Raw genomic sequence first — 57,671 nt, 5'->3', positions numbered from 1 at the left:
AAACTTTTAAATCAAACCATTATACCACGCTACGCCACTAACTACAATATAAAATTCCAAACAAGATTAAAATCCCCCTTTTAAATAAAAATTCTTTTTTATCCTTTTGATTTGACAAAGCGAGCGATGCGTTCAATCCCCTTTTCAATCTGCTCTTCTGAGCATGCAAAAGACAAACGAACATAGCTTTCCAATCCAAAAGCCTTTCCAGGCACTAACGCCACGCTTTCTTTTTCTAATAGCTCATGGCAAAATCGCATCGAATCCCCCCCACAAAGACTGCCAATGTTGATAAACAGATAAAACGCCCCATCAGGTTTTAGAGCATTCAGCCCTCCAATCGCATTGATTTTTGCGTGGGCTAAATGACAGCGCTTCTCAAAAGCCTGACGCATCGTTTCAATTTCCTTATCCACCAACCCCTCAAGCGCCACAATAGAAGCCATTTGCGTGATAGAATTGATATTGGAAGTGCATTGGCTTTGCAAGTTATTCATCAATTTGACTAATTTTTTATCCTTGCTCGCCGCATAGCCCATACGCCAGCCTGTCATCGCTACTGACTTGCTCAAGCCGTTAATGGTAATGGTGCGTTTTTTCATCTCTTCACTCGCTGCTGCGCAAGAAACAAACTCCCCATTATAAACAAGCTTTTCATAAATTTCATCGCTAAGTACCCAAATTGGAGTCTCTTTTAAAACTTCGCCTAAAGCCTCTAATTCCGCCTTACTATAAAGCATGCCGGTAGGGTTTGATGGGGTGGTGAGAATGAGCATTTTTGTTTTGGGGCTTAAGGCGTCTTTAAGTTGCTTGGGGGTGATTTTAAAATGGCTTTTTTCATCGGTTTGAATGAATTGACTCACCCCACCGCTGTATTTCACAAGCTCAGGGTAAGTTACCCAAAAAGGCACAGGGATAACCACTTCATCGCCCTCCCCTATTAAGGCCTGAATCGCATTGAACAGGCTCTGCTTAGCACCGTTGCTCACTAGAATTTCATTCGGTTCATAATCCAAGCTGTTTTCTTTTTTCAATTTAAAAGCGATCGCTTTTAATAATTCCGGAATCCCAGCCACTGGAGTGTATTTGGTGAAGCCGTCATTTAGGGCTTTTATAGCCGCATCTTTAATCGCTTGCGGGGTGTCAAAGTCAGGTTCGCCCGCTGAAAAACTTAAAATATCTTTTCCTTGCGATTTCAATTCTTTAGCGAGTGTGCTGATAGCGATCGTTGCGGATTCTGAAAGGGATTGGATTTTAGAGGAATATAACATGCTTAATCCTTGTTAAATTTTTGAACTATCATAACATGATCAAAAAGATTTTAATTTTAATTTTCAAAAAACTTTTAAAAATGTTTCAAAAGAAAGCAAGAGATTGTGTAAGAAAACTCTAATTGAAAATTCAATTAGAGAAAAACAAGCGTTTTAAATCAGAAATTGTAACGATACCCTACATAAAGGCTGTATTGACGGCGGTAAGTGAAGCTCAAATTCCCATGGTTAAAATAATAAACATTGATAGTGGGAATCTTCACGCCAAAGTCAAATTCTTGGTGCTGGCCAATATGAGTGCGAATCCCTAAATTAAAAAGGAACTGGAAAATCGCCGGATCAAGGCTGTAGGAGGTGTGCTTGTAAGGGCTTTTAGTTTCCAAAAAGGCCCCTGTCGTATTACCCCAAGAGTTACCCGCAATTTGAACCCCAAAAAAGAACCCTAGAGTCGCATCCTCTTTATTGATGACATTGTATAAAGTGTCAATACCCACACCATAAGTGAACATGTCAGACAGATTGCCCATTGTCCCTACTTTGGTCGCGCATGGTTCATTGAGTTTGCACGCCCCACCACTATCTGATGTCAAAGCGTTCGCTCCAAACACGGCATGCCCATAATCCATAAAGCCGTAATAACGGGCACCAAACCATCTCTTCTCTCCGAAAAACTGCTTATAACCCACAGTAAGCCCTAAACCTTGCATAACGGCCAGATAGTCGGTTTTACCCACAGGGAACTTAGGGTAGTTAAATTCACTGCTTTTGGGGGGGTTTTTAACGCTTTGCGAAGCCTGACCGACTTGATAGCTGATCCCCAAATACCAAGCGTTTTTCTCGCCTTTCACTGCTTTATACTCTTTTGGCTTTTCCAATTGCTTTTGCACTTCTGTGCTACCTTCTGCTGCCACAAGACTATTACCTAACACTACCGATAAACAGAGCGTTTTAAACACTACAAACTTTTTCATACAACATTTTTCCTTCTAAAAGTCTACATTTCGTATAATAATAACATAATAATCTATAAAAAACCTAAATTCTTAAGAAAAACACCCCTAAAACTTAAAATTTTAAATTTTCTAGGGGGTTTTAGCGGTTTGGCTCTGCGATTTTTTCTGTTTTTGGTGGGATTTTGGGATAAGGGGCATAAAAAGCGTTTGTTTTCACGCTCTCTTATACCCTTTTTATTGACTATTTTTGTTGTTGGTTTTTCACTCAAACCTCTTTATGCTGATTTTTTCAATCAAATCCACGCTTTTTTCAGAGAGTTTGATGACCCTACAAAGGAGTTCAAAAACGTATTTGCCGCCGGCGTAATCGTTCGGGTTGTTTTCAATCAGGCTGTCTTTATCCATAGTCTTTTGATAGCGTTCGATCACCCAATCAATCGCGCTTTTGCCATTAATGACATAGTCAAAGGCTTTTTGTGGGATCTTGGTGATAGCGATGTTTTTGTTATAAAGGATGCAATCCCCTTTTTTTATTATTTTATCCACATCATAATAACCCTCTATTTCGGCGTTCATCAGTGTGGTGTATTTAACACTTGTGTGCATTTCCCCATTCTCATAGTTCAGGTGCAGCTCGGCCAATTGTTTGCCAAGCACAGAGAGTTCTTTAAAATCATCACTCAAAGCGATGTGCGGCGCTTCTTTGGCGAGGGAATTTTTGTATTTTTTTAAATAGCCTTTATGGTGTAAAATCGCATAAATGTAATAAAAAATCTCTTCTTCAGTAATAGCATTATCTTTATAATGCCTCCTGAACAAATTGAGCGCATAGCCGCTGATAGCGTAATCGCGCCTCCCCAAATCATCGTAATAATACAAAGGGTAAGCTTGATTGTTTGCCATTGTTTGGTAGTCAGTAATCTCGTTTGCAATCAAGCAAGAAAAATTTCTTGAAGCCATTGAACTGGTATTGATCACCACATTCTGAGCATGCTTATTGGGGAAAATTTTTGAAAATTGTCCTTGTCCGCGTATCCAATCCTTATCCCAATAAAGCCATTGTTTGTTAAAAGGGCGATACAACGCTAACCGCACGCTCTCCTTTCTGATTTCTTGCAGACTTTTATTTTTAATGAGTTTGTTTTTCAAACCATAAGTCCAAGCGATTTTCGTTTTATCGGTGGTGATTTCTTTGTCGTTGAGTTGCCTGTAAAGATCGCCTGATTTGACGCCTTTGGTGCGTTGTTTGAAAGCTTCTCTAAAAGATTCGTTAAAGCGCTTCAAATCAGCGTTATAAGTCTCAATGCATTTTTGCACCGATTGGGTTAAAATGTTTGGAGAAAAGTTATACACCCACGGATCACGCCCACTTGTCACGCCAAGAGAATTGATGTCAAAAATGCTAGGGTTTTTTAGTTTTTTGTCTCTTTTTAAAGGGATGAGTTTTTCAAAGCCGTCATTCCTTTGGTTGATCCAATCGCCTTTTTCATTCGGCGTGATTGTTTCAAATCCCACCGAATCCAAATCTTCAAATCCTGCGAGCTTGTTGAGCTTGGCCTCTCTTGTCAAATAATCCCCAATATCGTAGTAATGGATGGTGTTGTTGTTGGGGACGCTTGTGTCTTTGACAAAAAAGATGATTGCTATCGTCGCCCTCGATCCGCTGTCAAAAATTTTCCCTCCCTCTTTTCTAAAAGTTTCCCCCGAAGTCCTGGCGTTCCCCCTTAAATTCAGCACATAAAGATGTGCAAAATCTTGCGCCACGCATTTTCTGAACCTGTCCGCGCTTTTAGAGTCAATAAAACTCCCGTTCACCACAAAGCTTAGCACCCCCTTATCTTTTAAAAGCTCGCTAGATAGATAGATGCTGTGAATGAGCATGTCTCGTGTGGTTCTTCCGTTTTTGGCGCTGGAATTTTTGCTGTATTTTTCAGTAACCCTTTTTTCAAGCTCGGGGTGTGAAAGGTTTTGGTTGTTATCGTTTTCGCTCTTTGCGCCGGCTGAATAAGGAGGGTTGCCTATGATGACTCTGATGTTTTGTTTTTCTATAGTGTCTTTGATTTCTTTGTTTTCTTTCAAATCTTCAAGGAAGTAGGAGAGCACCCCCTTATCGTTCTTTTTCTCATAAAAATCCAGGCTGTCCGTGAGTGCGATGTTTTTGAAAAATTTTAACGAGCCATCCCTAATTTGCACGGCTTGAGTGATATTGATTAAAGCGATGTAATACGATAAAAGCACGATGTCAAAAGCGAACAAATGGTTTAAAAACTTCTCTTTTAAGGCTTCATCGCTAATGAGCGCATTTTCTTTAGAAAGCAAACGAGCGATAAAACTCCCGGTGCCGGTGAAGGGATCAAAAATCGTGATGTTTTTATCGTTAAAATCCGTGTTGAAATGCTTTTTCAAAATGCCGTTTGTGGCTCTTAGAATGAAATCCACCACCTCTATAGGCGTATAAACAATCCCTAGTTTTTCGCTTTGCTTTTTAAAGGCTTCTTTAAAGAAAGTGTTGTAGAGGTTTTTAATGAGTTCTTGTTGGCTTTTTTGGCTTTTGGCGTGCAAGGCTTCGGTTTTCACGCTTTCATAGAGGTTTTTAAGATCTTTCGTTTCCCCTTGTAATCCCAGATCGGAGAGTTTTTGAACCATTTTATCCAAGGCTTTTGCGATAGGGTTTTGGATATTGTCCCCAAAAATCGCATCAAAAATGGGCTTAGTGATGATGTGAGAGGTGATCATATCCAAGGCTTCATCTTCTTTGATGTTGGAATGGACATTGTTCCTTAAAGAATCCACAAAGCCGTGAAAAATTTCAGGGTTTTTGCCAAAAATATCTTTCAAGCGGTTGTTCAAGGTTCTTGCAATATTGCCCGTTTTTTTAGCGAAACTTTCCCAATAATTCCTATCCCCCAATTTAGTGGGCATCACATTATACACAGCGTCCGCTAGATTTTGCAATAAGATAGCGTCAAAAAGGGTTTTTTGGGCTTGTTTGGAATCTTGCTCTGTTTTATCTTTTTTCAGCTCTTTATCGCGCGAGTATTCATTGTCTTCGTCTGAATGGTTTCCATCATCGCTCCCAAAGATTTTGATTTTTTCTCTGAAAGTGGCTTCATCAACCAGGCTTGGGTCATGGCTTCTTAAGGCTTTTATCACTTTCCAAATGTTTTTGAAATTGGTGTTATTGACGGCTTCATTAAGGTTGTTTATTTCACTCTCTTCTAAAGCGATAGGCAAAATGATATAGCCTCTTTTCTTGCCTTTGGCTTTTCGCATCACCCTACCCACCGCTTGGATAATATCCACCATAGCGCTTTTGCCATCAAAAAAGACAATGCTATCTAACGCTGGGACATCCACCCCTTCACTCAAACACCTAGCGTTACTCAAAACCTTACAAGTGTTGTGTTGGTATTCATTGAGTTCTTCTAATTTTTCAAGCCTGACCTTACAATTCATGGTGCCATCAATGTGATCGATGCTGATTGTTAGGTTTTTAGAAATCTTTTTCTTAAGCTCTTCATCATAGCATTCCATAATCGTTTCAAAGGAGTCTTTAATGTTCTTACTCGTCTTAATGCTTTTACAAAAGCTTATGGCTCTTTGAGAGGGCTTGGTGTCTTCTTGGTTTTTCAAATCGTTATCTTCTTTATTTTCATCGTCCAATGCGATCACATCCTGCTTGGCCAACCCTTTATGAGTGCCAATAATCTTACAAACAAATTCGTTATTAATGAGCTTTTTATCCAGTTTAGTGCCTTGGGCTTCAAGCCGACTGATCTTTTTATTCACGCTGTTAGTAACACCGCTTAAATTTTCTTTCCGCACCGCTAAAATGATGACTTTGTAGTCTGTTAAGAGATCTAAAGCGATCGCTTTTTCAAAATTGAGCGTATAGATTTCTTCGCCAAAAATACCCTCATCGTCCATAGAATAGATGACATTATCGCTCTCTTTGGCTCTAGCTTTGGAGCTTTCGCTATAAACTTTGGGCGTGGCGGTCATATAAAGGCGTTTTTTAGCTTTGATGTTTTCATCGCTATGGCACAGCGTGAAAGCGTTTTTATCGTCCCTTTCATTACTAGAATACATAGCCCCTACCGTTCTGTGGGCTTCATCGCAAATAATGAGATCGATTTCATTCAAACCCGCTTCTTGCGCTTCTTTAATACGCGGCGCGCTTTGATAAGTTGAAAAGATGATGAAGCGCTTGTTTTCTTTTTGCGCTTTTTCATAAGTGCTTAAAATGTCTTTAAGGTTGGTGGAGGGCTTTTTGGGAAGTTCAGAAAAATTAATATCATCGCTATCATCACCGTTTTTATTTTTCTTGCCTTTACCCACTTTATCATCGCTGCACACGATAGAAGCGTGAAAAGGCGCGCTTTTTTCTTGTGCGTATTCTCTAAAAGTTTGAGAAAGCAAAGCGATGCTTGGCGCTAGAAAAAGCGTGATCTTAGGGTCTAAAGCTTCCATGATTTTTAAAGAAGTGTAGGTTTTGCCTGTCCCGCATGCCATAATGAGCTTGCCTCTGGTGTTTTTGGGGCTAGAAAAATACTCTTTGGTGGCTTTTATCGCTTCTGTTTGGTGGGAGCGCGGCTTTTTCTTATCGCATAAGGGGAGTTCTTTTTGCGTGGGATCAAGCTTTTCCCAATCAATCTGAGAATGCATAAAATCCTCTTCAGTGATTTCATCAATATCAATACCCATTCCGTTGCTTCTGATTTGTTCAATGGCTTTAAGAGCGTTAGAGCTTAAGTTAGAAGTGGAGATGATGATCCCTTTTTTAAACCTAACCTCCCCTACCCCGCTTTGCAATTGGGTTAAAAAAGTCGCAATGTCGTTAAGCGAGATGTTGTTTTGATGGTATTTGCATTGCACGGCGATGTATTCTTTTGAAGTCGTTGTAACCACCATATCAATCCCTCGATCGCCTTCTTTCCCCCTTAATTCCCAATCGTTCCAAAGATCAATAGACTCGTATTCATTAGTGCTGTCATGCTCTATTAAAAAATGCTTAGAAATTTTTTCAAACAAGCTCCCTTTTTGGTTGTGGGGTATAGCTTGCAATTTTTCTTTAATGAGTTTATAGGTGCTGATTTCTGACATTGTCATTCCTTAAATAGCGGTGTTAAAGTTTTGTATTATATAAAAAAATAGGATTTTAATTAACTTGCTTTATCGTTTTAGATTTCATTTTATTGTAAAACTCTTAAGGGGATAGGGGGTATTTTGAAATAATTCCCCCCTTAACCCCCTTTAACAACCCCCTAACCCAAGACCGCTTTTTATAAGCTATCGCTTGCTTTTCGCAAGCTCTTTGATATTTTAATTGTTAAAAATGCCTTTAAACGCTTTTTAATCTCTATTCAGCGCTTTTTAAGGCTTTAGCGATGAGTTCTAAAGGGTGTGAAAAAGAGGGGGTGTTAGGGTCATCTAAAGACTTTAAAGCGTTGTTTAATTGCATGTGGCATGCCCCACATTCTGCGCTCAAAATTCTAGCTTTAGTGTCTATGATTTCTTTAGCCCTAAGAAGCCCTACTTTTAAAGAAAACTCCGCCTTTTCGGTTTGCATCGTAATCCCCCCAAAACCGCAGCAATTGTCCGGCATTTCTTTAATTTCATAATGCGAATTGAGCAAACTCCGCACTTCTTTATGAGTGTTTAGGGTTTTTTTGGCATGGCAAGGGTTATGATAAGTGATAGTCTCTTTTTTTCCCTTAGGGATTTTTTCTAAAAGACTTTTTAAAGGGGTGTGTTTCTCTAAAAACACGCTCGCAAGATAGATTTTAGGCGTGATTTTTTCCAAGCGCTTCACATACAAATCCTTATCTTTTTCGCCTAAAAACACCTTGTAATAATCGTTGATGAGCATGCTAGCGCATGTGGCTTCAGGCACAATGATCGCATCCACTTCATCTAAATAGCTTTCAAAGCATTCAATGTTTTTTTTCACTAAAAAAAGCGTGGTGTCTTTATCGCCGGTAAAATACGCAGGCGCTGAGCAGCATTCTTGCTTAGGAATGATCGCTTGAATGTGGAGTTTTTCCAAAATATACAACAAGCTTTCCCCCACTTGCTGGTAATGGTAATTGCTCAAGCACCCTATAAAAACCGCCACTTTTTGAACGGGGTTTTCTAAAGGCTTAACCTCTGTGTGCCTTTGTAAAAAACTTTTTTGATTTAAGGGAGGCAGTGCACTTTTTTTAAAGCGTTTGAACAAGCCTTTAAACGCCACTCTAGGCTCTAAGCTATCCCCCACTTGCTTGAAAACACAAGGGGCTAAAAAATGCGCAGTTGAAAACACCCTATCCATTTTTTTGCGGTTTTTTAAAAGGGAAAAATAGGATTTTTTATACCAAGCGATGCCATGCTTTTGAGCGATTTTTTCTCTGGCTTTTTCTATTAAAGTGTCTATGGGCAAATGAAAAGGGCAGATTTCCACACAAGCGGTGCATAAAAAACAAGTTTCTAAAAGGTGCTTTAAATTTGCGTCTAATGGGAGCTTGTTTTGAGCGTTTAAGCGCATCAAATCTAAAAAGCCCCTAGGCGAAGTCGCCTCGTCTTTATGAATGCGGTATATGGTGCAGCCTGGCACGCATTTAGCGCATTTAACGCAAGCGTCCCCTACTTCTTCAAAGATATTTTCATTAATATTTTCATTCATAGCGTTTTACTGAAATGTTTTTCGCCCCCACGCAAATACGCGTCAAACTCCATCGCCATGTTTCTTACGAGCATGCCCCCTGTTCTTGTCATCTCAAAGCCTTTAGGGTTAAAAGAAAGCAAGCCCGCTTCTTCATAAGGCTTTAATTTTTCTAATTCTTTTTTAAAATGCGCTTTAAAATCAATAGGGAATTTTTCTTCAATCTTAGAGTAATCCAATTTTAAATTGCTCATCATCTGCATGATCACTTCTTTTCTCAACGCATCTTCTTGACTGAGCGCTACACCCCTTTCTACCGGTAAATGCCCCAAATCAAGGGCTTTTTCATAGTGGTGCAAGTCTTTATAATTTTGCGTGTAATAATCGCTCCCTTCGCCAATGCTCGTAACGCCAATGCCAATGGTTTGAGTGAATTTTTTCGTGGTATAGCCTTGAAAATTACGGTGCAATTCCGCTTTTTGAAGGGCCAGATACAATTCATTATCGCTTTTAGCGAAATGATCCATGCCTATCATTTGGTAGTTGGCTTTTTCTAAAAAACTGATGAGGGATTCTAAAATCTCTAGCTTGTCTCTAGGGCTTGGCAATAAGGTTTCATCAATTTTACGCATCGTTTTTTTCACCCAAGGCACATGCGCGTAATTAAACACCGCTAATCGGTCCGGATCTAATTTCAAAACCCATTCCAAAGTTTTTAAAAAACTCTCTTTAGTCTGGTTGGGCAAGCCATAAATCAAATCAAAATTAATGGATTTGATGCCGTAATCTCTGGCGAGCTTCACGGATTCTTGAACCATTTCAAAAGGCTGGATCCGGTGAATGGCTTTTTGGACTTCAAAATCAAAATCCTGAACCCCAAAACTCAAGCGGTTAAACCCCCTATCAAACAAGGTTTGCATGTGTTCTTTAGTGAAATGCCTAGGGTCAATCTCACAACTCATTTCAATATCTTTGCTGAAATTGGGGAAAACTTCTTGAATGCTTTGGGTGATCTCATCTAATTGAGGGGGCGAAAAAAAGGTCGGCGTGCCGCCTCCATAGTGGAATTGCGCCACTTCTCTGTTGGTATCCATGGCGTTTTTTAAAAGGGCGAGTTCTTTTTTAAGGTAGCTGATATAGCGGACTTTTTTCTCTTCTAAACTGGTGTAAATGACTGAACATGCGCAAAAATAACACGCGCTCCTGCAAAAGGGCAAATGCGTATAAAGCGATAAAGGCATGGGGTTTTTGAGGTTGTCATGGTTAAAAAATGCTGTTTTCAAGCTCTCTTCATTAAAATTTTCTTTAAACTCCACCGCTGTGGGGTAGCTGGTGTATCGTGGGCCGGGCTTGGAGTATTGTGAAAATTTTTCAAAATCAATGGTTTGCATTAAAAATTTTCCTCATCGCTATTGTCAAAATTTTCAAAATTATTCTCATTAAAAGGGGGTTGTTTGAACATGTTGTCAAAATTAAAGAATAAATTAGGGTGTTCTTTTTTGATTTGTTTGACAAAATTTAAGGTGTTGATATTGGGCAAATTCCCATCTTTTTGGCGTAAATTTTCTAACAATTGCAAAGAAACTTCGCGCACGTCTTCAAAATCAATCGGCGCTTGGGTGATAATATCCCTTTCTAATTCCGCCCTGAGCCTAGCTTCAAAAGCCTTTCTGGCGTTTTCTGCCAAAAGAGAGATCACATTATCCGGCACTAAAACATAATTTTTATCTTCTTCATCAGAAATAAAATAAGCTTCATTTTTTTTAAACGCCCCTTTTTCTAACTCTAAAAGCATTTCATTAGCGCTGATTTTTTTGAGAAAGGCTCTGTTTTTTTGGGTGGTTAGGCTATGGATAAGTTTTTGTGATTTGGTTTTAGAAACTCGTTTTTTAGGTAATTTTTCCATTTATATCCTTTTTAAGCTGATTGTATCCAATTTCGTTTAATTCTCATTATAAATCGTTTTTAAATACTCTATTTTTGAAGTCAAATTGAGTAATACCATATCGGCTAACACCAACGCTAACAAACTCTCGCACACCACACTCCCTCTAATCGCAATGCAAGGATCATGCCTACCCTTTAACAAGCATTCGCATTCATTGCCATTAATGTCTATTGTTTGTTGAGGTTGGAAAATGCTTGGCGTGGGTTTAAAATGCACTCTAACAATGATTTCTTCCCCATTGCTCATGCCCCCTAAAACCCCTCCGCTATGATTGCTCAAAAACCCTTTTTGATTTATTAAATCATTATACTCTGAGCCTTTTAGTAAAGAGCTTTCTACCCCCTTGCCTATTTCAACCGCTTTCACCCCGTTAAGCCCCATCATCGCTTCAGCGATTTTAGCGTCCAATTTAGCGTATAGCCCTTGACCTAAGCCAATGGGGAGTTTTTGATTTCTTTTCACGCTCCTTGCTCTAATCAAAGCCACGCCCCCTATGCTATCGTGGTTTTTAATAGCGTTTTGAATGGCTGTTTTTTGCGCTTCTTCTTGTTCTTCATCTAGGGCAAAAATCTCGCTTTTTAAGGCGTGATTAAAATCATAATTTTTGGCTTTAATGCCCCCAATTTTAATAATCCCGCTTTCACAAACAATACCGATTTCTCTTAAAAGCATTTTAGCAAACGCCCCAGCAGCCACTCTTATAGCGCTCTCTCTGGCAGAACTCCTCCCCCCACCCCTAAAATCTCTGATGCCGTATTTATGAAAATAAGTGAAATCCGCATGGCTAGGCCTGAAAAGGTTTTTAATGTTATCGTAATCCTTGCTCCTAGCCCTTTGGTTGTGGATTAAAAACCCTATGGGCGTGCCTGTGCTAAAATCTTCAAAAACCCCGCTTGTTATTTCCACTTTATCGTCTTCTTTTCGTGGCGTAATGAAAACATTCCTCCCCCCTTGGCGGCGCTTCATTTCATTTTCTAATAGCGCATAGTCTATTTTAATCCCGCTAGGCATGCCGTCTAATACCCCCCCTATCATATCCCCATGCGATTCCCCAAAAGTCGTGAGCCTTAAAAAACGCCCCAAAGTGTTCATTTGGCTTCCTTAAGTTTTTGAAGCGCTTGATAAGCACATTGCTGTTCGGCTTCTTTTTTACTTTTGCCTTTAGCGGTCGCATACATTTTATCTTGAATGTATAGAGCCATTTCAAATTCTTTATGGTGATCGGGCCCTTTTTCTTGAAGTAATTGGTAAGTGGGGATCACGCAAAATTGCGCTTGGGTCAATTCCTGTAAGGCGGTTTTATAGTCCATGAACAAATGCTCCAAATCCAAACGCTTGTAAGCGCGATTGAGTAAATTTTGCATGATTTTGCGCACCTTAGACAACCCCGCTTCTAAATACACTCCAGCCATTAAAGCCTCAAAAGCGCTTGATAAAATAGAGGGTTTTTCTCTCCCTTTAGAAATTTCTTCAGAAGAAGAAACGCGCAAATAATCTTGTAAAGCAATCGCTTTCGCTAATTTAGTGAAACCATGCGCGCTCACAATAGAAGCCCTTAATTTAGAGAGTTTGCCCTCATCATATTGATAGAATTTATGGTATAGCAACTCCCCTATCACCAAACCCAACACCGCATCGCCTAAAAATTCCAAGCGCTCATTGTTTAAAGCGAGCTTGCATGATTTATGCGTTAAGGCTTGCTCCAATAAACGCTTGTCTTTAAAAGAATACCCTAAAGCTTTTTCTAGCGTTGTATAAGGGTTATTAGGCGTTACATAAGGGCTGTTTTGAGAGCGTTTGTTTTTCATCATTTCTCCCTTTAAATGGTCGTTTTGACCCGTTTTTGCGCCTCTAATTTAGCGAGACTATCGCATCGTTCATTCTCGGCATGCCCATTATGCCCCTTGATCCAAACAGCCACAATCAAATGCCCTTTAGAGACTTTTACAAATTCTTTCCATAAATCCACATTTTTAACTTTAGCAAAATTCTTTTTTTGCCAGTTAGCTAGCCAAACATTGATCGCTTGGCACACATATTGCGAATCGCTATAAAGCGTGATATGGCATGGGCGTTTCAAAATTTTTAACGCTTCATTGAGCGCTCTTAATTCCATGCGGTTATTCGTGGTGAAATTTTCGCCCCCACTGATAATTTTTTCTTTATCTTTATAGCGTAAAATCGCCGCATACCCACCTGGCCCGGGATTACCTAAAGAAGAACCATCGCAAAAAATTTCAATTTCTTGCATTTAATCCACTCCCATAGCATGCGTTTCTTTAGAAATTTTAAGCACCATATCCATAAACGCTAACTGGTAACACACAGGACACCTATGGCTTTCAAAAGGAAAGATTTGTTTGCAATGCTTGCAGCGGTATTCAAAAGTCAGACGCGCTTTCATAGGGCTATGCAATAGAGCGCGTAAAACCTCTAATTCAAAAACTTGGCAAGGTTTGTTATCCAAAAGCAACCCTTGAGATCGCACGATGTCTTGCAAAAGGGCATGTTTTTCTAAAATGAAAGCAGGGATATTCATATCCCATAAAAGATCGATCACATTTTCTAGCCGTTCGGTTGCATCAATTTCTTGCCAAAAAAGCTTTTCATCATAAGATTTTAAATAATTTAGGGCGATTTTTTTCAAATCTAACGACGCTTTTGAAACATGCAAGATTTTAGCCGCCTCTTTCTTATTCTCTATTAAATGCATGAGATAAAGGTAATTTTTAATCGTTTCAATTTCAACCACTTCTAATTCTTCCAAACATTCCAAAGTCTCTAAAGCCTTTGAATAATCTTTTTCTAATTCATACGCATGCAAAAGTTTTAACAACGCTTCCACATTCCTTGGGGAAAAGCGCAAAATTTCTTTCACGGTGTCTTTTGTTTTTTGCAAATACCCCACACTAAAATAATTTTCAGCTAATAAATCTAAAACAGCGATTTTTTCTTCATCTTTTAAGGAGCGATTCAAAAGCCCTTTTAAGATTTCAATACTCATTTCTATGTCAGCGATTTTAGAATACGCCCTGGCTAAAAACATCAAACTAGAAATTTTAGCATGCTTTAAAAGCTCGTCTAAATTCTCACTGCTCGCATAGGCGTTTTGATTTTGGGCGAATTTTTGCAAAAATTTTTTGTTTCTCTTTCGGGTGAAATACGCTCTAGCCTGTTCTAATAAAATCACAAGAGCGATAATGAAAGTGAATAAGGCGATAGAAAATAAAGAATCTTTATAGAGGAAATTGAAGTGTTGCACAATCTAAAAATCACTCTCTAATCATCACAATCCTAGACTTAACGCGCAATTTTTCAAAATGCTCTTCTAAAATCTTATCCTTAGATTCTTCCACTAATTTTTGGGCGATGAATTGCTTGGCTTGGCTGAAGCTCACTTCATTTTTACCCTTTTTTTCCTTGATATAAAAGGTGATGAACTGCCCCCCACCCCCATTCATAACGGGCGTGAAAGAGCCTTGCTCATGCGAAATAAAGACTTGGGCGATTTGAGGGTTTAGGGTTTTCATCTCTATTTTTTCATTGGCCTTACTCACCCCTGGGACTTCCAAATTAGGGTTAGACATCGCCCTTTCTAAATCCTCTTGATTGGTGGAGGTGTAGCGCACGGTTTCTATTTCAGTGGGGATACTGAATTGCTCCTTGTGTTTGTTGTAATACTCGCGCATTTTGGTTTCAGAGCTGGTATCCACATTCGTGAGCAAGATATTACGCAACAATTCTTGCATTTCTAAATGCTCCTTAAGCTGATCTCTATAGAGTTTATAATGCCCCTCAGCCATAAGCATTTGTTTGAAATGATCCAAATCCATGCCTTGTTGTTGCGCCATCATCGCCATTTCCTGGTCTAGCTTGTCGTCATCTACATGGATTTTTAAGCGTTCAATTTCTTGGTTTTTAATGCGTTCAGCGATCAAACGATCCCTTGCTTGAGCTTTACTCACTTTAGATTTTTCTTGCTCTTCTTGGATTTGATACAGCGTGATAGGCGATCCATTAACAAGCAAAGAAATGCCCCCTACGACCTTATCTTCAAGGGTATTGCCTGCAGCGTCATTAGGATTACCGAAAATGGAATTGAATTGAGAGCTAGGGCTTGCTCCTTTATTTTTTTCAAGAATTTGAGGGGTTGTCTCTTTTTCTTCAAGTTTTGGCGCATTATTTTGCATGCTTTGATTTTGCATGCCTTTAGCGCTCTCTTTGATTTTAGGAGGCGTTATTTTTTGAGCGGGATTTTTGGAATCCCCATGATGGACTTCTGCTCTGGGCTTTCTTTTGGCTTTTATTTCTTTCTTTTCTTCGGTGTTTTTCTTTTCTTCTTTTTTATTTTTCAAATCCTTATTCTTCAATTCTTGGCGGATTTTTTTATCCAAAGAAGACTCTTGCTTCCTCCCTTCTAAGGCTTCCACTTTAGATTCCGGCTCTGCATAAACCACCCTAAACAACAACAAAGCCCTCAAAACATAAGAAAAAATTTTCCTCATCAACCCAATTTCTCTTTCAAAATAGCATTCACCACGCTAGGATTAGCGCCTTTTAAATTTTTCATCGCTTGCCCTACAAAAAACCCAAAAAGCTTGTCCTTACCGCTTTTGTATTCAAGCACCTTATCAGCGTTGTTTTTAAGCACCTCTTCTACCACTTTAACAATCGCTTCCGTGTCATTGACTTGAGATAAGCCCATTTGTTCAATGAGCACATCCACATCGCCCCCTTGCTCTTCTAAAAGCTTGTCTAACACATCTTTAGCACTCTTGCCAGAAATCTTGCCCTCATCAATGCGTTTGGCTAAAACGCCTAACGCATGAGCGCTAATCCCACAATTTTCTAAAGTAACTTCAGCTTTCAAGCGCCCTAATAATTCCACGCAAAGCCATGTTACGCTCGTTTTAGCCTTAACCCCAAGATTGAGCATGCTTTCAAAATACTCCGCCAATAAAGGATCGCTCACCAATAAATTCGCATCGTCTTCTTTAAGGTTAAAATCTTTCATGTAGCGGATTTTTTTCGCTCCAGGCAATTCATTGATCTTTTGAGCTTCTTTTAAAAGTTTTTCATCAATAAAAACAGGATACAAATCCGGATCTTTAAAATAGCGGTAATCCGCTGACTCTTCTTTATTGCGCATAGAAAGGGTGATCCCTTTGGCGGTGTCAAAAAGGCGCGTTTCTTGAACCACCTCTTCACTATAACGCCCGCTTTCCCACGCCGCACTTTGGCGTTCTATCTCGTATTCAATCGCTTTAGCGATGAATCTAAAGCTATTTAAGTTTTTAATCTCCACCCTCGTGTAAAGCTTTTCATCGCCTTTGGGCCTGATGGACACATTCGCATCGCACCTGAAATTTCCCTCTTGCATGTTCGCATCAGAAATCCCTATAAAACGCACGATAGCATGGAGCTTTTTCAAATACGCTATGGCCTCTTCACTATTTCGCATGTCCGGCTTACTGACAATTTCTAATAAAGGGGTGCAAGCGCGGTTCAAATCCACTAAAGAACAGCTGCCCTCATGGATATTTTTACCGGCGTCTTCTTCCATGTGGGCTCTTTCAATACGCACAATTTTTGTGCCCTCTTTGGTGTCAATCTCTAATTTCCCATCGCTCACAATAGGGAGTTCAAACTGCGAAATTTGATAAGCCTTAGGCAAATCAGGGTAAAAATAATTTTTCCTTGCAAAAATGGAATATTGGTTAATGTTGGCTTCAATGGCTGTGCCTAATTGGATGGCTTTTTTAACCACTTCTTTATTCAATACCGGCAAAGCTCCCGGTAAGCCCAAACACACAGGGCAAGTGTTAGAATTAGGGGATTCTCCAAAGCTCGTAGAGCAAGAGCAAAAGATTTTGGTTTTGGTGTTGAGTTGGACATGGACTTCTAGCCCGATTACAGCTTCAAATGGCATCATTTGTCCTTCTTTTTGTTGCTCACAATGGCAAAAGTCAAGTCGTTGATTTCGGCATGCTCTTTAATGAAATCATTGATCTCTTTCAAAGTCATTTTTTGGATTTGATCCAGCAGCGTTTGGTTGAAATTTAAAGGCAAATCTAAATAAAAATAATTGTAAGTGGTGTTCAAGCGGCTAGAGATCGTTTCATTCCTCAAAGGCTCAGAGCCTAGTAAAAACTTTTTAGCGTCGTCTAATTCTTGTTGCGTCATGCCTTTTTCTATAAATTCTTTGACTATTTTTTTAACTAAGGCAACGCTTTTAGCTTGAGTGCTGAGCTTGGTTTGCAAATACCCGCTTGCAAAATGCGCCACTTTAGAAAAATTGGAACGGATATACACGCTATAAGCTAAGCCCTCTTGAACCCTAATTTTTTCCATCAAACGAGAGCCAAACCCCCCCCCAAGCACAAACATCATGACTTTAGATTTCGCTAAATCCTGTTTTAAATCCTTGATTTTAAAGGGTGCACCAAAATACACGAAAGCCTGTTCGGTGTCTTTATAGAGAATTTTTTCGCTCTTTTGATGGCTCGTTTCAAAATAAGGCTCTTCATACGCTTTACCTTGAGGCAAGAAATTAAGAGCGTTATCCAAACGCTTAAGGGTTTGATTGATTTTCAAATCGCCCCCAAGCACCACCACGAGTTTATTGAGTTCAAAGACCTTATCAAATTGCTGTTTCAAATCGTCTAGCTTGATTTTTTGAAGACTCTCTTTAGTGCCTAAGGCTACATTAGCTAAAGGGGTGTTAGCAAAAAGTTCCTGCTTTAAAGTTAATTTAGCCAGATAATCAAAATCGCTTTCTTTTTGTAAAAGCGCGGCTAACATTCTGGTTTTAACTTTTTCTAAAGCGTTTTGCGTGAAATTAGGGGATTTTAAAAGCTCTTTTAAGCGCGTGATGGCTTCATCTTCGTATTCTTTTAAAAATTCTAAAGTGATTTGCAAATCTTCTGTGCTAGTATCCACATTCAAACTGATCGCTTTTTGCTCTAAGGCTTGTGCAAATCCCACCGCGCCAAGCTCTTTAGTGCCTTCGTTTAAAATTTGCGCAAATAGTTTCGCCAAACCTAATTGGTTTTTATCGCTTAAGCTCCCACCCCCCCTAAAGGCTAAATGGATAAACCCCATAGGCAACAAATGGTTTTCTTCATAAATCACAGGGACTTTAGCTTGATTGATTTCTTGGTGTGTCAAAGCGCTCGCTTGTAACCCCATAAAAACTCCTAATAATAAAGTGATTAAAATTTTTTTCATTCTCATGCCTTTGCTTTAGCCGGATAACGCTTTAAGATTTCATAAGCGGTGTTTCGTTTAGCCGCCACGCTCCCAATGTCTTCAATAAGCTCTATCATTTCCGCTTCATTCATGCAAAAACTTGTTCCGGCCGCTTTCACTACATTTTCTTCCATCATCACACTCCCTAAATCATTCGCTCCAAACAATAAAGCCAACTGCCCTATCATAGAGCCTTGAGTAACCCATGAGCTTTGTATGTTTTGAATGTTATCTAAAAAAATCCTACTGCATGCCAAATAGCGTAAATACCGATTGGAACTCGCTTTTTTAATGCTTGGGATTTCTTCTTTTAAGGGGGTGTTGTCGGGCTGAAAACTCCATAAAATAAAAGCCCTAAAGCCGCCGGTTTCATCTTGTAAATCGCGCACTCTTTGTAGATGCTCCACCACATCTTCTTCATTATCCACGCTCCCAAACATCATGGTAGCCGTGCTTTTAATCCCGCAAAGATGCGCCATTCTATGCACTTCAATCCAGCGATCACTGCTCAATTTTTTAGGAGCGATCACATCGCGCACCCTATCGCTTAGTATTTCTGCTCCCGCTCCTGGAATGGAGCTTAAACCGGCGTTTTTCAACCTTTCTAAAACTTCTTTTAAAGACAATTTAGAGATTTTAGAAATGTAATCAATTTCAACCGCACTAAAACCATGAATGGTAATGGTGGGGAATTTTTGAGCGATATGGCTGACTAGATTCTCATAATAATCAATCTTTAGCTGCGGGTGCACCCCCCCTTGAAAAAGGATCTGCGTGCCGCCAATAGCGAGCAATTCTTCAATCTTTTGATCAATTTCTTCATAGCTCAACACATAGGCGTCTTTTTCTTTTAAGGTGCGTTTGAACGCGCAAAACTTGCAATCCACAAAACAAATATTGGTGTAATTGATATTCCTATCCACAATAAAAGTCGTCAAGTTTTCAGGGTGCAAGCGTTGCTTTATTTCTAAAGCCTTTTGCCCTAATTCTTTCAAGGGCGCGTTTTTCATTAAATCCAAAATTTCTTCTCTGTTAATGCGCATTTTAAAACCTTGTTCCCATAGAAAATTCAAAGTGTTGCGTGTAATCGCCCATGTTAGGGTTGAAGCACAGCCCTTTACATTTCTTGCCATTGCCATCACCCCATTGGTTGAAAAACGCTATAGGGAAAATCAACACCAAAGGCCCCATGGGCGAAATCCATTCAATCTGCAAGCCTGTAGAAGCCCTCCAAGTCGCTCTTTCAAACCCAGCCCCTATAACGCCATAATCTTTAAAATTCGCTGTCGTAACGGGAGCGTTATAGAAGAAACTCCCCCTAGTTGGGGTTTTAAAGGTTAAGAAACCAAAGTCAAAAAACCACGCTAAACGCATTTTGGCCGCTTTTAACACCCCATAGCTCAATTCAGTAGAAGCGGTAAAAATCCCATCGCCTCCAAGCCACAAGCCAAATTCATCTTTAGGCGTAACCGATCCGTTCCTAAAGCCTCTCACCGTGGTTACGCCCCCCATATAGAAGGTGGAGTTTAAGGGCAAGTAATCATCGGTGTTATACCTAAAGATATAGCCTCCTTGCGTTTTAAAGCGAGCGATCAAATCTATCAATAAATATTTTTGCAAATGGTGGTAAGCGGCGAATTTACCATAGACTTTAGTGTTACGGACATTCCCGCCTAACCCGTTCCAAGAATTGAGCGTGCCAGAGCTTGGCAAGCCAGACATCGTCGCATAGGAGCTAAAGATAACCCCATTTCTAGGGAAATAATAATCATCGGTGTTGTCATAGCTCACATCAAGGGTGAAAGAGCTGGTGATAGGCGTATGGTAATCCCTATCCCAAATACCTTTTATTTCTGGTGAGGTGGTGATCGCTCCAGGGTTAGAACAATTTTCAGGTTGTAAGGGAGTTCTACCGCCTGATAAGCGATTGATAATCACCGATGCGGGGGTAGAGCATTGCCTTGGAGCGACCACTTCATTAACAGAGGAATAGTAGCGGTTGTATAAAGGGCTGCTGAAACCAAGGAGTTTGGTAACATTCAAGTTATATCCTAAGCTCACATGGGTTCTGTTACCCAGCATGCGCCCAACATTCACCCCAAAGCCCCCGCCTTGTTGGACGTATTGGTAGCTTATCCTATAATCCGCATAAAGATTGATCGTAGAGCTATACCAGCTGTCAAAAATCCTTGGATTAGTCAAGCTCAAATTCCCAGCAAACATACGCCCCGCTCCTCTTGGCATGCCCGGATAAGATCTGCCCCCCCCTGTAGCAATGTTAGCATACAAGCTCATGCTTTGCCCTGTGCCAAAAAGGTTTCTTTCGCTCACGCTCCCATTAAGCATAAGCCCTCCATAAGAGCCATAGCCTAACCCAAATTGCAACTGCCCGGTGCGCCCCTCTTCTACGCTCACTAACAAATCCATAAGCGAGCTATTCACCCTTTTTTCTTCAATTTTGACTTTAGAGAAAAACCCTAAACGCCTTAAAGAATTTTCGGAATTTCTGAGTTTGGTCAAGTTGTATTTATCCTTAGGCCCTAGTAACAATTCCCTCCTAATGATTCTATCGCTCGTGCGTTGGTTCCCTGAAATGATGACATCATTGATATACACCATATCGCCCACTTCAATACGATAAATGACTTTCACAAGCCCGTTTTTTTCATCTTTATCCAAGTCTGGCTTCACCACCGCAAACGCATAACCCTTATCAGCGATTTCGGTTTTTAAAATTTGCGCATCCGCTCTTAAATGCTCAATATTAAAGACATCTTTCCTTTTAACTTTAAGGGCTTTTTCTAAGGTTTTTAGGGGGACTACCGGGTTGTCAATCTCTATTAAAATGTCTGAAATCCTGTATTGGATCCCCTCTTTGACCTTATAATGAAGCTTAGCGTCATGGGTAGAAAAATCCGTTTTCAAAAAAGGCGAAGAAATATGAGCGTCCAAATAACCCCTACGCATATACACATCTTGGATACGCAAAGAATCGTATTCTAATTGATCTAAGCGCAATTTCCCGTCATTCAAGCCCCACATCCAGCCCATGAAATCGCGCTGTTTGTTCGCGCTCAAAGATTCAATCATGCGGCGTTTTAATTTCGCGCTTCCCTCATAAATGGATTGTTTGATATAAATACTATCCCCCCTATTCACATCAAACACGATCAATAACGCACCCTCACTGACCTTTTCTGTGTGCACCTCCACCACGCTCCCATAATAGCCCTGCCCCTCTAAAGCGGTTTTTAAAGCCGTTTTAGCATGTTCTAATTTTTGCTCATCAAAGGTGTCGCCCTTTTTGATCCCCATTTGGGATTTTAATTCGCCTTTTTCCTTTTCAGTCCCATAACCCTTGATTTCTACCCCGGCAATCCTGGCTTTTTCATCAAAATGAAACTCTAATATGCCGCTTTCAAAAGTGGCATAAACGTCTTTAAAATACCCTTGATTGAACAAAGCCAAAACAGCGGTGTCTATTTTTTTAGAATCCACAATATCGCCCACACGAATCTTTACAATCTCATTAGCGAGCATGTCAGACATGTAAGAAAGCCCAATATACGAAATGGACTTGACTTTCATTTCTTTAGGCGTTTGATTGGATTGAGAAGTTTCGTTTTGAGCTTCATTTCTTTGAACTTCATTTTTTGGAGCCTCATTTTTTGGAGATTCTTGAGAGACTTCTTTTGGAGGAGTCAAATCGTTTGGTTTAGAGCCGTCATTTTCTAAAGCTTCAACGCTGGTATTGATACATGCGAAAACAAGAGAAGATAGAATAAATTTTTTAATACTGATTTCCTTAATAGATTTTAGCTTGAGTGTTGTTAGTAGCATTATTATAACTAATCATTCTTAAAAACGCTAAAAATTATTAAAATTTTTGTATAAAATTATACAAACTATCCCTTTCTACCGCAACAAAACCAGAATCCTTGATTTTAAATACCAAATCTTCTTTTTCTAAACCATGCCGGCTCTTCGCGCCAGCCGCGCTTTGAATGCTCTCTATTTCTATCGTGCCGTCTAAATCGTTAGCGCCAAATTCTTGAGCCACTAAAGCCAAATTCAAGCCCAAAGTCGCCCAATAAGCTTTAATGTGGGGGATATTGTTTAAAAGAATGCGAGATATAGCGATGGTTTTTAAGATTTCTATCGCGCTAGGGGATTTTTCCACTTTCAAATAATTGTTTTCTTTTTGATACAACAAGGGGATAAAAGCGTTAAAGCCCCCTTCTTTATTTTCCACTTTATTTTTAGGGCTTTGAATTTTTTTGATTCTCAGCATGTGATCGATGCGATGGATTTTATTTTCAATATGCCCAAAAAGCATGGTGGCGTTACTCATTTTGCCTAATTTGTGCCAATAAGCATGGATTTCTAACCACCGAGAAGATCCCACCTTACCATTACAGATTTTACGCCTGATCTCTTCATCAAAAATCTCCGCTCCCCCACCAGGCATGGAATCCACCCCGGCTTTGAGCATGTCTTCTAGCACCAATTCAAAAGGTTTGTTGAATTTGGCGCTTAAAAAATGCACTTCTGCAGCGGTCATGGCTTTTAAATGCAGGTTAGGCATTTCTTGCTTGATGGTTTCAAACACCTTTAAATACCATTCATAAGAGTAATTAGGGTTATGAGCGCTCACGATATGGACTTCTTTAATCCCCTTATTGTAGGAATTTTTAACCTTTTCTAGGATTTCTTCTAAGCTCATTTCATAAGGGTTAGGGTTTTTTCTGTGGGCTGAAAAAGCGCAAAATTTGCAAGCGTCCGCACAAATATTGCTAGGGTTTAAATGCCTATTGACATTAAAATACACGATTTTTTGGTGCATGTTTTGGCGCATGCGATCCGCTACTTCCCCTAGCGTGTATAAATCATAATCATAAAGCCTCACTAATTCCTTACTTTCAGTCACTTGATTGTCTAATACTTTTTCTAAAAAATCCATGGTTAAATTGCCCTTTCGTTTTAAAAACAGACATTGTAGCATTTTTAGATTTAAGAATGCTTTTTATACATTATATAATAATACCCCCTTTTAACCCCCTAATTGGTGCCAACCCCTTTTTTGCCTAATTCTCATTAAAAGGATTTTTATGATAAAATCTAAGCTCTATCAAGCCATTAGCTGGCCATTAGCTAGTGTTCTTTCTCATTTTTGTAAGTTTTTAAAAATTTTCATACTCTTGTTTACTTTTTCATTATCATTTATGCTATAATTATGGGACAACTTAAACCAACACAAAGGAGATACTATGTTATCAAAAGACATCATTAAGTTGCTAAACGAACAAGTGAATAAGGAAATGAACTCTTCCAACTTGTATATGAGCATGAGTTCATGGTGCTATACCCATAGCTTAGATGGCGCGGGGCTTTTCTTGTTTGACCATGCGGCTGAAGAATACGAGCATGCTAAAAAGCTTATCGTCTTCTTGAATGAAAACAATGTGCCTGTGCAATTGACTAGCATCAGCGCGCCTGAGCATAAGTTTGAAAGTTTGACTCAAATTTTCCAAAAAGCCTATGAACATGAGCAACACATCAGCGAGTCTATTAATAATATCGTCGATCACGCCATAAAAAACAAAGATCATGCGACTTTCAATTTCTTGCAATGGTATGTGGCTGAACAGCATGAAGAAGAAGTGCTTTTTAAGGATATTTTGGATAAAATTGAGTTGATTGGTAATGAAAACCATGGCTTGTATTTGGTCGATCAGTATATCAAAGGGATCGCTAAAAGCAGGAAATCTTAATTTTAGGGTCATTGAGTGCAAAAACTAGCCGTTTTTGATTTTGACTCCACGCTAGTCAATGCTGAGACGATTGAGTCTTTAGCGAAAGCGTGGGGGGTTTTTGATGAAGTGGAAAAGATCACTTCACAAGCCATGAATGGCGAAACAGATTTTCATAAAAGTCTTATTTTAAGGGTTTCTAAACTCAAAAACATGCCCTTAAAACTAGCCAAAGAAGTTTGTGAAAGTCTGCCTTTATTTAAAGGAGCGCTTGAGCTTGTTAGCGCTTTAAAAGAGAAAAATTACAAAGTGGTTTGCTTCAGCGGAGGCTTTGATCTAGCGACGAATTATTACAGGGATTTATTAAATTTAGATGCGGCTTTCAGTAACACGCTGATAGTGGAAAATGGCGCCTTAAACGGCTTGGTTACGGGGCATATGATGTTTTCACACTCTAAAGGCGAAATGCTGCTTTCCTTACAACGCTTGTTGAATATCAGTAAAACGCGCACTTTAGTCGTGGGCGATGGAGCGAATGACTTGAGCATGTTCAAACATGCCCGCATTAAAATCGCTTTCAACGCTAAAGAGGTTTTAAAACAGCACGCCACGCATTGCATCAATGAGCCTGATTTAGCCCTAATCAAGTCTTTGATTTAAAAAATTTTTTTTGTAAAATACTCCTTTAAAGCATAAGGATAACCATGTTCCAACCTTTACTAGACGCCTTCATAGAAAGCACCCATTTAGATGAAACAACCCATAAGCCCCCATTAAATATAGCCCTAGCCAATTGGTGGCCCTCAAAAAATAGCGAAAAAAAAGGATTCAGAGACTTCATTTTGCATGTTATCCTAAAACAACGCTATAAAATCATTTTACACAGCAACCCTAATGAACCCTCAGATCTAGTCTTTGGCAATCCTTTGGAACAAGCCAGAAAAATCCTATCCTATCAAAACACCAAAAGAGTGTTTTACACCGGCGAAAATGAAGTCCCTAATTTCAACCTCTTTGATTACGCCATAGGCTTTGATGAATTGGATTTTAATGATCGTTATTTGAGAATGCCTTTGTATTATGCCAGCTTGCATTATAAAGCCGAGCTTGTTAATGACACCACTGCGCCCTACAAGATTAAAGACAACAGCCTTTATACTTTAAAAAAACCCACCCACCATTTTAAAGAAAACCACCCTAATTTATGCGCAGTAGTGAATAATGAGAGCGATCCTTTGAAAAGAGGGTTTGCCAGTTTTGTCGCAAGCAATCCTAACGCTCCTCAAAGGAACGCTTTCTATGACGCTTTAAATTCTATAGAGCCAGTTACTGGGGGAGGAAGCGTGAGAAACACTCTAGGCTATAACGTTAAAAACAAGAGCGAGTTTTTAAGCCAATACAAGTTCAATCTGTGTTTTGAAAACTCGCAAGGCTATGGCTATGTAACCGAAAAAATCCTTGACGCTTATTTCAGCCATACCATTCCTATTTATTGGGGGAGTCCCAGCGTGGCGAAAGATTTTAACCCTAAAAGTTTTGTGAATGTCCATGATTTTAAAAACTTTGATGAAGCGATTGATCATGTGCGATACTTGCACACGCACCCAAACGCTTATTTAGACATGCTCTATGAGAATCCTTTGAACACTATTGATGGGAAAGCTGTTTTTTACCAAGATTTGAGTTTTAAAAAAATCCTGGATTTTTTTAAAACGATTTTAGAAAACGATACGATTTACCACAATAACCTTTCCACTCTTTATCGTGATCTGCATGATCCACTAGTATCCATTGATAATTTGAGGGTTAATTATGAGTGGCTTTTTCAAAACGCTTCACCTTTATTGGAACTATCTCAAAACACCTCTTTTAAAATCTATCGCAAAGCCTATCAAAAATCCTTACCCTTGCTGCGCGCCATAAGGAGATGGGTTAAAAAATAAGGCGTATTTTAAGACTGATTAAGAAATTGGAGCGCTATTTTAAAATGTGCTAACGCTTCTTTTTTGAGCGTGGGGTTTTTGAGCATGTCCTCTAAAGCATGGGTGCTTAAAAAATGTTTTGTTTTTAAAGACACGATGCGCCCAAAGGATTCTTCTTTAGAAAGGTTTAAAAGGCGTTTGGGCAAAATCCCGCCAAAGACCACAATGATTTTTGGAGCACTGTTGTCTAATTGCCAGGTTAAATGAAATAGGCATGCGTTGATTTCTTCTTCTAAATTAAGGCTGTTAGAGTCGCATTTAAGGAGCGATAAAATACTGCAATCTTTTAAGGGGTAATTAAAAACCTTTTGGATAATGCTCTCTAACATGGCCGCTTTTAAATTGTTTAAGAAATGTAATTGGCTATCCAGCATGGGGGTGAGCGTGATAAAAACGAGCTTGGAAGTGGGGTTAAAAAGCCCGATCACCGGTTTTGAATTTTGATGGCGTTTGCACAGATTGCAATTTTCTATGCCCTCATGAACTTGTTTGTTAAGGGGCTTATTTTGGGGCTTTATAAGGCTAATATCCGTATAAGTTTCGCCCAAAAGACGCTCCATATAAAGGGAGCGTAAAGTTTGAAGGCGTGAAAGTTGCAAAGCGTTCAGTCTTTATGTTTTTTGAAAGCGTGAGGGCTTAGCATGTTTTCTGGCTTGAAAATATCGTCCAGTTGCTCTTTAGTTAGGATTTTCTTTTCTAAAGCGATGTCATAGATAGAGCGATCGCTTTTTAAGGCTTCTTTAGCGATCATAGCGGATTTTTCATAGCCGATATGAGGGTTTAGCGCGGTAACAATGCCAATGCTGTTAAAGACATAATCGTGGCAAATCTTTTCATTAGCCGTGATGCCTTCCACGCATTTAGTCGTTAAGGTTTCAATCGCGCGCCCTAAAATCACAAAGGAATGGAAAAGCTTGTAAGCGATAACCGGCTCAAACACATTGAGTTGCAACTGCCCTCCTTCTGCGGCTAACGCCACGCTCAAATCATTCCCAATCACCGCAAAGCACACTTGATTGACCACTTCAGGGATCACCGGATTGACTTTACCGGGCATAATAGAGCTACCCGGCTGCATTTTGGGCAAATTGATTTCATTCAGCCCGGCTCTAGGGCCTGAGCTGAGCAACCTGAGATCGTTACAAACTTTAGAAAGTTTGACCGCAATACGCTTTAACACCCCACTCACTTGCACATACGCCCCCGTGCTTTGAGTGGCTTCTATCAAGTTATTAGCCATGACAAAGGGGCGGCCTGTTACTTCTTGGATTTTCTTTTCAATCAAACTGCGGTAATCCGGGTGTGAATTGATCCCTGTGCCAATGGCCGTGCCGCCTAAATTAAGCTCTCTCACCCAATTCCTAGCGTCTAAAACCTGCTCAATATCCCTATCAACCATCAAAGCATAAGTTTCAAACTCTTGCCCTAAAGTCATAGGAACAGCGTCTTGAAGCTGGGTGCGCCCCATTTTAATCACATGAGCGAATTCCTTAGCTTTTTGATTAAAAGCGTCTCTTAAAGCCTTCATGGGAGCGACTAAATTACTCAAACGCTCATAAATAGCGATTTTTAACGCGCTAGGATAGGCGTCATTGGTGGATTGAGAGCGGTTGACATGGTCGTTTGGGTGGCAAAATTGATACTCGCCCTTTTTATGCCCCATGTATTCTAAAGCCAAATTAGCAACCACTTCATTCATGTTCATGTTCGTGCTTGTGCCAGCCCCCCCTTGAATCATATCCACAATGAACTGATCATGGTATTTGCCATCAATCAACAAATCGCACGCATGGCAAATCGCAATTTTAAGCTTTTCATCAATCAAGCCTAATTGCGCGTTTGTTAAAGCAGCCGCTTTTTTGACTTGAGCAAAAGATTTGATAAAAACAGGATAACTGCAAAGCTTGTCGTTGGTGATGAAAAAATTTTCACTCGCTCTTAAAGTTTGGATCCCATAATAAACCTCATCGCTAATTTCCATTTGCCCAATGAAATCATGCTCAATACGCATAAAAGCTCCTTATGTAATAATTGAAAAATATTCTAGCTATTGTAACCAAATATTGAGTTATTTTTCTTTTAAGCGCGCAACTTTTGCCCCTAAGGCGTTGATTTTATCCTCTAATCTCTCATAACCCCTATCCAAGTGGTAAATCCTATGCACCCTACTTACGCCCTTAGCCACTAAAGCGGCTAAAATGAGAGCCGAAGAAGCCCTTAAATCGGTCGCCATCACATCGCTTCCGGTAAGCTCTGTGGATCCGCTAATGGTAGCGATATTGGTTTTTAGGCTGATATTAGCCCCCAAGCGCTGCAATTCGCTCGCATGCATGAAGCGGTTTTCAAAAAGCGTCTCTTCAATCACGCTCGTCCCCAAACACTGCGTGGCTAACGCCATGAATTGCGCTTGCATGTCTGTGGGAAAGCCCGGGTATTCTTTCGTGGTGATTTCAAAGGCTTGGCGTTTTTTGGCCGGATAAATTTCTATAGAATTTTCTTGAATGTCTAGCGAAAAACCAATTTCTATGAGCTTATCGGTGATCGCTTGAAGATGGTTAGGGATGATGCGATAGATTTTAAGCTGGCTGTTAGTGATAGCCCCCACGCATAAATAAGTGCCTGCTTCAATCCTATCGGGTATGATTTGAATGTCTTTTAAATTTAAAGCGTCATTTTCAACCCCCCTAATCTTTAACTCGCTGCTGCCAACGCCCTCAATTTCTACCCCCCCACTCTGTAAAAATGCGCACAATTGAGTGATTTCTGGCTCTTTAGCAGCGTTAATGATGCGCGTGATCCCTTTAGCCAAGCTTGCTGCCATGAGGGCGTTTTCTGTGCCTGTAACGCTGATTTTATCAAATAAAATATCATTCCCTTTCAAGCCTTTAGGGGCTTTTGCATGGATATAGCCTTGCTCAATTTTGATTTCAGCCCCTAATTGTTGCATCGCTTTTAAGTGCAAATCCACTGGCCTTGCTCCTATAGCGCACCCACCAGGCAAACTCACTAAGCATTCTTTAAAGCGCGCTAATAAAGGGCCTAAAACCAAAATAGAAGCGCGCATTTTACGCACCAAATCGTAAGTGGCTTCGGTGTGGCTCAGGGATTTAGCACTGATTTGGAGCGTGTGTGGGTTAAGCCATTCTAAGCTTGCACCTAAATTTTGCAACAATAACGCCATCGCTTTTATATCCACCACTTGGGGCAAAGATTTAATTTTGACTTCTTGTTGGCTTAAAAGCGTGGCGGCTAAAATGGGGAGCGCGGAGTTTTTCGCCCCTGAAATTTCTACCCCCCCTTTTAAAGGGACTTGTCCTACAATCTCTAAAAAATCCAATTCTATCCTTTTTCTTTTTTATTCTTAAGGGCTAAGCCGGTAGCGTTAGCGATTTTTTGCGCATGATTAGGGTTAGCGTTTTCTAATTCTTGCCCAAAATTGATAGCGTCTTCTAATTCAAAAAATTCTGAAGCGACTAAATTTTGGAGCGTTTCTAGCCACAGAGTTTCTTTGTCTTTGGGGCAAATCTTAAAACGCTCATTGAAGCTGTTTTTAAGTTTTTCTAAGGCTTGTGCGCTTTTAAGGTTTTTGATTTGTGCGCTCAAATCTTCTAAAGAAAGGCTTTTATTAGGAGTATTTTGCTTTAAAAGGGGGCGAAAAAGCCTCCAAGCAAGCCCCATTAATAACACAGGCAGCAAGCATACAAAGAGGATCAAATACATGTAAGCATAATAAATCAAATTGCCCATGTTGATAAGATTTACAAGCGTTTTTTATAATAAGCGTTACTCGCTTCAATATAGCCTTCCACGCTCCCGCAATCGTATCGTTTGCCTTTGAACTGGTAAGCGATGATCCGCTTTCTTTTGGCTTGAGTGCGTAAGGCATCCGTGATTTGGATTTCATTGTTTTTACCCGGTTTCGTCTCGCTTAAAATTTCAAAAATATCCGGGGTTAGAATGTAGCGTCCTATCACGGCTAGATTGCTTGGGGCGTCTTCTTGGCTTGGTTTTTCCACCATGTCTTTAATCTCATACACCCCCTCTTCTAACCATTCGCCCCTAATCACGCCGTATTTTGAAACTTCTTCTAGCGCTACCTCTTCAATGGCTACAATGGAGCATTGGTATTTTTGATACAAGGAAATCATTTGCTTTAGCACGCTTGGGTGATCATGGCTTATGCACAAGTCATCGGCTAAAATCACCACAAAAGGCTCATTGCCTATGAGAGCTTCCCCGGTTAAAATCGCATGCCCTAAGCCTTTCATTTGCTTTTGGCGCACATAGGAAAAACAGCATTTTTCTATAATGTTACGAATGCTTTTTAGGGCGTTTTCTTTGTTAGTGCCTTGGATTTGATGCTCTATTTCATAGCTCGTGTCAAAATAATCTTCTAAGCTACGCTTGTTTCTACCTGTAACGATCGCCATCACTTCACAGCCCGCTTCCATCGCTTCTTCCACAGCGTATTGGATTAAAGGCTTATCCACAATGGGCAGCATTTCTTTAGGAATGGTTTTAGTGATCGGCAAAAAGCGCGTGCCATAGCCAGCGGCAGGAAAAAGGCATTTTTTAATCATGGTTTGTCCTTTGAGTTAAGAGTTTGTTCTAAAAATGTATCAACAGGGATGAAATTCCCAAAAATTTCTTGATAAATCAAGTAATTGAGCATGACTCTAAAGCCATACAAACGGGTTTCGCTATAAGGCATAAGCTCCATGCTAAGCCATGGCTCAAAATGATTTTTTTCTTTAAATCGTTTGGAGCTTTCTAACCACCTCCTTAAAAACCCAGGCCCAGCGTTATAAGCGTAGGCGACAAAAAGGGGGTGGTTGAATTCTTTTTTCAAATGGTTCAAGTAATAATTGCCAAGTTTGAGAGCGATGTTGGGGTTAAACATTTCGTTTAGATCAATGTTATCCATGCCAAGGCGTTTAGCGAAAGGCCCTACATTAAAGGGCATGATTTGCATAAGCCCCAGAGCGAACGAGCGCGAAATGACTGCCGGGAGCAAAAAGCTTTCTTGCCTAGCGATCGCATACGCCATAGCCCTTTCATCTGTATTTTGCCATTCAATAATGCCCTCATAAGGGGATAAATAATAATAAATCTTGTCTTTATTGCGTTGGCTTAAAAGATAGGTTAATTCAGGGGCGCTTTTTTCATAATACAAGCTTTTTAGCATCGCATTAAACGCGCCCTCATCTTTCAAACTCAAAGTTTTTTCCTTAAAAATTTGCCATGAAAAAGGGTCATAAGTGTTAAAAGGAGGGTCTTCTTGGCTTAAATTTTGGATGTGAGAAATGATGCGATAACTGGGCGTGGTTTGGAGCTTGCGGCTCGCATAAAGACTATAGAGGTTTAAGGCTGGGCTTTGTGAAAGGCGCTCCAAAGTTTTTTTCTTTTTAGAGACTAGATACTGCCAAAAGATCGCTCTGTCTTTTGAAAAATCATCGTCTTTAACCACCACTTCTGAGCGTTCAAAATACTTGAGCGCTTTAGAGGGTTTTTTGCGCAAGATTTCATTAATCCCTAGAATAAAAAAGGTTTGCGCGTTGCTGTGGGTAGCGTTACTTTTAGTGAGGGCGTTTTTAAAATGATCCAATTTAGGATCTAAAATAACCTGATAGATCAAGCGGTTAAACGCCGGGTAATTTTCATCTAAAAGGCGGTTTAACTCTTTAATAGGGATATGCTTTTCAAAAATTTGGAGCTTTTTTTCATAACTCAAATGGTTGAAAAGCGCGCTAAACACTTGTGCGTTAGCCTTAAATAAAGAAGCGCTCACATGCTTACTTTGCAAAATTTCTAATTCTTCATAAAGAACGGGGTAAGCCTCTTTGATTTTAATTTGTAAGGGCTTGATGGTTTGAGGGGGGATTTTATCAAAATCTCTGATTTTTGATTTTAAAGCGATAGCGATACAGCTTGCTTGGAAAGTGTCTGTTGTTTCCAACATGCTTTCTAGAGTAATTTGTTTGCAATAAATATCTTCAGGCAATTTAACATCAGGGTTTTTTTCTGAATTGTCTGAGCCTTTTTCTTGCATGGCTTTTTGTAGGGCGTTGTTTTTATTTTGAGTCAATTCATAGGCTTTTTTAGCGTTTTCTAAAGTGGTTTTTTTATCGCTAATATAACGCCACAAATAATAATCCCTAACGATCCCGGCGGGCTTTTTTTCTAAATCTTTTAAATTGAACTCGGTTTGAGAAAAACCAACGCCAAGCGCACCGATAAAAAATAAAATAAAAAAACGCATGATTTTCTTTAAAGGTTTTTAGCAAGCATGAAAAGCCACTGAATAAGGGTTAAATCTAAAAATTTCAGCACAATGACCACCACTAAAGGAGAGAAATCCAACCCGTTAAACACAAGCTTGAATTTAGAGCGTAAAAAATAAAACACCGGCTCACACAAGCGAGCGAGGATTTGCATGATGGGGTTATTAGGGTTAGGTTGCACAAAGCCAATAAGCGAATAAATGATCACCACCCACATATAAATCGTAATGAGCGAGCTTAAAATCACCGCTACCGCATTAATAAGGGTAGAAAAGATCATGCTTTGAGCCTTAAAACTTCTTGATAGTGGCTTTGGATATAGGGGAAAATCAAAGGCAATTCAACGCCATGCGAGTTCCCGGTTAAAAGAATGCGCAAAGGTTTGAAAAAATCCTTACCTTTAAGCTGGCTTAATCGCATGGCTTCTTTCTTAAAACTTTCAAAATCCTTATACGCTTGAAAATCCATGCTTTTTAAGGCGTTAAAAAGCGCTAAACAACGCTCTTTAAAATCTTCATTTTCGTAAGTTTTAACAATATCTTTTGGCTCTAAAAACAACGAAATTTTTTCTTTCAATTCTAAAAGCGTGCCGCATTCTTCTATAAACAATCTTAAAAGCCCTAAGAGGTTTTTATCTTTTATTGAAGTGAGTTCTAATAACTTTTTATCGTCTAAAAGCTTTAAATGCTCGTGGTTTAAGTGTTTTAAATATTTTAAATTAAAATGAGCCGGGGAACTAGAAAGTTTTTCTAAATCAAACCATTCTATCGCTTCATCAAGGCTAAAAACTTCCTTAGGCACTTTATTGCCGATAGTGATGAGATAATTTACGATCGCAACCGGTAAAAACCCTTGATTCAAAAGCCATTTCACGCTGGACGCTTCGTCTCTTTTGCTCATCTTTTTACCGCTTACTTCATCTAAAATAATGGGCAAATGCGCATAAACAATGGGATTATTGGAGCCTAAAGCTTGCTGGATTAAGATCTGTTTGGGGGTGTTACTCACATGATCTTCGCCTCTAATGATCAGACTGATTTCATAGAGCAAATCATCGCATGCACAAGCGAAATTATAAGTAGGGCTTTTATCTTTTCTCAAAAGCACAAAAGAATCCAATTCATCAGGCTCAAATCTCACTTCTTTTTTAATCGCATCGTTGAAAGACACCGCATGATTTGGGGCTTTTAAACGCACCACAGGGGCATGGTTTTTGTCTTTTTCTAAAGTGGCCCACTCGTCTAAATACCTGAAAGGGCGTTTCTCGTTTTTGGCTTTTTCTTTTTCTCTTTCTAAAAACTCCGCGCTCGCATAACAATAAAACGCTTTATGTTCTTTCAGTAATTTTTCTGCCATCTCTCTGTGATAATCTATGTTATGGCTTTGATACACGAGCTTGTCCCAGCTTATCCCCATAAGCTTTAAAATCTCTAAAATTTCCTGATCTTTGCCTTCAATGTTGCGCTCTTTGTCTGTGTCTTCAATGCGAATGAGAAAGGGTTTGTGTTGCTGTTTAGCCACAATGTAGTTGAAAATGGCTGCCCTTAAATTCCCTATGTGCATATCCCCTGTAGGCGAAGGCGCAAAACGAAGCATAAAAACCCTTTATTTAAAAATAGTTTTTGATTATACCTAAAGAATACTTAATTGTGCTTATGGAAAGTAGTTCTGTTTTTAACATGAATAAGCATTATTCAAGAGATTAGCACTTGGCTAACGCCAAGCTTTTTATGATTGGTTATCAAAAAGCTAAAAGCGTTTTTATTCAATCACTTCATAAATAACTTCTGTCTTCCAGCGGGTTTTAGGGGTGATTTCTTGATTGCGATAACCAAAACTAGCCATTACCGACACGCCAAATTCTGCCGTGTTTAGATAGCCTTTTTCCTCTAAATAAGCCTCCACTTTTTCTTGATCATACCCTTCAATCGGGCAAGAATCAATCCCTAACATGGCCACTGCCATCATCATGTTCGCCATTTGGATATAAGTCTGCTTGCTAGCCCAATCAAACAAGGATCGTTCGTCAGTCAATTTCATATCATTCTCTTGGAAATTTTTGATGATTTGAGCGAACCTAGAATCAGTGTCATAATCCCTTTTTTTAACCTCATGCATCACTTTTTTAACGTAATCGCTGTCATAAGTAACGCCTTTTCGCGCAAGATAAATGACAAAATGGCTCGCTCCCTCTAAACTAGAAAGCGCCCCCCAGGCCATCGGTTTTAAATCTTCTTTCATGCGTTCATTTTTTAATAAAAGCATTTTCCATGGCTCAAGCCCGATTGAAGAAGGGGCTAATCTCCCCACTTCAACCAACGCTTCCCAATCCTTTTGGGAAATACGGCGATTGGGATCGTATTTTTTCGTAGCGAATCGTTGGTGCTGTAAAGCAACCACTTGTTCTCTGTCCATTTTAACGTTCTCCTTTTTCTAAATAATGATAAACGGCTGCCATATCCAATTTTTTAATTTTTTCCGCCTATTTGCGGAAAGTTTATAGCATCATTAGGTAAATAATGATCTTTAACCCATTTTATCAGCCATTCTAAAGCGTTGTTTTTAGGGTTGGCGATGACTAAATTTAGGCATGCGTTTAAAATTTCGCCGATTTTTTGGTGTTGGTAACCCAAGCTTTGGAGCGCGCCGCCCTTAAGGGCTAGGTGTTCTTTTTTAAAAGGTTCGTTAGCGTTAAATATTTCTTTTAACAAGCTTTTAATTTTTAAAGCGTGTTTGGGGTTTTTGAGCGCATAAAAATCTAAAGCCAAATTAAAAGGCTCTAAATCGTAGTTTTTCAATAAAAATTTTAACTCTGTTTTGTTATGAATATTTAAAAAAGCTTTGTGGCATTCTTTAGCTTTTGAAAATAAAACACATGTTTTTTTAGGGTATCGTAGATTTTCTAAACTTTTTTGATCTTTAAAAAACCCTAATAATCTTAATTCCAAATTGAAAGGTGCGTTTTTTAAAAACCCTAAATTTTCTATTTTCTCTTGAATAACCAACTCTAAAATTTCTTGATATTCTTTAGCCACTTCATAGGCGTTTTTCCCCATAAGAAGCTTATTTAATTCGCTTTGTAAGCGTTCTTTAGAAAGGTGTTTTAACAAATCCTTACATGCAAAAACCGCTCTTTTGGTGCTTGGCGCTATCTTAAAGCCTAAAGTCGCGCTAAATCGCAACGCTCTTAAAATCCTTAAAGCGTCTTCAAAAAATCTCAATCGCGCTTCCCCCACGCATTCAATCGTTTGATTTTCAATCGCATTCTGCCCTTTAAAAGGATCAATCAGTCCTTTTGTAGGGCTATAAGCGATCGCGTTCATGCTAAAATCGCGCCGCTTTAAATCGTCTGTTAAACGAGCGCTAAAAACCAATTCTTTAGGCTTTCGGTGCTTGATATGCCCTTTTTCAATTCTAAAGGTTGTGATTTCATAGCTTTGATGGTTTTTAAGAGCCGTGATCGTGCCATGTTTGATGCCGGTTTCTAGCACCCTAAAATGGTGCTTTAAAAGAAGCTCTTTACTTTCATTGACTAAAGCGTTTGAGGTTAAATCGTAATCTTTAGGCGTAATTCCCATTAAATAATCGCGCACGCACCCCCCTACCAAGTAAAGCTCATAAGGGGATTTTTCATAAATGTCAAACAATTCTTTTAATTCTTTTTCTAACTCAAACACGCTTTTTACTCTTAAAATTTCTTTGTGTTATTATATCTTTTTAGAATTTTTAAGGAATGTTGATGGAACAAGAAATTTGCGTGATCGGTTTTAGCGGCGGGCAAGACAGCACCACTTTGGCTGTATGGGCGAAAAAGCGTTTTAAAAAAGTCTGTTTAGTGGGGTTTGATTACGCACAAAAACACTCTGTGGAATTAGAATGCGCTCAAAAAATCGCTTCTCTTTTACAACTCCCTTATGAAATCATCCCATTAGATTTTTTAGAAAATATCACCCGCTCCGCACTTTTTAAAAACTCTAACGATTTAATAGGGCATTCGCATGCACAAAATAAAGATTTACCCAATTCTTTTGTGCCTAATCGTAACGCTATTTTTATCACCCTTTTGCATTCTTACGCGCAAAAAATAGGGGCTAGTAACATCGCTTTAGGGGTTTCGCAAGCGGATTTTAGCGGCTATCCGGATTGTAAAGAAGATTTTATTAAAAGCATTGAGCATGCCCTAAATTTAGGCTCAAACACGGCGATTAAAATCCTAACGCCTTTAATGTTTTTGAATAAAGCGCAAGAATTTCAAATGGCTAAAGATTTGGGCGTTTTGGATTTAGTCATCAAAGAAACGCACACCTGCTATCAAGGAGAACGAAAGATTTTGCATGCTTATGGTTATGGCTGCAATGAATGCCCGGCATGCCAATTGAGAAAAAAAGGCTATGAAGAGTTTCAAACTAAGGCTTTGTTTCAATAAAGCGTTGGTAAAAATACTCAAAAAGCATGTTTAAGACAAACAATCAAAGATCGATAAAAAGCATGTTTTTAATGTTTGTTTTTAAAGTTATATGTATAGTTAAGATAAACGCTCACCACTCTTTTATAATCCAATTTATCCCCATAATTATCGCTATAGTAATTGACTTTAAAAGCGGGCACTTTAACCCCTAATTCAACACTAGAACCCCCAAGATATATTTCATCGCCATAGCGATCAATATCGTATTCATCGCTATTATAACGAACGCCAAATTTTCCTTGTAACTGAAAAATCGTGTGGCTCTTGACTTGATTGAAAGGGGTGAGATTGTTACTTGCAAACCAAGTGCTAGCCCCTAGTTCCATGCCAATCACAAGCCCTGAAGATTTTCTAAATACATGCATTGATGCTTTTTTTAATGTGTTAGCGTCTAGCGTTCTGCCGGTCATATCTTTATAAAATATAGAAAGCCCTTTTACCCTTCGTTTAACATATTCTTGAGACGCTCGCTTATCGTTAGTCCAATTAATGAGCAAATCCGTATTGAAACCATAGGGTAAAAAAACGATTAAACCGCTGCCAGGAACAGAACCAACACCACCAAGTTGGTAACCGAAAAAAAGAGAGTGCCTAAACCCTATAATCCTTTTTTTACCCAAAAAATATTTATACCCAAAGCTGAGTTCATTAAAAAGACCGCCCGATCCACCATTTCCTGCGAATCGGTTAGCGATTTTTGTTGAATCTTTCACTTCATTTAAGGCGTTTTGCGCATCTCTTATGGCTTTTGTGTTTTGGTTGGGGAATACTGAATTTTTTGCGTTATTGATCGCTTGATTTAAGGCGTTTTCTGCTGAAGCTCTTTCGCCGATACTGCCTTGTCCTTTAATATAGCTTCCTTCTGCAAAATTCAAACCTAAATAAAATCCATTCCTTTCAGCGTGGAGCCAAAACGAGAAAGACAGAAAGAGTAAAAGGGTTTTTTTCATGGTTTTTCTTTGGTTTAAGATTTGATATTATGATTAGGTAGTTTATCATAAAAATAAGATTTTAGTTATTGGGTTTTAATGGAAAACAAAATTAAAATGAAATAGCCACAAAACCACCACTTAACCAACATTAAATTAAAAACATGTTAATCTTTAGTTATTTTTAAATTTAGGAAATCCCAATGCATCAAAATAATAAAACTTTTTTACCCACCCCATCCGCTCACCTCTCTAAAATCATTCTTTTTTTAAACGCTGGCTTTTTAGCCTATGTGTTAAGCGCTTGTGGGGCGAATGTGCCTATAGAAGAAGTGCTAGTTAAAGATCCTAAAGAAACTAAAGCCCAAGAAGTCGCCAGAGAAGAAAAGGCCATCCAACAAGAAAACGCCACCATTGATGCGCACACCACGCCTTTAGTTAATCGTTTCACTAATTATAACGCTTATGGCTCTTTAAACGGCTTTTACAATTCAGTGGATAATCTCAATTCGCCCATGCAAAACGGGATGTATGGAGGCTATTACATGCCTTATTATTACATGCCCTATGGTTTCATGCCTTATGGATCAGGTCTTATGCCTTATGGGTCTTATGGGTATGGAGCGCCTGGATACTTCCCCTACGCTTTTTATTGATTGAATGGCTTTAGCGAGTGCGGTGGTGTTGGTGTTTTCACTCAAACGTGCTTGTGTTTTCTAATGGTTATTTCTAACATGCTAGGGTGGTGTGGTAGAAAAAGACTATATAAGAGGAGATCTTATGCGTATAGTTAAAAATTTATTTCTTGTATCGTTTGTGGTTTATAGTAGTGCGTTCGCAGCGGGTTTAGAAACCGAGGCTAAAAGCGAAAAAAAAAGCAGTAAAAAGTTTTACGAACTCCATAAAAACCATGGGTTAGAAACCGAGGCTAAAAACAACAAAAAGCTTTATGATTTCACTAAAAATAGTGCTTTAGAAGGCATCAATTTAGAAAAAAGCCCTACCCTTAAAAGCTATAAAAAAAGCGATAAAAAGTTTTACAAACAACTCGCTAAAAACAATATCGCCGAAGGGGTGAGCATGCCGGTTGTTAATTTCAATAAAACTCTGTCTTTTGGGCCTTATTTTGAAAGGACTAAAAGCAAAAAAACCCAATACATGGACGGCGGGTTGATGATACATATCCGCTTTTAAGTCCTTATTCATAATCCAAAAACGCATGCGTTTTAAGGGTTAGGGTTTTGGGGAAATATTGCACAAACAAATCCAAAAACACTTTTTCGCCAAAGAAATCCCCAGCGATCGTTACTTCTTGGACGCTAAAATTCTGTGCATTATCCCAAATGAAATTCCCTAAAAACTCCGCTAAAGAGTCCAAAATCCCCAAACTCAAGATTTCATTTTCCACGCCTGCAAGCCTGAAACTCATCGCACTATGCATGATTTTTGAAAAGTTTAAAGCCATTTTAAAAGAATCGTCTTTAAGGATTTTATAATCAATCCTAGGGCCTTTAGGGCGTAAGCATTCTTTGGCCAAAGAAATAACGCTCTGTGCGCAAAAATCCTCGCTATAACCCAAAACAAACCCCAAAATTTGAAAAAAATCCAATAAATTCGCGCCCCCTAGATTGTATTGAGAAAGCTCTAAAATGCGTGCGTAAAAATCAGGGAATTTAGCCGCGTAGTTTTGTAGCATTCTGGAGGCTTTTTCATCTTGTTTGAGGAGGTTAAACGATTGGTTGAAATCAAAACTAACGCTTAAAAGCGTTTTTAAAGAACCATTAGCATGCAATAACAACCTTGTAGGGCGCTTGAAACTGAAATATAAAACGATAGAATTGGGGGTTGCGCTTAAAAACTCTAATTCATCTTTAAAGGGAAGGGTAGAAAAATTATTTTCTAGCACGAATTTTTTAGTGGGCGTGATCAAGCGTTTAGGGGTTTTAAAAAGCGCTTCATAATGTAACAGCGCTTCACAAGAACGGCTTTCATGCATAAAAACAAATTCTATACCCTCATCTTGTAAAATACGGCACAATAAATTCAATATGGGGTCAAAGGGTAGTTGGGCTATGATTTCATCGTTTTTAAAAGTGTCCTTAAAGACGCTTTTTAAAGGGGCTTTGATAGAGGGTTTTTCCAAACTCGCTAAATATTTAGCGTCTTCTAAAGACAATTTAGTGCAACTCAAAACGCTAGAAAGATCGCTAAAAATAACGCTTGGAGAGGGATTTTTTAAAGAAAGGGATAACGCCCCCCTAGAAGTGTGAATAGGGATAAAATCTTGTGTTTTGAGCATGCTTTTTAATTGGGTTAAGCAATCTATAAGCTCTTTAGGGCTATGGATTATAACCCCCTTAAAAGCGGTATTTTTGACAAAACCTAACGCATTGGCATACAAAGATGAATTTTTGTCTAAAAAATCTTGATGCTCTTTAGCGTTCATAAAAAGGGGCTTTGAAAGGCTTGTTGTTTGGAAAAGATTTTCATCTAAAGGCTCTGTGATTTCCTTTAAAGACAAAAAGCTAAAATCTAAAGAAAAGGGCAGAATTTCGCTTAATTTTTGCGCGAACTCTAAAGTGGTTTCAGCGCTCGCTTGGAGGTAGAAAGAAGTCGTATTATCCTTATAAACGCTATAAAAACGTGCTTGCAAATGGAGTGCCATTTGCTCTAAAAGGGGCGTAAAATTCAGGCTTGTTTTTTCATTAACGCATTTAAAAAGAAAGACAAACACCAATTCAAAAACCCTTATAAGAGAGTTCAGCGATACACTCTAAAGCGATATGATCGGTGCGTTGCATTTGAACTCCCCATGCGTTGAGTTGGGTTTCTATGGCTTTTAAGGCTGTTTCTAAAGCGTTTAAAATTTCGCTTGAAAGTTTGAAAGTGGTCTCGCTCCCTATCACAAAAGGCACAAGCCCCACGATAAAAGTTTTAGGCAAATCCCCTAAAAACTCCGTGAGCCTTAAAGTGTGCAGCATTTCCACCTCATGCGCGCTCCCAGCCCATGTGATTTCTTTAGGAGCGTCCTTAAAATCAAAAGCATAGACTGATCCAATTTCAACGCCTTTAGCGCTCACGCAATCCAAAATCAAAACCTTTTCATACGAAGTGATTAAAGGAATGAGTTGCTGAGCCATTGTCCCCCCATCTATAATATCCACGCTAGGGAAAAAAGAAAAATTCTTTTTAAGGTAGTGGGCTAGATGCACCCCAATCCCTTCATCGCCAAAAAGGATATTGCCAATGCCTAAAATTAGGATTTTTTGACTCATTCTTTGGTGTAACCATAGCCATTAATCATAGAATCCGCCCCTGAACTATCATACCTGATAGAATGGAAAAACACCATATAAACATGCACAGGGACAAACAAGATAAACCCCCAAGTCGCTAAGTGGTGGATAAAACGAACATTCGCTAACCCCCCACAAAGCGCTTCAAACCACTTAAAAGCGCTCCCTAAAAACGCCCCAAGCCCCGCATGATAGACATTATAATACAGCACTATCCCGCTCAAACTCATCAATACGATCAAAACAACCAAAGTGAAATAAGCCACGAGTTGGATAGGGTTATACAATCCTTTAGTGTGGGGTTTGCCGCTGATAAGAAAATACGCTTTCATCTGATCGATCCAAGCTTTTGGGCTTAAAAGTTGGCTAAAACTCCTGCGTTCTGTTAAGCTTTCTTTAGTGAAAAAAAGATAGGTTCTAAAGATTAATGCGCTAATGAGCAAAAACCCAAACATGACATGAAAAGAACGCACATAAGCTTGTAAAAGATACACCCCTTTATAAAAGCTGGAATTAGGTTGCAAAAAAGGGTAAGCGATGTAAAACCCCGTAGCGATTAAAGCAAAAATACTCAAAGCCCTAACCCAATGGAAAAAGCGCACAAAACCGGAATATTCTTTGTGTAAAACGACCTTATTCATTTTATCCATGCATAACCCTTTTTAGAATTTAGCGAAATTAGGCTCTACTTTAAACTCGTTTAAAGACTGCCCTTTAAAATCCATCACATGCACTGAGCATGCGATACATGGGTCAAAAGAATGGATGGTCCTAATGATTTCTAAAGGCTGGGTTAAATCAGCGATTTTAGTGCCAATCAAGCTCATTTCATAAGCCCCCCTTTGATTTTGAGAATCTCTAGGCCCCGCATTCCAAGTAGAAGGCACCACCGCTTGATAATTTTCCACCACGCCGTTTTTAATACGCACCCAATGGCTTAGCATGCCCCTTGGCACTTGACCAATGTAACGCCCTTTGTATTCTTGATTTTTATCAATGTGATAAGGAGCGCAAGTGCTTTGATCGCTTTTTAGATTTTCCACTAACGCATCAAACGCCAAAAGGCCATTATCAGCGATTGTCTTAGCCTCAATACACCTTGCAGCCGTGCGCCCAAGCGTTGAAAACAACGCCTCTAAAGGCAGTTTAGTGTCTTTTAAAAACTTAGTGGCCACCTCAGTAACATAAGGGTTTTTCGCCGCTAAACCGACCACCACAGAACTTAAAGGGCCTACTTCCATGGGCTTACTATCGTATCTAGGCGATTTTATCCAAGAATATTTATTTTTAGTGTCAAGCACTTTAGCAGGGATGATTTTATTTTCAATCCCCACGCTCTCGCCGTCTTTTAAACCGGTATAATGCGGGTTCGTTTGCCCGTCATAAGGATGGAGTTGAGCTTCTTTAGTGTCTTCGTATTGGTACCAAGAATGCGTAACTTCTTCTTTAATCAAACTCTCATCAATGGGGTGCAGTTTAGAAATATCCCCATCAAGCACCACCCCGCTACTCAAAAGGTATTTATCCTTCCCGAGCAACACTTCTTCATAAGCGATAAAATTCCTTAAGCCGCAGCCTTTAATAACAGATTGTTCGTTAGCGAACATTTCGCCTGCCATCACCAAATCCGGGTAGTAAGCATGGTTGATGAAATTGGCCACCACTTCAAACTTGCTCTTCCATTCAGCCAATCTAGTCGGGTCCAATATATCCATAACACTCGTAACACCCCCCACCGTTAGGCTTTGTGGGTGAGGCTGTTTGGCCCCAAAAATAGCGGTCATTTTCGCCGCTTCCCTTTGGATTTCCAAAAGCTTGAGGTAGTGGCTTAAGACGATTAAATTTTGTTCTGGACTTAAACGATAGGTTTTATGCCCGTAATAGCCATTACTGAAAGGCCCTAACGATCCACCTTTAGCGAAATCGCTCAAGCGTTTTTGAACCGCTTTTAATTCACCGGCACCGGTATTGATGGGATAAGGGCTGTATTTGAAAGAAAGTTTTGCCGCTTGAATGGGATCGGCTTTTAAGGCGCTCATAATATCGCACCAATCAAGCCCATGCAAAGTATAAAAATGCACCACATGATCGTGAAAAAGCAACGCCATGTTCATCAAAGATCGCACCAGTTGTGCGTTTAATGGGGGGGTGATGCCTAGAGCGTTTTCTACTGCCGTGATACCGGCCTTATAATGCGAATAAGTGCATACCCCGCAAATCCTTTGAGCGATAAAGCCTGCATCTCGTGGATCTCTGCCTTTAATGATCGTTTCTAGCCCCCTAAAAAGCGTAGAAGAAGAAAACGCATCAGTGATCACATTATCATCATCTACGATCACTTCAATCCTTAAATGCCCCTCAATCCTAGTGATAGGATCGACTACGATTTTTTTTGACATGTTAATCCCTTACTCTTTGTTTTTGATCGCTTTAGAAAGGAGCGCATGCGCGACAATGCCAATAGCGGTTGCGCTCAATAAAGTCGTGCCTACTTTATCCGCTACTTTATCAGCCCCTAAGCCGTCAAAGGCGGTTTTAATGGAACGATTCGCTAAAGGCTCTTCAAAAGGACTCATCGTATCCCAAAAATTAGGCTCAGAACACCCTATGCACCCATGCCCTGCGCCTATGGGCCAAGAAGTGTGTGAATTGAAGCGGAGTTTGGAGCAATTGTTGAAAGTGTAAGGCCCTTTACAGCCCATTTTATACAAACAAAAGCCCCTTTTAGCGTTTTCATCGCCAAAATGTTCCACAAACTCGCCCGCATCAAAATGCCCTCTCCTTTCGCACAAATCATGGATCCTGTTCCCATAAGCCCAAGAGGGGCGGTTATAGGCATCAAGTTTAGGGAGGGCCCCAAACATCAAGTAATAAAGCACATTGCCCACGATATTTTTTTCACTAGGCGGACAACCGGGAACATTAATCACGGGTTTATCAATGATTTTATGCAAGGGTTGCGCGTTAGAAGGGTTAGGGTAAGCCGCTTGAACGCCCCCAAAACTTGAGCATGTGCCTATGGCAAAAATAGCGGCTGCGTATTGAGCGGCTTTCCTGCACTCTTCAGCTCCCGTTTCAGCGTTTGGGCCTTGAGTGAGGAAGTATTCTGTGCCTTGGGGGATACCGCCTTCTACCATTAAAATGTAATTGTTTTTATGCTTTTCTATGGCGTCATGCAAGCTTTTTTCAGCTTGAAAACCGCTCGCTACCATAATGGTCTCATGGTATTCTAGGTTGATGTAATCAAAGATAATGCTATCAATGGTGGGGTCTGCGCTCCTTAACAAGCTCTCGCTACAACCGGTGCATTCTGCCATGTGCAACCAAATCACGGGCAATCTGTTAGCCACTTCCACCGCTTTCAAAGTCAAGGGAGCAAAACTGGCCGGCAAGGCTAACGCTGTACTCATCATGCCCGCCCACTTCAATAAATCGCGCCTAGAAATTCCCGCCCCTTTAAACTCCTCTTGCAAGTTTTTATGCTCGTTGTGAGCGTTAAACGAACGGATTATATCAAGGCGTTCTTCAATCTTTTGATAGGTCTTTTTTTCATCGTAGAACATGATCGCTCCTTAATTAGAAATTTTCATTATCTTAACATAATAAAAATAATACAGTTGCAATGGATTGTTTTTTAGCTTTTATTGAGATTGAGGGAATTTCTTTAATCTTAAGTTTCATTTGGATAGAATTCCCCCCTATTTTATTAAAAAAGGAACAAAATGAAAAAAGTACTCATCATTAATGGGGGCAAAGCGTTCGGGAGCTCTGGAGGGAAACTCAATGAAACCTTGACCCACCATGCAAAAAAGACTCTAGAATCTTTGGGGCTAGAAGTGGATACCACAATCGTGGATAAGGGCTATGATCATAGCCAAGAGGTGGAAAAGATCGTTAGCGCTGATGCAACAATTTGGCAAATGCCTGGCTGGTGGATGGGAGAGCCTTGGATTGTGAAAAAATACATTGATGAAGTCTTTAGTGCAGGGTATGGGAAGCTTTATGCTAGCGATGGCAGAAGCTCGCAAAACCCCACTAAAAACTACGGGAAAGGAGGCTTGATGCAAGGCAAAAAATACATGTTAAGCTTGACCTGGAATGCTCCCATTGAAGCCTTTACTGATCCTAACGAATTTTTTGAAGGGGTGGGTGTGGATGTTGTGTATTTGCATTTGCATAAAGCGTTCCAATTTTTAGGGCTTTCAGCGTTGCCCACTTTTATTTGCAACGATGTGGTGAAAAACCCCCAAGTAGAGCAGTATCTCAACTCCCTAACCACGCATTTGCACCAAGCTTTTGGCAAGTGATTTCAAAATAAGGGTTTTTTAACCCCCCCATTTCTTTGGGGGGCTTTGGGGGGCTTGTTTATCCCACAATAAAGTCTCTGGGATTAAGCTCGCAGCCTAAGATAAGATCCCTAAGATTACTGCCCACGGTTTGATAACTTGCATTGCTTACAAAGTAGAATCCGTATTTTTCAAAAGGCACAACCAAAGTGCCATCTCTATCCCTTAATTGCGCTTTTGCCTTATCCCAACAAATATATTTTTGAGATTCATCGTCTGTGTAGCTTTCAAAGGCTTCTCTGGCGTTTTCTAGCAAGTAGTCTATGACAGTGCTAGCCAATTCCTTAGCGTTTCTTGCTGTTTTCCTTTCATGATTGGGGAGCTTAACGCTTTGAAGATTATGATTAGTTAAGTCATCATCAAGGGTTTTACTAATCTCTCTTGTGCGGTATTCTTTAGGCAAATCTTTAAACAACCCCACTTGACAGAATTGATCCGCTAAATATTCGCTCCTGGCTCTCACTTCCTCTATCCCCCAAGAATGGGTGTTATTGATAAAATAGTCGTTTAAATGCAAGGAGCTGTATTCTTCCATAAGCGCAATTTTTGCCTCGTAAGATTTGTTGCCAAGCCTTTGATTTTGCCCTGATAGGGTTAGATTCCCAAAATTATTGAGATAGTCTTGCTCAAAAGTGAAATAGTCCCCCACCATGTCGCGCCATTCTTGGGTGGGGGTTTTGGGGTAGAAATGCTCCACTTCTAAATTCTCTTCTTTGGGCGGTTCAGCGTTACTCAATTTTTCTATCTCAAGCAAAATGAATTTGCACACTTGATTTGCTGCATAAGCGTTACGCACAAGAAACGCCGCTTTAATTTTATCGTCATTAGGGAACACCGTTCGTCCAACGCTCTTGCCCAAATACCGCTTCAATGCATCGGCTGAAACATCTTCCCCTAGCTGTCTGTATAAAGAATAAAGAAGTTCAGCAAGTGCAGGGGCAGGATCCCCGCACACGCTCCGGCGCACGAAGTAGCTGATAAGGATTTGCAAAATTTCGCAGAAGTTTTCATAATCCAATTTGCCTTCTTCAAAGTCTCTGGTGCAACGCAAAATAAAGGGCTTTGCCACGCCAAATTTGATCTTCACAAGATCTTTAATGCGCAGGCGTAAATTCGCTAACTGCTGCGGGTCTCCACGATGTAAAAAATAATGATCTCTGTCTAAAAAGATTTGATAGATCCTCCCATACTCACGCATATCCTTCATAAGACCTTGTATATCGTTAGGGAAATTGTCTCTGTGGTGGTCTTTTAGCGCGTAATACACTTCACGCTCTCCCTCTTTAAGTCTATCCTCAAAATAGATTCTCAAATAGGTTTTGATAAAATCATTCAAATTATCTTCGCCAAGCCAATTTTCTAAAGGAACCCAATAATTGTCATAAAGATGTTTCTGTCTGTCAGAATTTTCCCCCATCATCAGATAGTTGCGGATGAGATCCAGCCCTTTTAATTGCACGCCGGTAGCGTTGATGCTCTCAAACACCACTTGCGGATCATCTTCGCCTAACTCTAAGCCTATGGCTACGATTTTGAGCCGCAAAAACGCGCCATAAATCTCTTCTATGCGATACCCTTTGCTGATATAATTGTCAAGCTCTTTGGTGAAAAATTTATAGTTGTTCCTAATGTGTGATACGCCTTGTATTTCATGCGATCGATTTTGCATGACCAGATCAAAGGCTTCTTTGTCGCTTTTAATGGGTTTTAAGCGCAGCTTTTGTCCCGAAAAATTGAGTAGATTACCAATCTCTTTTTTTACCTCTTCATTTGGTATCTTTGTCTCTATGGCTTTAAGCAAAAGCATGAGAGTGGTAATCCTTTGCTGCCCGTCAATGATGACAAATTCTTGCAGTTGTCTTAAGCTCTTTTCATCATCAATATGATGCAAAATATAAGTGATAGAACCCATGAAATGCGTTTTTTTATTTTGAGAAATACTGATAATATCTTGCAGTAATTTTTCACAATTTTCTTCTTCCCAAGTGTAGTTCCTCTGGTATACAGGGATAGAAAATATCGTGCCTGTTAAGGCAAAAAAGTTGTTAACGGTGCTTTGTTTCGCTTCCATCGCTTTTCCTTTTAAATAAGATTAAAATCACACCGAGTATTAAATCAAAAAAAAAAAGAGCTTAAATTTTTGAAAAAACCGCAATTTGTGGCTGAATTAATTCAAAAAAATAAAAAAGCTTTGCGCAAAGCAAGTAGTAATCTCTTAAAAATGCGATCTTTAGAGAGGGTTTAGTTATAGGGCGAGAATGATTTCAAAATACCCCCCTATCCCCTTAAAAAATTGCTATTACTAGGGTATCTCATAAGAATTGTATGGCATGAACAAGCGCCCGTAATTAGGGTTCACGCGCAATAAATGCTCTTTAAAATTCCCGTAATTACGACAGCTTGACTCAAAACCATTATCGCACGCATACGAGAACAAATCCAAAGCCCTTTGATCGTCTTGAGGCACGCCTAAGCCCTTTTGATACAGCACGCCTAAATTGTTACAGCTCCCCAAAATCCCCCCATCGCATGCCATTTGGAAATATTTCGCCGCATAGTGGTTGTTCAAAGGAGCCCCTAAATCCCCATTCGCATAAATCCAGCCTAAATTCGCGCACCCCATCATATCCCCAGCGTTACAAGCCAAATAATTCAAATCCACTTGACTGAGTTGTGCTTTATCAATGCCATAAATATTATTCACGTTAGACATCAAACCCAGATTATAACACCCCATATCATTCCCATTTTCGCATGAAAATTTATAATAACTTATCGCTTTGTAATAATCTTTTGGGACCCCACTCCCATTAGCAAACATCCACCCCAAATTATTGCATGCGAGCATGTCCCCCCCTTGACAAGCCACCGCATACAATTGCAAAGCGTTTTCTTTATCGTTTGAATCAGCGTTTTTTTTGTTTTCATACATTTGAGCTAAATTCGCGCAAGCGGTCGCATCGCCCCCACTGCAACCCATTTCATAATAGCGAGCGGCTTTTAGTCTGTTGGTTTGGATCCCTACCCCATTAGCATACATCGCTCCCACTGCAAAACACCCGGCCGCATTGCCGTTATCGCACGATTGGGAAAAAAGCTTGAAAGCCCCTTGATAATCGCCCTTTTTAGCCAAATCAATACCGGCAGAAAGCTCGGTTTGAGCGTTTTCAGGCGATCCTAATTTGTCTAACAGATTAGAGTTATCGTTTTTAGGGGTGATCTGGGTGTTAGGGTTTGGCGCGCCCTTAGCGTTAGCGGGATTTAATTCAGGGGGTGTGTTTTTTTGGGCTTGGTTATTTTCTTCAGCGCCGCTAAGCTGTAAAATTAAAAAAACAAGCAATAACAAACTTTTTTTGAGCATTCTTTTCATCCTTAATGCAGGTTTTGATTCAACTCAATTTTTTTCACGCTCCTAAAAGCAATCAGCTTACCATTTTGGCTATTGGAACGAAAATGCACGCCATTTTTTCCGGAAAGCTCTTTGCCTTTGTAAAGATTGTTCGCATGTTTTTCTAAAGCGCTATTCACTTCTAAAAGCTTTTTAAACTCATTTTCTTCAATTTCTATCACGCTCCCGGCTAATACGGCAACGCCTGCATCCACAATACAGCCATCGCCTAAACTAATTCCGGTAACGCTATTAGCCCCTAGTAAACAATTTTTCCCGATGCTAATAGGGTTGTTATTCCCTCCGCTTAAAACGCCTAAAACACTCGCTCCCCCACCAATATCAGTGCCTGCTCCCACCACCACTGACGAAGAAATACGCCCCTCATTCATGCACACTCCCATAGCCCCTGCGTTAAAATTCACATAACTAGCTCCGGGCATTTGAGTGTAACCACCGGTCCCTAAATACGCCCCAAAGCGCGTTTTTGAGCTATCCAATAAGCGGATATTATCAAACTCAGGGATTAATTGCATCAAATAGCGCGGGAATTTATCTATAAAATCAATGCTAGGGAAATGGCCTCGCATTTTTAAAGCCACTTCGTTCGTTCTAAGCCATTCTAATTCATAGGGCTTGTTACCGCTCCAAGCCGTATTAGAAAGCTGGTTAAAAATACCCTCTAAATTCAAACTCCTCAAAGGGGCTTTCCCTAAAGAAAGCGCTAAAAGTTTCATATACGCGCTCTCCACGCTCTCGCAAGGCTTATCTTCATACAAGATCACCAAGCGATAAAGAGACTCCCCATTATTATTTTTCAAACGATTTTCTTCTAAAGCCTTTAAAAGCTCTAAAACCACTTGGATGTTTTTATGAGCCATTTTATTAGAATAGGCTTCATTCAAAAAGGGCGTATAAAAATCTAGTGCTTTTAACACAAAACTTTCATCAATCTCAACGACGCGCTCGCTCGCGCTCTCTTTTAGGATTTTTTCTTTGGAAAGCGAGTTGCAAAACACCGCATAAGAGCCTAGATTTTCATCTTTCCAATTCAAAACGGGGTAAGTGGCGCATAAAATCTTTTTGGAAATAGGGGCAATATCCACTCTGGCAATGCCAAAGCCTAAAGGCTCTTTATAGTTATTAGATTGCTGGTAGTTGCTCACAAAATTTTTAAACTTATTGATCATGCCTAATCCTTTAAACTCTTTTCTCTTTCTTTAGCTAAATTTTCCACTTCTATCACAAAAGTTTCAAACAAATCCTTTTCAGCCAGTTTGTGAATGACTTTACCCTCCTTAATGATCAAACCGCTGCGATTCCCAAAAGCGATCGCCATGTCTGCATGCTTGGCTTCACCCAAAGCATTCACCACGCAACCCATCACGCTGATGTCTAAAGGGGTTTTAATGTGGCTTAAGCGTTTTTCTACCTTGCTCGCCATATCCACTAAATTAGCTTCAATGCGCCCGCAAGTGGGGCAAGAAATCCAATTGATCCCTTCTTTCAAACGCCCGCTATGGCGTAAAATCGCTCGAGCCACTTTGATTTCATTTTCTAATTCCCCTGTGATGGATACGCGCATCGTATCCCCAATGCCCTCCATTAAAAGCCCCCCTAAAGCCATGGCGGATTTGATACTGGAGCTAAAAAGATTCCCCGCCTCAGTAACCCCCAAATGGAAAGGATAGATCACAAGAGGGCGTAGCATCCTGTAAGCTTCTATGGTGCGCATCACATCGCTCGCTTTTAAAGAAATCTTAAAATTGGTAAAATCCAAATCTTCTAAAAGTTTGGCGTTATACAAAGCGCTTTCTACCATGCCTTTTGGGGTGGGTCCGTATTTTTGATCAAACTGCTTTTCTAAACTCCCGGCATTCACGCCAATTCTTATAGGAATGTTTTTTTCTTTACAAGCATCAACCACCGCTTTGATCTTGTCTTTAGAGCCGATGTTTCCGGGATTAATCCTGATCGCATCCACGCTTTGAGCGGCAATGAGAGCGAATTTATAATGGAAATGGATATCAGCGATTAAAGGCAAAGGAGACACTTTTTTCAATTCTTTTAAGGCTAGGGCGTCCTTTTCATTACTCACCGCCACCCTCACTAAATCAGCCCCGGCGAGTTTGAGTCTGTCAATTTGATTTTTAGTGCTTTCAATATCAGCGGTTTTACTAAAGGTCATGCTTTGCGTGCTTATAGGAGCACCACCCCCTATGGCCACGCCACCGATAAAAATTTGCTTGGTCTTAACTCTATTTTCTAGCATCAAACCTCTTCATTAAGTTAAATTCTTATGCACTATTATACTCTTTTATGCTCTCTCTTTTATGTTCTCTTTGGCTCTTTTTTAGCGCTTTGAATGATAAACGCTTAAATTTTAGGTAAGATTAACTATTCCATTTTAAGATTAAAGTAGCCCTATGACCTTTGAGCCTTATCCTTTTGAACGATTAAGAGCCTTGTTTAAAGAAATCACCCCTAAAAAAAAGGGGCTAGATTTAGGCATCGGCGAGCCACGATTTGAAACGCCCAAATTCATTCAAGACGCTCTTAAAAGCCACACCCATTCGCTCAATATCTACCCTAAAAGCGCGTTTGAAGAGGGTTTGAGGGAGGCTCAAAGAGGTTTTTTTAAACGCCGTTTTAAGATAGAATTGAAAGAAAACGAATTAGTCTCCACTCTAGGATCTAGAGAAGTGTTATTCAATTTTCCTAGTTTTGTTTTATTTGACTATCAAAACCCCACTATCGCCTACCCCAACCCCTTTTATCAAATCTATGAAGGATCAGCCCAATTCGCTAGAGCCAAAAGCCTTTTAATGCCCTTAACTAAAGAAAACGGTTTCACTCCAAGCTTGAATGAAAAAGAGTTGCAAGAAGTGGATTTAGTGATCTTAAATTCCCCTAACAACCCCACCGGAAGAACCCTTTCTTTAGAAGAGCTGATTAGTTGGGTTAAACTCGCTTTAAAACATGATTTTATTTTAATCAATGATGAATGCTATAGTGAAATTTATGAAAACACGCCTCCCCCTTCGCTTTTAGAAGCTTGCATGCTTATTGGTAATGAAGCGTTTAAAAATGTTTTAGTGATCCATTCACTCTCCAAACGCTCCAGCGCTCCAGGGCTAAGGAGTGGCTTTATCGCTGGAGATAGCAGCATTTTAGAAAAATACAAAGCGTTTCGCACCTATTTAGGCTATACGAGCGCTAATGCGATCCAAAAGGCTAGTGAAATAGCTTGGCTAGATGATGCGCATGCAGAATTTTTCCGCAATATTTATGCAAACAATTTGAAACTGGCGCGAAAAATCTTTAAAGACACGCTCATTTATCCTTATAGTTTTTATGTGTATCTGCCCGTTCAAAACGGCGAAAATTTTGCCAAAACGCTTTATCAAAACGAAGGCATTATGATTTTACCGGCTTTATATTTAGGGCGTAATTATATCGGCGCTGATTGCGTGCGTTTAGCCCTTGTCTATGACACCCCCCTTTTAGAAAAGCCTTTAGAAATCATAGAAACTTATCGAGAAAATCATGCTTGAAACCCCAAAAGTTTTACTCAAAAACCTGCAAGATTGCAAGATCCATTTCATCGGTATAGGGGGGATTGGCATTTCAGGCTTAGCCAAATACCTTAAAGCGCAAGGGGCTACAATCAGCGGCTCTGATATTGCCATAAGCCCCAGCGTTAAGTATTTGAAAGCTTTAGGCGTAGAAATCAATATCCCGCATGATCCAAAGGCGATTAACAATCAAGATGCTATCATTCATTCAGCCATTATTAAAGAAGACAATACAGAAATACAAAGGGCTAAGGAATTAGAAATCCCTATTTTATCTCGTAAAGACGCTTTGTATTCTATCCTTAAAGACAAGCGCGTTTTTAGCGTGTGCGGGGCTCATGGAAAGAGCAGTATCACCGCCATGTTGAGCGCGATTTTCCCCTTTTTTGGAGCGATTATTGGGGCGCATTCTAAAGAGTTTGATTCCAATGTGCGAGAGAGCGCGAATGATAGCTTGGTTTTTGAAGCCGATGAGAGCGATTCAAGTTTTTTATTTTCTAACCCTTATGCTGCGATTGTGCCTAACACAGAGCCAGAACATTTGGAGCATTATGATCACGATTTAGAGCGTTTTTTCTTCGCTTATGAATATTTTTTAGACCATGCCCAAAAAAGAGTGATCTATAAAGAAGATCCTTTTTTAAAAAACTATTCTAAAGACGCTATTGTTTTAGAAAAAAAAGACATTTATAATATCCAATACATTTTAAAAGACGGCGAGCCTTACACTTCATTTGAATTGAAAGATTTGGGGGTTTTTTTGGTGTGGGGGTTAGGCGAACATAACGCCACGAATGCGAGTTTGGCGATTTTAAGCGCTTTAGATGAATTAGATTTAGAAGAAATTAGAAATAATTTATTGCATTTCAAAGGCATTAAAAAACGCTTTGATATTTTGCAAAAAAACGCGCTCATCCTCATTGATGATTACGCCCACCACCCCACTGAAATCAGCGCCACTTTAAAAAGCGCTAGGATTTATGCTAACTTATTGAACACGCAAGAAAAAATTATTGTGATTTGGCAAGCACACAAATACTCCCGCTTAATGGATAATTTAGAAGAGTTTAAAAAATGTTTTTTAGAGCATTGCGACAGGTTGATCATTTTACCCGTTTATAGTGCGAGTGAAGTTAAAAGAGATATTGATTTGAAAGCCCATTTTAAGCATTATAACCCCACCTTTATAGACAGGGTGCGTAAAAAGGGGGATTTTTTAGAGCTGTTAGTCAATGATGATGTGGTAGAAACGATCCAAAAAGGCTTTGTGATAGGCTTTGGAGCGGGGGATATTACCTATCAATTGAGAGGCGAAATGTGATGGGTGCAGTGGTTGTTTTATTTTTAACGCTGGTTTTATTGTTTTTAGTTTTAAGGGATTTTGGTTTAGCAAGCCCCAAACAAAAACTTGTAGCTTTTTTAATCGTAGGGATTATAGGAGCGAGCATAAGCGTTTATACTTACCAACAAAACCAACAAAACCAACGAGAAATCGCTTTGCAAAGAGCGTTTTTAAGGGGGGACACCTTGTTGTGTAAAGGCATTAAAGTGAATAACCAAACCTTTAATTTAGTGAGCGGGACTTTGAGCTTTTTAGGCAAAAAACAAACCCCTATGAAAGACGTTCTTGTGGATTTGGATTCTTGTCAGACGCTTCAAAAAGATCCTTTAATCCAACCCCAATGAACCCCCCAATAAACCCCAATGAATAATAATAATACCCCACCCAAACCCCTAGAAGAAAGCCTGGATTTAAAAGAGTTTATCGCTCTTTTTAAAACCTTTTTTGCAAAAGAAAGAGATACTATTATTTTAGAAAACGATCTCAAACAAACTTTCACTTATTTAAACGAAGTGGATGCGATCGGGTTGCCTACCCCTAAAAGCGTGAAAGAAAGCGATCTTATTGTCATCAAACTCACCAAATTAGGGACGCTCCATTTAGATGAAATTTTTGAGATTGTCAAACGATTGCGCTACATTGTCATTTTACAAAACACTTTCAAAACTTTCACGCATTTGAAATTTCATGAACGCCTTAACGCTATTGTTCTGCCTCCTTTTTTTAATGATTTAATCGCTTTATTTGATGATGAGGGAAAAATCAAACAAGGGGCTAACGCTACCCTAGACGCTTTGAATGAAAGTTTGAACCGCCTTAAAAAAGAGAGCACCAAAATCATTCACCATTACGCGCGCTCTAAAGAGCTTGCCCCTTATTTAGTGGATACGCAAAGCCACCTTAAGCATGGTTATGAATGCCTTTTATTGAAAAGCGGGTTTTCTAGCGCGATTAAAGGCGTTGTGCTAGAAAGGAGCGCTAATGACTATTTCTATCTTTTGCCTGAAAACGCGCAAAAAATCGCGCAAAAAATCGCGCAAATTGATAATGAAATAGATTGCTGTATTGTTGAAATGTGTCAAACTCTAAGCCATAGCTTGCAAAAACACCTTTTATTTTTAAAATTCCTTTTTAAAGAATTTGATTTTTTAGACAGCTTGCAAGCCCGGCTTAATTTCGCTAAAGCCTACAATTTAGAATTTGTCATGCCAAGCTTTACTCAAAAAAAAATGATTTTAGAAAACTTTTCGCACCCCATTTTAAAAGAGCCAAAGCCCTTAAATTTGAAGTTTGAAAAATCCATGCTCGCTGTTACCGGCGTGAATGCGGGCGGGAAAACCATGCTCTTAAAATCGCTTTTAAGCGCGGCGTTTTTGAGTAAGAATCTTATTCCCATGAAAATCAACGCCCATCATTCCATTATCCCCTATTTCAAAGAAATCCACGCCATTATCAACGACCCCCAAAACAGCGCGAACAATATCTCTACTTTTGCAGGCAGAATGAAGCAATTTAGCGCTCTTTTATCCAAAGAAAACATGCTTTTAGGCGTTGATGAAATTGAGCTAGGGACTGACGCTGATGAAGCGAGCAGTTTGTATAAAACCCTGTTGGAAAAATTGCTTAAACAAAACAACCAAATCATTATCACCACGCACCACAAACGCTTGAGCGTGTTAATGGCAGAAAACAAGGAAGTGGAATTACTAGCCGCTCTTTATGACGAAGAAAAAGAACGGCCCACTTACACTTTTTTAAAAGGGGTTATTGGCAAAAGCTATGCGTTTGAAACCGCTTTGCGCTACGGCGTGCCGCATTTTTTGATTGAAAAAGCGAAAGCCTTCTATGGCGAAGATAAGGAAAAATTGAATGTTTTGATTGAAAATTCCAGCGCGTTAGAAAGGGAATTGAAGCAAAAAAACGAACTTTTAGAGAACGCTTTAAAAGAGCAAGAAGATTTAAAAAACGCATGGCTTTTAGAAATGGAAAAACAAAAAGAAATCTTTCACAATAAAAAATTGGAATTGGAAAAATCCTACCAACAAGCCCTAAATCTCTTAAAAAGCGAAGTCGCTTCAAAAGATACTAGCTCCATGCATAAAGAAATCCATAAAGCGAGCGAAATTTTAAACAAGCATAAAACAAACCAAGAGATTCCACAAATCATAACGAGCTTTCAAACTAACGAAAAAGCGCGCTATAAAAATGAAAGCGTGCTGATTGTGCAAATTTTAGACAAGGGCTATTATTGGATAGAAACCGAGCTTGGCATGCGCTTAAAAGCGCATGGGAGTTTGTTGAAAAAAATCCAAAAACCCCCTAAAAACAAATTCAAACCCCCTAAAACAACCATTCCTAAACCCCAAAAAGCGAGCTTACGCCTTGATTTAAGGGGACAACGCAGCGAAGAAGCCCTAGATTCACTAGACGCTTTTTTAAACGACGCGCTTTTAGGGGGCTTTGAAGAAGTGCTTATTTGCCATGGCAAAGGGAGCGGAATTTTAGAAAAGTTTGTGAAAGAATTTTTAAAAAACCACCCTAAAGTGGTAAGCTTTAGCGACGCTCCCATCAATTTAGGCGGTAGTGGGGTTAAAATCGTTAAATTGTAGTTTTTGGCGCTTTTTATGGGGGATTAATACAAAAATCCGCTATAAAGCCATTTTACGCCAACACTCAATGAGAACAAAACCTTTTTGAAAGAGCGTTAAAAAGGGCTTTTATCGCTTAATTGAGTCAAAACCCTTAAAAATCTTTAGCCTTGATAGGCTTTTATCGCTTTCTCTAAAACCTTAATCGCGCTCTCTTTGTTTTCAAACCCCTTGACTTTCACCCATTTATTAGGCTCTAAATCCTTGTAAGTTTCAAAAAAATGCTTGATTTTATCTAAAGTGTGTTTGGATAAATCATCAATATCCTTGACATAGGAATGCGTGGGATCGATCTTATCTATGGGTAGAGCGAGTAATTTTTCATCCATTCCGCTTTCATCTTCCATGTTCAAAACCCCAACCAAGCGCGCTTTCACTACGCTTCCGGCTTGAAAAGCCACATCGCTTAAAACAAGCGCATCTACAGGGTCGCCATCAGATCCTAAAGTGTTAGGCACAAAGCCGTAATTTGCGGGGTAATTTTGCGCCCCATAAAGCACCCTATCCACCATTAAAGCCCCGCTTTCTTTATCCAATTCATATTTGATATTAGAATGCTTGGATATTTCAATCACCACGCACAAAGCGTTAGCGTCATGGCTCACTTCTAATTGGTCTAAATTCATTGCAATCTCCTTTGAAATAAAAAGACTTATTCTAACATAAAGCCCGCTCTTTTTAACTCTCTTTAGGGGTTTTTAAAGGAGCGTATTGTTTGCTGTATCTATTAAAGGCTTTTAAGCACTTTTGAGCGTTGAATTTATGATAAAAAAGATTATCATAATAGGATTTTCTAGGGGGCTTTAATGAAATATCAGGCTTTTTTGCATTTTGAATGGTGCTATTGAAAGCATGCTTATTCAAAGAAACAGGGCAAGGCAAATAGGTAAAATTAGCAATATCATGGTAAGTGGGGTTGTTCATAAACATATCCACCGGCTCTATGATCTTAAAACGCTCCGTGGCGTCTATAAAAGTTTTAGCACCCTTAGGCGTGAGGTAGTAGCCTGCCGTAGTAGCCACATACACGCTGGTGAGGTAAAAATGCTCTAAAAATAGCACTTCTTTTTCGCTATCAGCACGAGATTCCCAAAAAGTCTCTTTGATGTTTACCTCTTTTGCCAATAAGGATTCGTATTTTGTGGTGAGTTCATCGTATTTTCCTGTGAGTTCATCGTATTTTGTGGTGAGTTCATCGTATTTTCCTGTGAGTTCATCGTATTTTGTGGTGAGTTCATCGTATTTTCCTGTGAGTTCATCGTATTTTTTGGTGAGATCATCGTATTTTGCCACGACATTCTTATACACTTCTGTCCGAGCTAAAATATTTCCAATGAAGTGGTTGAGTTTTCTTTTAATTTTTCTAAAAATCACTGGATTAAAAGAGATTTTTTGGGGTGTTATTTTGCAAGGCTCAGATAGTTCTTTGGGGTCTTGTTGCGTTTCAATAATAAAATCTTGTTGCGCATCTTGTGCGGGATTGGGGGGGGGGGGGTAACTTCATGGTTTTCCGTAGGTGTTTTTTCACTAGACGCTTGGTCCGCTCCAGAATTTACCAGAGACGACTCACACCCCTCATTTTCCTCCTCTGTCAACATGGGAGGAG

At 39.6% G+C, this 57,671-nt stretch carries 50 protein-coding genes and 1 pseudogene; 11 read left to right on the top strand and 40 right to left on the bottom strand.

Annotated features, from left to right (window positions below):
• Window positions 1-98: 98 nt before the first annotated feature.
• The 17 genes from FIM44_RS02480 to mqnE form a co-directional block, all read right to left on the bottom strand.
• The gene (locus tag FIM44_RS02480) at window positions 99-1,271 is read right to left on the bottom strand and encodes a pyridoxal phosphate-dependent aminotransferase (protein ID WP_140578968.1); all 1,173 of its coding nucleotides are present in this window, start codon (window positions 1,269-1,271) and stop codon (window positions 99-101) included.
• Between the two features lie 158 nt (window positions 1,272-1,429).
• Entirely contained in the window at window positions 1,430-2,242 is an 813-nt protein-coding gene (locus FIM44_RS02475; RefSeq protein WP_140578967.1) for an outer membrane protein, read from the bottom strand.
• Between the two features lie 53 nt (window positions 2,243-2,295).
• Window positions 2,296-2,493: a hypothetical protein gene (locus FIM44_RS08785; protein WP_140578966.1), complete on the bottom strand. Its 198-nt coding sequence runs from the start codon at window positions 2,491-2,493 to the stop codon at window positions 2,296-2,298.
• A complete protein-coding gene (locus tag FIM44_RS02465; protein ID WP_140578965.1) occupies window positions 2,486-7,327 on the bottom strand; it encodes a type ISP restriction/modification enzyme in 4,842 nt (1,613 codons plus the stop codon). Before FIM44_RS02465 ends, FIM44_RS08785 begins: the two co-directional genes overlap by 8 nt.
• Window positions 7,328-7,583: 256 nt before the next feature.
• A complete protein-coding gene (locus FIM44_RS02460) occupies window positions 7,584-8,885 on the bottom strand; it encodes a (Fe-S)-binding protein (RefSeq protein WP_140578964.1) in 1,302 nt (433 codons plus the stop codon).
• Window positions 8,882-10,255: an oxygen-independent coproporphyrinogen III oxidase gene (gene hemN, locus FIM44_RS02455; protein ID WP_140578963.1), complete on the bottom strand. Its 1,374-nt coding sequence runs from the start codon at window positions 10,253-10,255 to the stop codon at window positions 8,882-8,884. Before hemN ends, FIM44_RS02460 begins: the two co-directional genes overlap by 4 nt.
• Window positions 10,255-10,770 carry a DUF2603 domain-containing protein gene (locus FIM44_RS02450; RefSeq protein WP_000413462.1) on the bottom strand — a complete coding sequence of 172 codons (516 nt, stop codon included), beginning with the start codon at window positions 10,768-10,770 and terminating at the stop codon, window positions 10,255-10,257. The genes hemN and FIM44_RS02450 overlap by 1 nt, the downstream gene beginning before the upstream one ends.
• Window positions 10,771-10,806: 36 nt before the next feature.
• Entirely contained in the window at window positions 10,807-11,904 is a 1,098-nt protein-coding gene (gene aroC, locus FIM44_RS02445) for a chorismate synthase (protein ID WP_140578962.1), read from the bottom strand.
• On the bottom strand, window positions 11,901-12,620 hold the full coding sequence (rnc, locus tag FIM44_RS02440) for a ribonuclease III (protein WP_194148680.1): 720 nt from the start codon (window positions 12,618-12,620) through the stop codon (window positions 11,901-11,903). The genes aroC and rnc overlap by 4 nt, the downstream gene beginning before the upstream one ends.
• 11 nt (window positions 12,621-12,631) lie before the next feature.
• On the bottom strand, window positions 12,632-13,063 hold the full coding sequence (rnhA, locus tag FIM44_RS02435; RefSeq protein ID WP_101021561.1) for a ribonuclease HI: 432 nt from the start codon (window positions 13,061-13,063) through the stop codon (window positions 12,632-12,634).
• Window positions 13,064-14,074, bottom strand: coding sequence for a tetratricopeptide repeat protein (locus FIM44_RS02430; RefSeq protein WP_140578960.1), 1,011 nt, complete (start codon window positions 14,072-14,074; stop codon window positions 13,064-13,066).
• 10 nt (window positions 14,075-14,084) lie between these two features.
• Complete coding sequence (locus FIM44_RS02425) at window positions 14,085-15,317, bottom strand: SurA N-terminal domain-containing protein (protein WP_140578959.1); 1,233 nt, start codon at window positions 15,315-15,317, stop codon at window positions 14,085-14,087.
• Window positions 15,317-16,741, bottom strand: coding sequence for an Asp-tRNA(Asn)/Glu-tRNA(Gln) amidotransferase subunit GatB (gene gatB, locus FIM44_RS02420; RefSeq protein ID WP_194148679.1), 1,425 nt, complete (start codon window positions 16,739-16,741; stop codon window positions 15,317-15,319). Before gatB ends, FIM44_RS02425 begins: the two co-directional genes overlap by 1 nt.
• The gene (locus tag FIM44_RS02415; RefSeq protein ID WP_140578955.1) at window positions 16,741-18,039 is read right to left on the bottom strand and encodes a M16 family metallopeptidase; all 1,299 of its coding nucleotides are present in this window, start codon (window positions 18,037-18,039) and stop codon (window positions 16,741-16,743) included. The genes gatB and FIM44_RS02415 overlap by 1 nt, the downstream gene beginning before the upstream one ends.
• 2 nt (window positions 18,040-18,041) lie before the next feature.
• Window positions 18,042-19,103, bottom strand: coding sequence for a dehypoxanthine futalosine cyclase (locus FIM44_RS02410; RefSeq protein WP_001222310.1), 1,062 nt, complete (start codon window positions 19,101-19,103; stop codon window positions 18,042-18,044).
• A gap of 1 nt (window position 19,104) precedes the next feature.
• Window positions 19,105-21,900: an outer membrane protein assembly factor BamA gene (gene bamA, locus FIM44_RS02405; protein WP_194148678.1), complete on the bottom strand. Its 2,796-nt coding sequence runs from the start codon at window positions 21,898-21,900 to the stop codon at window positions 19,105-19,107.
• Between the two features lie 37 nt (window positions 21,901-21,937).
• Window positions 21,938-23,020 carry an aminofutalosine synthase MqnE gene (gene mqnE, locus FIM44_RS02400; RefSeq protein ID WP_140578991.1) on the bottom strand — a complete coding sequence of 361 codons (1,083 nt, stop codon included), beginning with the start codon at window positions 23,018-23,020 and terminating at the stop codon, window positions 21,938-21,940.
• Window positions 23,021-23,327: 307 nt separating this feature from the next.
• On the opposite strand from mqnE, the gene FIM44_RS02395 reads away from it, so the two are divergent.
• Genes FIM44_RS02395 through FIM44_RS02385 form a run of 3 tightly spaced genes read left to right on the top strand, consistent with a single transcriptional unit; the run spans window position 23,328 to window position 25,753 of the window.
• Window positions 23,328-23,831 (top strand): ferritin, encoded by a 504-nt coding sequence (locus FIM44_RS02395; RefSeq protein WP_000949213.1) that lies wholly within the window; start codon window positions 23,328-23,330, stop codon window positions 23,829-23,831.
• A gap of 15 nt (window positions 23,832-23,846) precedes the next feature.
• Window positions 23,847-24,470: a phosphoserine phosphatase SerB gene (gene serB / locus FIM44_RS02390; protein ID WP_140578951.1), complete on the top strand. Its 624-nt coding sequence runs from the start codon at window positions 23,847-23,849 to the stop codon at window positions 24,468-24,470.
• 44 nt (window positions 24,471-24,514) lie between these two features.
• Window positions 24,515-25,753: a glycosyltransferase family 10 domain-containing protein gene (locus FIM44_RS02385; RefSeq protein WP_140578950.1), complete on the top strand. Its 1,239-nt coding sequence runs from the start codon at window positions 24,515-24,517 to the stop codon at window positions 25,751-25,753.
• 8 nt (window positions 25,754-25,761) lie between these two features.
• Here FIM44_RS02385 and FIM44_RS02380 read toward each other — a convergent pair whose 3' ends face one another.
• The 10 genes from FIM44_RS02380 to FIM44_RS02335 form a co-directional block, all read right to left on the bottom strand.
• A complete protein-coding gene (locus FIM44_RS02380) occupies window positions 25,762-26,352 on the bottom strand; it encodes a uracil-DNA glycosylase family protein (RefSeq protein WP_140578990.1) in 591 nt (196 codons plus the stop codon).
• A 44-nt stretch (window positions 26,353-26,396) separates the two neighbouring features.
• Window positions 26,397-27,803 carry an aspartate ammonia-lyase gene (gene aspA, locus FIM44_RS02375; RefSeq protein WP_140578948.1) on the bottom strand — a complete coding sequence of 469 codons (1,407 nt, stop codon included), beginning with the start codon at window positions 27,801-27,803 and terminating at the stop codon, window positions 26,397-26,399.
• A gap of 57 nt (window positions 27,804-27,860) precedes the next feature.
• Entirely contained in the window at window positions 27,861-29,129 is a 1,269-nt protein-coding gene (murA, locus tag FIM44_RS02370) for a UDP-N-acetylglucosamine 1-carboxyvinyltransferase (protein ID WP_140578946.1), read from the bottom strand.
• 2 nt (window positions 29,130-29,131) lie between these two features.
• Complete coding sequence (locus FIM44_RS02365) at window positions 29,132-29,539, bottom strand: hypothetical protein (RefSeq protein ID WP_140578944.1); 408 nt, start codon at window positions 29,537-29,539, stop codon at window positions 29,132-29,134.
• Window positions 29,540-29,550: 11 nt separating this feature from the next.
• Window positions 29,551-30,372 carry a UTP--glucose-1-phosphate uridylyltransferase GalU gene (galU, locus tag FIM44_RS02360; protein ID WP_140578942.1) on the bottom strand — a complete coding sequence of 274 codons (822 nt, stop codon included), beginning with the start codon at window positions 30,370-30,372 and terminating at the stop codon, window positions 29,551-29,553.
• A complete protein-coding gene (locus tag FIM44_RS02355; protein WP_140578940.1) occupies window positions 30,369-32,051 on the bottom strand; it encodes a lytic transglycosylase domain-containing protein in 1,683 nt (560 codons plus the stop codon). The genes galU and FIM44_RS02355 overlap by 4 nt, the downstream gene beginning before the upstream one ends.
• Window positions 32,052-32,059: 8 nt before the next feature.
• Window positions 32,060-32,353, bottom strand: coding sequence for a YggT family protein (locus FIM44_RS02350; protein WP_140578938.1), 294 nt, complete (start codon window positions 32,351-32,353; stop codon window positions 32,060-32,062).
• The gene (gene gltX / locus FIM44_RS02345; protein ID WP_140578936.1) at window positions 32,350-33,669 is read right to left on the bottom strand and encodes a glutamate--tRNA ligase; all 1,320 of its coding nucleotides are present in this window, start codon (window positions 33,667-33,669) and stop codon (window positions 32,350-32,352) included. The genes FIM44_RS02350 and gltX overlap by 4 nt, the downstream gene beginning before the upstream one ends.
• Before the next feature lie 165 nt (window positions 33,670-33,834).
• Window positions 33,835-34,488, bottom strand: coding sequence for an NAD(P)H-dependent flavin oxidoreductase FrxA (gene frxA, locus FIM44_RS02340; RefSeq protein ID WP_140578934.1), 654 nt, complete (start codon window positions 34,486-34,488; stop codon window positions 33,835-33,837).
• 53 nt (window positions 34,489-34,541) lie between these two features.
• Window positions 34,542-35,750, bottom strand: coding sequence for a CCA tRNA nucleotidyltransferase (locus FIM44_RS02335; protein ID WP_140578932.1), 1,209 nt, complete (start codon window positions 35,748-35,750; stop codon window positions 34,542-34,544).
• A 62-nt stretch (window positions 35,751-35,812) separates the two neighbouring features.
• Between FIM44_RS02335 and queC the strand changes: the two genes are divergently transcribed.
• Complete coding sequence (queC, locus tag FIM44_RS02330) at window positions 35,813-36,499, top strand: 7-cyano-7-deazaguanine synthase QueC (RefSeq protein WP_140578930.1); 687 nt, start codon at window positions 35,813-35,815, stop codon at window positions 36,497-36,499.
• A 68-nt stretch (window positions 36,500-36,567) separates the two neighbouring features.
• Here the strand turns inward: queC and oipA are convergent, their stop codons facing one another.
• A complete protein-coding gene (oipA, locus tag FIM44_RS02325; RefSeq protein ID WP_140578928.1) occupies window positions 36,568-37,491 on the bottom strand; it encodes an outer inflammatory protein OipA in 924 nt (307 codons plus the stop codon).
• A gap of 182 nt (window positions 37,492-37,673) precedes the next feature.
• Here oipA and FIM44_RS02320 point away from each other — a divergent pair, with 182 nt between their 5' ends.
• A complete protein-coding gene (locus FIM44_RS02320) occupies window positions 37,674-38,126 on the top strand; it encodes a hypothetical protein (RefSeq protein WP_140578926.1) in 453 nt (150 codons plus the stop codon).
• Between the two features lie 124 nt (window positions 38,127-38,250).
• Window positions 38,251-38,664, top strand: a complete 414-nt coding sequence (locus FIM44_RS02315) for a hypothetical protein (protein ID WP_194148677.1) — start codon at window positions 38,251-38,253, stop codon at window positions 38,662-38,664.
• Window positions 38,665-38,668: 4 nt separating this feature from the next.
• Here the strand turns inward: FIM44_RS02315 and hydE are convergent, their stop codons facing one another.
• The 5 genes from hydE to FIM44_RS02290 are packed head-to-tail and all read right to left on the bottom strand — an operon-like array spanning window position 38,669 to window position 44,329.
• Window positions 38,669-40,207 carry a hydrogenase biosynthesis protein HydE gene (hydE, locus tag FIM44_RS02310; RefSeq protein WP_140578922.1) on the bottom strand — a complete coding sequence of 513 codons (1,539 nt, stop codon included), beginning with the start codon at window positions 40,205-40,207 and terminating at the stop codon, window positions 38,669-38,671.
• A gap of 1 nt (window position 40,208) precedes the next feature.
• On the bottom strand, window positions 40,209-40,745 hold the full coding sequence (gene hydD / locus FIM44_RS02305; RefSeq protein ID WP_140578920.1) for a hydrogenase biosynthesis protein HydD: 537 nt from the start codon (window positions 40,743-40,745) through the stop codon (window positions 40,209-40,211).
• On the bottom strand, window positions 40,742-41,416 hold the full coding sequence (gene cybH / locus FIM44_RS02300) for a Ni/Fe-hydrogenase, b-type cytochrome subunit (RefSeq protein ID WP_140519702.1): 675 nt from the start codon (window positions 41,414-41,416) through the stop codon (window positions 40,742-40,744). The genes hydD and cybH overlap by 4 nt, the downstream gene beginning before the upstream one ends.
• Window positions 41,417-41,428: 12 nt before the next feature.
• A complete protein-coding gene (locus FIM44_RS02295) occupies window positions 41,429-43,165 on the bottom strand; it encodes a nickel-dependent hydrogenase large subunit (protein WP_140578918.1) in 1,737 nt (578 codons plus the stop codon).
• 9 nt (window positions 43,166-43,174) lie between these two features.
• Window positions 43,175-44,329, bottom strand: coding sequence for a hydrogenase 1 small subunit (locus FIM44_RS02290; RefSeq protein WP_140519699.1), 1,155 nt, complete (start codon window positions 44,327-44,329; stop codon window positions 43,175-43,177).
• A gap of 159 nt (window positions 44,330-44,488) precedes the next feature.
• On the opposite strand from FIM44_RS02290, the gene mdaB reads away from it, so the two are divergent.
• The gene (gene mdaB / locus FIM44_RS02285) at window positions 44,489-45,073 is read left to right on the top strand and encodes an NADPH:quinone oxidoreductase MdaB (protein WP_140519697.1); all 585 of its coding nucleotides are present in this window, start codon (window positions 44,489-44,491) and stop codon (window positions 45,071-45,073) included.
• A 58-nt stretch (window positions 45,074-45,131) separates the two neighbouring features.
• Here mdaB and FIM44_RS02280 read toward each other — a convergent pair whose 3' ends face one another.
• From FIM44_RS02280 to ispG, 4 genes are all read right to left on the bottom strand, one after another.
• Window positions 45,132-47,183 (bottom strand): DUF262 domain-containing protein, encoded by a 2,052-nt coding sequence (locus FIM44_RS02280; protein ID WP_140578916.1) that lies wholly within the window; start codon window positions 47,181-47,183, stop codon window positions 45,132-45,134.
• 231 nt (window positions 47,184-47,414) lie between these two features.
• Window positions 47,415-48,473: a tetratricopeptide repeat protein gene (locus FIM44_RS02275; protein WP_128058672.1), complete on the bottom strand. Its 1,059-nt coding sequence runs from the start codon at window positions 48,471-48,473 to the stop codon at window positions 47,415-47,417.
• A gap of 11 nt (window positions 48,474-48,484) precedes the next feature.
• Window positions 48,485-49,690: a 2,3,4,5-tetrahydropyridine-2,6-carboxylate N-succinyltransferase gene (locus FIM44_RS02270; protein ID WP_140578914.1), complete on the bottom strand. Its 1,206-nt coding sequence runs from the start codon at window positions 49,688-49,690 to the stop codon at window positions 48,485-48,487.
• A 2-nt stretch (window positions 49,691-49,692) separates the two neighbouring features.
• Window positions 49,693-50,772 carry a flavodoxin-dependent (E)-4-hydroxy-3-methylbut-2-enyl-diphosphate synthase gene (gene ispG / locus FIM44_RS02265; RefSeq protein ID WP_140578913.1) on the bottom strand — a complete coding sequence of 360 codons (1,080 nt, stop codon included), beginning with the start codon at window positions 50,770-50,772 and terminating at the stop codon, window positions 49,693-49,695.
• Between the two features lie 154 nt (window positions 50,773-50,926).
• Here ispG and FIM44_RS02260 point away from each other — a divergent pair, with 154 nt between their 5' ends.
• Genes FIM44_RS02260 through FIM44_RS02245 form a run of 4 tightly spaced genes read left to right on the top strand, consistent with a single transcriptional unit; the run spans window position 50,927 to window position 56,026 of the window.
• Window positions 50,927-52,054, top strand: coding sequence for a succinyldiaminopimelate transaminase (locus FIM44_RS02260; protein WP_140578911.1), 1,128 nt, complete (start codon window positions 50,927-50,929; stop codon window positions 52,052-52,054).
• Window positions 52,047-53,396, top strand: coding sequence for a UDP-N-acetylmuramate--L-alanine ligase (gene murC, locus FIM44_RS02255; RefSeq protein ID WP_140578909.1), 1,350 nt, complete (start codon window positions 52,047-52,049; stop codon window positions 53,394-53,396). The genes FIM44_RS02260 and murC overlap by 8 nt, the downstream gene beginning before the upstream one ends.
• Window positions 53,396-53,761: a hypothetical protein gene (locus FIM44_RS02250; RefSeq protein ID WP_000501487.1), complete on the top strand. Its 366-nt coding sequence runs from the start codon at window positions 53,396-53,398 to the stop codon at window positions 53,759-53,761. Before murC ends, FIM44_RS02250 begins: the two co-directional genes overlap by 1 nt.
• Before the next feature lie 18 nt (window positions 53,762-53,779).
• Entirely contained in the window at window positions 53,780-56,026 is a 2,247-nt protein-coding gene (locus FIM44_RS02245; protein ID WP_140578907.1) for an endonuclease MutS2, read from the top strand.
• Window positions 56,027-56,169: 143 nt separating this feature from the next.
• Here FIM44_RS02245 and ppa read toward each other — a convergent pair whose 3' ends face one another.
• The 3 genes and pseudogenes from ppa to FIM44_RS08560 all read right to left on the bottom strand — a co-directional run.
• Entirely contained in the window at window positions 56,170-56,691 is a 522-nt protein-coding gene (gene ppa / locus FIM44_RS02240) for an inorganic diphosphatase (protein ID WP_001047013.1), read from the bottom strand.
• Window positions 56,692-56,743: 52 nt separating this feature from the next.
• Window positions 56,744-57,439 (bottom strand): glycosyltransferase family 25 protein, encoded by a 696-nt coding sequence (locus tag FIM44_RS02235; protein ID WP_238699884.1) that lies wholly within the window; start codon window positions 57,437-57,439, stop codon window positions 56,744-56,746.
• A 26-nt stretch (window positions 57,440-57,465) separates the two neighbouring features.
• Window positions 57,466-57,603, bottom strand: a pseudogene (locus FIM44_RS08560) (glycosyltransferase family 25 protein); the annotation flags it as partial.
• Window positions 57,604-57,671 lie beyond the last annotated feature (68 nt).

The organism is Helicobacter pylori, from assembly GCF_006440215.1.
Taxonomy (GTDB): Bacteria; Campylobacterota; Campylobacteria; order Campylobacterales; family Helicobacteraceae; genus Helicobacter; species Helicobacter pylori_CS.
Note: the sequence above shows the minus strand (reverse complement) of the source record. Positions and strands in the feature narration are given on the sequence as shown.

Coding starts and splice junctions, on each gene's coding strand:
- FIM44_RS02395 (WP_000949213.1), top strand. CDS start 23,328: ATGTTATCAAAAGACATCATTAAGTTGCTAAACGAACAAGTGAATAAG.
- FIM44_RS02410 (WP_001222310.1), bottom strand. CDS start 19,103: ATGCGCATTAACAGAGAAGAAATTTTGGATTTAATGAAAAACGCGCCC.
- FIM44_RS02350 (WP_140578938.1), bottom strand. CDS start 32,353: ATGATCTTTTCTACCCTTATTAATGCGGTAGCGGTGATTTTAAGCTCG.
- murC (WP_140578909.1), top strand. CDS start 52,047: ATGCTTGAAACCCCAAAAGTTTTACTCAAAAACCTGCAAGATTGCAAG.
- FIM44_RS02480 (WP_140578968.1), bottom strand. CDS start 1,271: ATGTTATATTCCTCTAAAATCCAATCCCTTTCAGAATCCGCAACGATC.
- hemN (WP_140578963.1), bottom strand. CDS start 10,255: ATGCAAACCATTGATTTTGAAAAATTTTCACAATACTCCAAGCCCGGC.
- mdaB (WP_140519697.1), top strand. CDS start 44,489: ATGAAAAAAGTACTCATCATTAATGGGGGCAAAGCGTTCGGGAGCTCT.
- aroC (WP_140578962.1), bottom strand. CDS start 11,904: ATGAACACTTTGGGGCGTTTTTTAAGGCTCACGACTTTTGGGGAATCG.
- FIM44_RS02425 (WP_140578959.1), bottom strand. CDS start 15,317: ATGAGGAAAATTTTTTCTTATGTTTTGAGGGCTTTGTTGTTGTTTAGG.
- FIM44_RS02355 (WP_140578940.1), bottom strand. CDS start 32,051: ATGCGTTTTTTTATTTTATTTTTTATCGGTGCGCTTGGCGTTGGTTTT.
- FIM44_RS02290 (WP_140519699.1), bottom strand. CDS start 44,329: ATGTTCTACGATGAAAAAAAGACCTATCAAAAGATTGAAGAACGCCTT.
- oipA (WP_140578928.1), bottom strand. CDS start 37,491: ATGAAAAAAACCCTTTTACTCTTTCTGTCTTTCTCGTTTTGGCTCCAC.
- FIM44_RS02320 (WP_140578926.1), top strand. CDS start 37,674: ATGCATCAAAATAATAAAACTTTTTTACCCACCCCATCCGCTCACCTC.
- FIM44_RS02260 (WP_140578911.1), top strand. CDS start 50,927: ATGACCTTTGAGCCTTATCCTTTTGAACGATTAAGAGCCTTGTTTAAA.
- FIM44_RS02380 (WP_140578990.1), bottom strand. CDS start 26,352: ATGGAGCGTCTTTTGGGCGAAACTTATACGGATATTAGCCTTATAAAG.
- FIM44_RS02280 (WP_140578916.1), bottom strand. CDS start 47,183: ATGGAAGCGAAACAAAGCACCGTTAACAACTTTTTTGCCTTAACAGGC.
- mqnE (WP_140578991.1), bottom strand. CDS start 23,020: ATGGATTTTTTAGAAAAAGTATTAGACAATCAAGTGACTGAAAGTAAG.
- FIM44_RS02460 (WP_140578964.1), bottom strand. CDS start 8,885: ATGAATGAAAATATTAATGAAAATATCTTTGAAGAAGTAGGGGACGCT.
- galU (WP_140578942.1), bottom strand. CDS start 30,372: ATGATTAAAAAATGCCTTTTTCCTGCCGCTGGCTATGGCACGCGCTTT.
- rnc (WP_194148680.1), bottom strand. CDS start 12,620: ATGAAAAACAAACGCTCTCAAAACAGCCCTTATGTAACGCCTAATAAC.
- FIM44_RS02275 (WP_128058672.1), bottom strand. CDS start 48,473: ATGCTCAAAAAAAGTTTGTTATTGCTTGTTTTTTTAATTTTACAGCTT.
- FIM44_RS02450 (WP_000413462.1), bottom strand. CDS start 10,770: ATGGAAAAATTACCTAAAAAACGAGTTTCTAAAACCAAATCACAAAAA.
- FIM44_RS02250 (WP_000501487.1), top strand. CDS start 53,396: ATGGGTGCAGTGGTTGTTTTATTTTTAACGCTGGTTTTATTGTTTTTA.
- bamA (WP_194148678.1), bottom strand. CDS start 21,900: ATGCTACTAACAACACTCAAGCTAAAATCTATTAAGGAAATCAGTATT.
- rnhA (WP_101021561.1), bottom strand. CDS start 13,063: ATGCAAGAAATTGAAATTTTTTGCGATGGTTCTTCTTTAGGTAATCCC.
- FIM44_RS02415 (WP_140578955.1), bottom strand. CDS start 18,039: ATGAAAAAAATTTTAATCACTTTATTATTAGGAGTTTTTATGGGGTTA.
- FIM44_RS02465 (WP_140578965.1), bottom strand. CDS start 7,327: ATGTCAGAAATCAGCACCTATAAACTCATTAAAGAAAAATTGCAAGCT.
- FIM44_RS02270 (WP_140578914.1), bottom strand. CDS start 49,690: ATGATCAATAAGTTTAAAAATTTTGTGAGCAACTACCAGCAATCTAAT.
- FIM44_RS02475 (WP_140578967.1), bottom strand. CDS start 2,242: ATGAAAAAGTTTGTAGTGTTTAAAACGCTCTGTTTATCGGTAGTGTTA.
- FIM44_RS02245 (WP_140578907.1), top strand. CDS start 53,780: ATGAATAATAATAATACCCCACCCAAACCCCTAGAAGAAAGCCTGGAT.
- ppa (WP_001047013.1), bottom strand. CDS start 56,691: ATGAATTTAGACCAATTAGAAGTGAGCCATGACGCTAACGCTTTGTGC.
- ispG (WP_140578913.1), bottom strand. CDS start 50,772: ATGCTAGAAAATAGAGTTAAGACCAAGCAAATTTTTATCGGTGGCGTG.
- FIM44_RS02385 (WP_140578950.1), top strand. CDS start 24,515: ATGTTCCAACCTTTACTAGACGCCTTCATAGAAAGCACCCATTTAGAT.
- cybH (WP_140519702.1), bottom strand. CDS start 41,416: ATGGATAAAATGAATAAGGTCGTTTTACACAAAGAATATTCCGGTTTT.
- gatB (WP_194148679.1), bottom strand. CDS start 16,741: ATGCCATTTGAAGCTGTAATCGGGCTAGAAGTCCATGTCCAACTCAAC.
- FIM44_RS02295 (WP_140578918.1), bottom strand. CDS start 43,165: ATGTCAAAAAAAATCGTAGTCGATCCTATCACTAGGATTGAGGGGCAT.
- FIM44_RS02315 (WP_194148677.1), top strand. CDS start 38,251: ATGCGTATAGTTAAAAATTTATTTCTTGTATCGTTTGTGGTTTATAGT.
- gltX (WP_140578936.1), bottom strand. CDS start 33,669: ATGCTTCGTTTTGCGCCTTCGCCTACAGGGGATATGCACATAGGGAAT.
- queC (WP_140578930.1), top strand. CDS start 35,813: ATGGAACAAGAAATTTGCGTGATCGGTTTTAGCGGCGGGCAAGACAGC.
- aspA (WP_140578948.1), bottom strand. CDS start 27,803: ATGCGTATTGAGCATGATTTCATTGGGCAAATGGAAATTAGCGATGAG.
- hydD (WP_140578920.1), bottom strand. CDS start 40,745: ATGAGTCAAAAAATCCTAATTTTAGGCATTGGCAATATCCTTTTTGGC.
- frxA (WP_140578934.1), bottom strand. CDS start 34,488: ATGGACAGAGAACAAGTGGTTGCTTTACAGCACCAACGATTCGCTACG.
- FIM44_RS02365 (WP_140578944.1), bottom strand. CDS start 29,539: ATGGGCAATTTGATTTATTATGCTTACATGTATTTGATCCTCTTTGTA.